Origin of the sequence: Corynebacterium silvaticum (assembly GCF_002162115.2) — a bacterium.
GTDB lineage: Bacteria > Actinomycetota > Actinomycetes > Mycobacteriales > Mycobacteriaceae > Corynebacterium > Corynebacterium silvaticum.
This window is the reverse complement of record NZ_CP021417.2, coordinates 229090-286760: the sequence shown is the minus strand read 5'-3', so window position 1 is coordinate 286760 and position 57671 is coordinate 229090. Positions and strand designations below refer to the sequence as shown.

Below are 57671 nucleotides of genomic sequence, written 5' to 3'. Positions count from 1 at the left end.
CAGAGATCTCCGAGCAGCTGCTTCGCGTCCTGGCTCGTCGCCTGCGCCGCACCAACGCTTCCCTCGCAGACCTGATTTTCACCGACGTTCCCGGCCGCGTTGCCAAGACGCTGCTGCAGCTGGCCAACCGCTTTGGCACCCAAGAAGGCGGCGCTCTCCGCGTGAATCACGACCTCACACAGGAAGAAATCGCTCAGCTCGTAGGCGCAAGCCGTGAGACCGTGAACAAGGCCCTAGCCACGTTCGCCCACCGCGGTTGGATCCGCCTCGAAGGCAAGTCGGTTCTGATCGTGGACACCGAGCACCTGGCAAAGCGCGCACGCTAACGTTGTCCAGCGCTTACATATAGGGAGTTGGTTTTCCACTCCCTACAAAGGCCTGTTGGCCCGGGCTTTCCCATGCGGGAGCCGGGCCAACAGGCCTTTTATGGATGCGACTATTCTTGCTCCGCCAGATAGCGCAGTGCCACGCGGGTCGACTGTTCCGCAGCACCCCGCAGAACTGGGTCCACGTCATCGTAGACGGCGTCGATAAGCTGCTTGATAGACACATCCTCGCCGAGCTCAGCACGCGCTGCACGGATTTGATCTAAGCGCTGACGACGACGCTGGGTATACCAATGCGCAAAGCTTGCAACGTCATGCCCTTCCGGCCCGTGACCCGGCATAAGACACACGTCTTTGCCCCGCTCCTCCAGGAGCGCGAGAGTATTGAGGTAATCCCCCAAATCGCCATCAGTCTCGGAAATCATCGTGGTATGGCGCCCCGCGATGGTATCGCCAGTGATGATCCCCTCCAACTCCGATGCGTGCGGCTCCCCGCTCCACACAAAGAAACACACGGAGTCAGCGGTGTGTCCCGGCGTAAAAACAACCTCTACTTGGGGAGTAACGCCGTCCACGGTGATCACCTCGCCGTCGACAAGCGGTGTTCCGCCTTTGCAATAAGCCGGGTCCTGCGCCCTGATAGGAGTACCCTCCGTGAGTTGGTAGAAGCGCGGTGCCCCATCAGCATGATCGTGATGCCTATGCGTAAGCAGTATCAGGCCAACCTCATTGGCCTTACTGTTGAGCACATTAAGGTGCCCCTCGTCCTCAGGACCAGGGTCAATAACTATGCTGCGCGAGTCCCCCTCCGCACGCACCACCCACGAATTCGTTCCTTCGAGGGCGGCGTACCCCGGATTGGGACAAAGTACCACCGAAACGGACGGACTAACCGGCCGTAGCTGACTGTAAGCAGGATGCTCCATGCCCATCAGCTTAGCGATTATTGCCATGCCAAACTACTTAAACGGAACCCCACCGTTAGTTTTGCAGGGCCCGTTTGCATATGAGGACTGCCAACACTCCCTACTCAGCAACCTCAACAACAACTTCAATCTCAACCGGAGAATTCAACGGGAGTTCCGCCACCCCTACGGCGCTACGCACATGCGCCCCGGCCTCACCAAAGACCTCTCCCATGAGCTGTGAAGCACCGTTGACCACGCCAGGCTGCCCGCCGAAATCCTGAGCAGAGGCAACAAAGCCCACGATTTTCAGAACTCGGGTCACGTTATCAATGCCCACCACCGCGTCGATGGCGGCCAGAGCATTCAGCGCGGCCACGCGAGCATAGGATTCGGCTTGCTCCGCGGATACGTCCGCCCCAACTTTGCCTGTTGCAGGCAAAGAGCCGTCGATAAAAGGCAGCTGGCCAGAGGTCCACACCTGGTTTCCTACCTTGGTGGCCGGGATATAGACGGCCACGGGTGCTGCGACGTCCGGCAGCTCTATGCCTAGGTTTTTAAGGTTTTCGCTTGCCGTCATCACTCGACCTCGCGCTTCATGTACGCGACAACGTTCTCGGGGTTTGGCCCCGGTACAACGCTGACGAGCTCCCAGCCATCCTCGCCCCAGGTGTCCAGAATCTGCTTAGTCGCGTGAGTGAGCAAAGGTACAGTGGCATATTCCCATTTAGTCATGCCTATAACTGTACCTGCCGCAAACCCGCTTGAAAGGCTTAAGGGCTACCGGGGCGTTACGACGCCCACCATGCAGCAATCCCGCACGCCCGCGCCCGCTCGCCCGCCGCATTCGTGGGCGCCGCGCACAGGCTTCCACCCTAGCGGTACCACTAGGGCCCCGCTATATTCCGGTTATATTCCGGCGAGTTCGCCTCCGCGAGCAAAGAAATCGCGCCAGCTTTCTACGTCAGGATTGTTGCGAAGAATGGAACGTCGTTGCCGTTCCGTGAGGCCTCCCCACACTCCAAATTCCACGCGATTATCAAGAGCATCAGCGCGGCAGCGCATCATCACAGGACACTCGCTACAAATCGCTGCTGCACGCCGCTGCGCCGTACCACGGACAAAGAGAGCATCCGGGTCTTCATTGCGACAGTGGGCATGCATTACCCAGTCTCCACGCTCCAATGCCCGAAGTGACCCCAGCGAATCTTCCTCTAGGGGGCTGATCTTACGTACGTTCATCAACGAAGTTGTCATGATGAACTCCTCCTGACATAAATCTTGGAACGAACTAGAGACTCAAAAAAGCCAAGCCTCTGCGCCTTTTTACAAGCGCCCAACGTGAACTCATGTAAGTCTATTCACAGAAAGTTACATAAGTCGAATGCATCACACTTTGTGGGGATATTTCCTACTTCCCCCTACAACGGTTGCTTAGCTAGGGTAAAGGGGTGTCAAAGTGGAATTCACTCACCAGGATCGTCGCCGTTGCCGTAGCAGCAGGGGCTGCCAGCGCCCTAGCACTCTCCCCCATAGCTGCCATTACGGGCGTTGCAGCTGCACGTACTAGTGCAACAATGCAGTCCAATCTTCAAGATTTGACCGACGGGTCTGCCCCCGGTGTCTCCACCATCTTAGATAATCAGGGTTCCCCCATCGCGTGGTTGTATTCCCAGCGCAGGTACTCGGTGCCGTCTGAAGCAATCCCGCAGACGGTGAAAGATGCGATCGTCTCCATTGAGGACCGCCGCTTTTATGAGCATAAGGGTGTGGATCTGCAAGGTAATCTGCGCGCAATCGCTGCCAACCTTTTTGCCGGAGGCGTCGAACAAGGTGCCTCCACTCTGGATCAGCAATACGTGAAGAACTACCTGCTTCTTGTCACCTCAAACAATGCCGACGAGCAAGCAGCAGCCACGGAGACATCTATCCCGCGCAAATTGCGTGAAATGCGGATGGCCTCGACCATCGACAAGATGCTTTCCAAAGATGAGATCCTGACCCGCTACCTCAACCTGGTGCCCTTTGGAAATAACTCCTTTGGCATCGAGGCCGCAGCACGGACTCACTTTGGTAAGTCTGCCTCTGAGCTCTCTTTGGCCCAGTCTGCGATGTTTGCCGGCATGGTGCAGTCATCTTCCTACCTCAATCCTTTTACCAATGCGGATGCGGTTCTTGAGCGCCGTAACATTGTTTTGGATTCCATGGTGATGAACGGCTACATCAACCAGGAAGAAGCCGACGCAGCCAAAGCCGAGCCGCTCGGAGTGCTAGACGCACCCCAGGGACTGGCAAACGGTTGCATCGCCGCTGGCGATAGCGGGTTCTTCTGCGACCATGTCCTTAATTACCTCAACAAAAAAGGGTTGAGCACCGAGCAGATCACTAAAGGTTCTTACACGATTAAAACCACGCTCGACCCGCAAACCCAGGTGGCAGCCCACAACGCGGTGACCAGCCAAGTCAGCTCGCAGTCGCCCGGAGTCGCCGATGTTATGAACATCATTGAACCCGGCACTAATTCACGCAAGATTCTGGCGATGACTTCCTCCCGCGATTACGGCATAGATCTCAACGCAGGCCAGACGGTTCTTCCGCAAACGTCCTCGCTAGTGGGCGCCGGCGCCGGCTCCGTGTTCAAGATTTTCACGGCCGCGGCTGCGCTCAAGCAGGGTTATGGCCTGGATACCGTCTTGCAGGTTCCTCGCCGTTATGAGGCTAAGGGGCTTGGCGACGGCGGCGCCGCGGGCTGTGCACCCGGAACCTACTGCGTGGAAAACTCTGGTTCTTATGCCCCACAGATGTCTCTGCGTGATGCGCTGGCGCACTCGCCAAACACCCCGTTTGTCCAGCTCATCGAGTCTGTTGGCGTGCGCGATGTGGTTGATATTTCCGTGGCTCTGGGCTTACGCAGCTACTCCGAAAAAGGCTCCTTTGACTCTAATAACTCCATCGCGGACTACTTCAAAGAGCACAACCTGGGCTCCTATACCCTAGGCCCCACAGCCGTCAATGCACTTGAGCTCTCCAATGTCGCGGCTTCCCTGGCCTCCGACGGCATGTGGTGCGAGCCAAGTCCTATCGAGTCCGTGACCGATCACCATGGCAACGAGGTGTATCTAGAGCGACCTGCGTGCGAACAGGCCATCAGCAAAGAAATCGCCAACGCGCTGGCTAACGGCCTAAGCCAGGACACGATCAAGGGAACAGGCGCAGCCGCAGCAAAGGCCGCCGGATTCCGCGCCCCAGCCGCTGCCAAGACAGGCACTACGGAGTCGCACCAATCGGCCGCTTTCCTTGGCTTTAACTCTAACTTTGCGTCTGCAGCATACATTTACAACGACGGAACAACCGTGGCCCCGCTGTGCACCTCGCCGGTCTCCCAGTGTGGAAAGGGGACGCTCTTTGGCGGCGACGAGCCCGCCCGCACCTGGTTCTCCGCAGCGACAGCAACCGGCCGCGCCGCAACCGGCACCCTGCCGGCCTACGACACAAAGTACAATCGCGGATCCTCGGAGGACCTAGGTAGCTCCTACATCGGCCGCAACGGCGACGACGTAAAACGCGAGCTTACGGGCAAGGGATACAAAGTTGTCACCGAGTACACCGCAGGTAATGGCCTTCCCAAGGACCATGTAGTCCGCACCGAGGTTCCTGTCCCCCTCAAGTCCGACTCCACCATCAAGCTTGTGCTTTCCGACGGCACCGCCCCCCGCCGAACCACCAGCCCCCTGATACCGCGAGACGAAGGACCCGCCGATAACAACCGCAATCCGGGAGGCAACGACCTAGCCAACCTGCTGGAACAGCTACTTGGCAGGTAGTCACCACCTGGAGAAAGGACTTAGGCTAGCGCCGCACGAACTGCCGTGGACAGGCGCTTGCCATCGGCCTGGCCCGCGGCTTTAGCCGTAGCGATCTTCATCACCTGTCCCATATGCTTCATAGTCACGTCGCCATGCTCCGCGGCGATTTCTTCAACTGCCTGGGCAACGAGTGCGGCGAGTTGGGCGTCGTCTAGCTGGGCGGGCTGATACTCCGCAAGAATGTCTGCCTCCCGTGTTTCTGCGTCGGCTAGCTCTTGTCGACCCGCTCCGGCATACACATCTGCGGATTCGCGGCGCTTTTTAATCTCACGAGCAATGACCTTGAGCACATCCTCATCAGTCACCTCATGCTTTGTTCCGCTCGTCTCCTCTGTCTGGATCGCGGCTAAAAGCATACGCAACGTGCCCGTACGCTCCTTTTCCCGGGCTTTCATAGCGGTGGTCAAATCTGCACGGATCTTCATCTTGAGTTCACTCATGGTTGTTAAGCCTAGTCGCAGGTACGCTGTACGAGTGGCTTCATTGAAAAAGACTCTTCTCACGGTAACCGGTGCGCTGGGACTCACCGGACTTTCCACCCTTGCATGGGCTCATCGCGAATGCTCTAACTTTGAGCTCAAAATCGTGGAACTGCCCATCCTGGAACCTGGAGTCTTAAGAGACGAAGACGAATTTAGGATCCTGCACCTCAGCGATCTCCACATGATCCCCAACCAGATTAAGAAGCAAGAATGGGTAGCACAGCTGGACAAGCTAGCCCCGGATCTGGTTGTGAACACAGGAGATAACCTCAGCGACCCCAAAGGCGTGCCCGGAGTGCTGCGTGCACTCGGCCCGCTACTCCGACGCCCCGGACTCTTTGTTTTTGGCACCAACGATTATTTTGCCCCCAGCATGGTCAACCCCTTCCTCTATCTCTTTGGCAAAAAGCGCAAGCCCAGTGAGATAGCACTGCCGTGGAAAGGAATGCGCGCCGCCTTCATAGAACACGGGTGGCGCGACACAAACCAGGCTCGTCACGAGTTCCAAATCAACCATGTGCGCATCGCCGTTGCAGGTGTCGACGACCCCCACCACGACCTCGACGACTATGAAGAAATAGCCGGCCCTCCGAACCCGGACGCAGACCTCAGCATTGCGCTGCTGCATGCCCCCGAGCCACGCGTACTAGAGCGCTTTGAACGCGACGGCTATATGTTGTCGCTTTCCGGCCACACCCACGGCGGTCAAGTCTGTCTGCCTGGTTCCCGCGCCCTTGTGACCAACTGCGGGATCGATGCACAGCGAGTGCAGGGACTGCACACTTTTGGGAACATGTGGATGCACGTTTCCAATGGTCTGGGCACTTCTAAATTCGCTCCCATCCGGGTTTTCTGCCGTCCTTCTGCCACGCTGATCCGCGTCACGGAAAAGCGTTAAGGCTAGCTGCGAGCCCCCGCGGTGCACTCGGTGCAAAAGCATTTCGCGCACCATCTGCAATTTTGCTGTTTCCCGCGTTGATCAACTAAAGTATGTCCAGTATCGACGGGATATGGCGCAGCTTGGTAGCGCGCTTCGTTCGGGACGAAGAGGTCGCAGGTTCAAATCCTGTTATCCCGACCACTGAGAGCAGGCTAGTGATCCACTTGTGGATTGCTAGCCTGTTTTTCTGTGCACTGCTCTACCGCCCCACCACCGACAGACCCTGCATTTCCATAGACAAAAGCCCCAAATCATGCCACAAAAAGCCTCTTTGTCTATGGAAATGCAGGTTGCCCGGCTCAGCACCCCAAGGTTTTGTCGTTTTTGAGAACGGTAGAAAAACCCACCTGGGCTTTTACCCACCACACCGCCGCTAGCGTTCTCAAAAACAACAAACCACCGTGACACAAAAATATCAGCCTTTATTACTGGTATGCTCATTTATTTCACGTGAAGCATATAGAAAGGCATGTAATGAGTATGACCTGTCGAAAAGCGTTGACGGTTGCTGCCCTCATCACTGTTAGCTCGTTCACCAGCGTAAGTACCGGACACGCCATCGATTTTGGGAAAATCACGAGACTGCCTTCCGCTTTATTCTCCGGCTCCTCCGGTTCTTCTGGCTCCTCGGTCCCAGACGCTAAGCCCGCCCCGCAGCGCCCAAACCGGATCTCCGAAGGACTCACGGTCACCATGCTCGACGATCTCTTTGGGCGCGGTAAATCCGATAAGTTCGGCATCCTTTCCGGCGACCTAGGGGAAATGGTCCGACTAGCCAAGGACGGCAAAGAATTTGCCATCATCTTCGGGGATTCTTTCACTGGCGAGCGCCTGCAAGGCGAGTGGAAAAGCCCGATCGGCGTGGTGGCCAAGCTGGGAGAGGACGGAAAAATACAGATCCTTCGCCCACTCAACGAGGGCGACAAGGCCGAGCAGCTTATCGAGTACGAGCACAAAGACCGCCTCACGCTCCTCCCCTCGGACGTCATTAATATCGACGGAACAATCTATATGCAGGCCATGTGGCATAAAGGTTTGGGCAACGTCATAAGTACTCAGATCTGGAAGTCCACCGATTTGGGAAAGACCTGGTCTAGCGTCAACGAGATACCCGCTAGTTACATGAATGAGTTCGGCAGCCTTCTCTCCTGGGAAAACGGCGACGACGGATACGTGTACATGGTCTCCTCCAAGTTTGGCCGCGCGCACAGCGTCTATCTCACCCGCTTCCGCCCCGACCAGATCAGCGATGAGCAGCAGTGGGAGCACTATGACCCCACAACAAGCACCTGGTCCACGCATACCGAGGGCGCGCCCCTCACACCGATACTCAGCAACTCGGTGAAAGCCGGCGAGATGTCCCTGCGCCGAATCGAGGGGCACTGGGTACTCAGCATGTTCAATGAAGAGACCTGGGCCATCGAGGTGCGGATCTCCGAAAAAATCGACCAGAGCTGGGATGATATTAAGCCGGCTCACGTGGTGGTCGCTGGCACCGGCGGCTGGGGCGCCAAGCAAAGTGAGAACAACTTCACCCAGCTCTACGGCGGCTATATCACGCCTTTTTCCACTCTCGCCGACATGAATATCGTGGTGTCACAGTGGAATACCTCCAATAACAGCCGTTATAACTCCACGCAGTTTAACGTCAAGGGCTTGGATAAGTTCTTCAACGTCACGCCTAAGCTTGCCGACGCCCAACCGACGCCGCGGGCAGTCACCGCTTCCCCCGAAGGCACGGCAGATCAAAGCGTCATCGAGGTCTCTGAGGTAACGCCAGTGGATCCGGGCAAGGCCGCGACACCAGAGCATGAGATCCTAGAAAGCGTCGCGCCGGTAGAGGTGTTACCCCTTACCGGCGCACATGATTCAGAGAAAAACTAGTAGGTGACGTCCTCGGGTGCCGCATGAGAACCTGAGGTCTCGCGCCTGCCCAGCAGCTTCAGCGATACTGCCCCGGCGGCTGCTAAACCAGCGGTGACCAGGACGGCAACCCAGAGGGCTGGGGAGTTTGTCCCGTTGCCGAGCGAACTTAGCGCCAGCGTGGGGTAGTTCAACGGCATAAGGTTCACCAGTGCCTGAGTTGTTGTACTGATCTGCGCTGTCGCCGCAGAATTCCATACCCATCCCACGATGCCTACCTGTGCGATAATCCCCACGAGCGCAGCAAGGTAGCCCCATGTAGCACCAAACGCACGGATCAGGACAGCTGTGCCCAGCCCAGACGCTAAGACAAGCAAGGCACATATGCCAGCGGCTGCGGTCGCCTCCGCCGCGCCGAGCTCGGCACCCAGGATCGCCACGAGTGAGCCTCCTAGAGCTGCAAGCGCTATACCTCCAACAAGGCTCACTACCCATGCTCGGCCACGTCCATAGGTGCCGGCGGCAAGCATGACTCCTGCGGCGATGAGGAATGCATACATTGGGGCAAGAGTTTTGGTTATCCCAGCTTCTTCAGCTTCGGGGGTTCCAGCCTGGATGACAGGCAGCGCTCGGGATACTGAGCCCACACGATCTTGGTTTGTTTTGGCCATCCCGTCGACTTTTTGAGCGCCCTGATCCAGCTGCTCTACGCCTTTGAGGGCCTCGTCTACACCGGCTGCGAGCTCGTTAAGCCCTGCGGAAAGCTCTTTGGATCCTTTGGTGGCTGAGTAGATGCCGTCGTGGAAGCCATAGCCCGGAACGTGCAGCTGGTTGGCGAGCTCGCGGGAGCCATCGCGGAGTTTGGTCAGCTGGTCGGTGATGTTTTTGTCCACCTGGAAGGTGTCTACCTGGCTGCGGAAGTCTTCCAATTGTGGCTTGAACTCCGCGGCCTTGGGGTCTTTGCTCTTGGCTATGTCTCCGATGGTTCGGTCAATCGCGCCGAGAATTTGTCCACGAACGGCTTCCAGTGCAAAGAGCTGCCCCACTGCCTGGTCCACACCGTTGGCGATCTCCGTCGCACCATTTCCCAGCTGGCCGGTAGCCGCCTGAAGTTGGTTCATGCCGTCGGCAAGCTTTGCGGCGCCGTCGCGGGCTGCGGTTGTTCCTGCGCCGAGTTGCTTGGAGCCGTCGGCAAGCTTTGCGGCGCCGTCGGCAAGCTGTTTGGTGCCGCCTTTGAGTAATCCTGCTTGGGCGCCTGCTTCGCCGGCGGCGCGGCGAGCGTCGACAAGCGCTGCATCGTCATGCACGGCAGGGGCCCCGGCTGATTCTTCCCCCGTGGACCAGGAACTGGCAAGATCATAATCAGTGCTCACTGCGTACACAGTGCCGGCGATCAGTGGAGCGGCCAGAAGAATAGCTGCGCTGAGGTGGCGAACGGCAAATCGACTCATACTATAAAAATGTACTTAGCCAGCTGATTTTTCGGTTAACGACCCACCGAAACACCCCAATACGCATGCAAAACTTCTACACCGTAAGCCCCACCTGACCATAGTAAACACAACAAACACTGGTAACGTGAAAAAAGTTGACCAAAACCTAAAAATTCCCCGAATCTGTGGGTGTGAGTGATCTGTGACCTTATTGTTAGTTCTCGTGCTGGCTGCCTTTACGGTATCCTGCGCGCCTGTAGCCGTCCGGGTCTGCGATAGAAAGGCAGGGTGGCCCTTAGCGGCCCTGTTGCTCATTGCGGCCGGACTCCTTTGTAAAGAACTCCCTGCCATCCTCGATGAGATCCCTCTCATCTGGACATACACGTGGATACCCGACGCCCTTGGCAACGGCATCGACATACAGTTAGCTTTGCGTGCCGATGCCCTCAGCGTTTTCTTTGCGCTCCTCGCCCTTGTTATCGGCTCCATTGTCTTTATCTATTCTGCGTCTTATCTCCCCCGGAAAACGGGGAATATCAGCTTCTTCACCCTGATGACTGCATTCATGGCGGCCATCCTCATGCTGGTGCTTGCCGACGACGTCTTCACCCTCTTCATCGCATGGGAGCTCGTTTCTCTTGCTTCCTTCATGCTCATCGCCAGGTCTGGCGGCAGCGGTGGAGAATTAGGCTCGCAACGCACACTGATATTGACGTTTATCGGCGGCCTTACCCTGCTGGTGTCTATGGCAATCGCCGCCACCCAAGCGGGAACCACTAATATCCATGAGATTCTGGCCTCTGACTTCTGGTCGGAAAAACCAGCGCTCACCACTGTGCTCGGCGTGCTCGTTGCGATCTCCGCGTTTACTAAATCCGCGCAGTTCCCCTTCCACTTCTGGTTGCCTGAGGCTATGGCAGCCGCTACTCCGGTTTCTGCGTTCCTTCACGCCGCAGCCGTGGTGAAGGCCGGCATCTATGTGTTAATGCGCTTCAGCGCTGTGTTCCATAACAACCACACGTGGAACCTCCTGCTGATAACGGTGGGAATGCTTACCGCTGTTATGGCGGCATTCTTTGCGATCCAAAAAACAGATCTGAAAAAGCTCACCGCATACTCCACTGTTTCCCACCTTGGCTGGATCGTGGCCACCATCGGCGTAGGCACGCCTTTCGCTTTGGCAGCAGCACTAGTGCACACGCTCGCGCACGCGCTGTTTAAGTCGTCGCTCTTTATGCTTATCGGTGTCATCGACCACCAAACCGGAACACGAGATGCATCCCGTTTGGGCTCTTCCTGGCGGCAACTACCGTTTACTTTTGGATCCGTCGTCCTGGCGGCAGCATCCATGGCCGCGGTGCCTCCGATGCTGGGATTTGTGTCCAAAGAGGGCCTGCTCGCAGCCCTGAGCGAAGCTCCCCTAGGCAAAGCTGGAATCATAGCTCTCCTGCTCACGGCAGGCGTCGGCGCGCTCTTTACTTTTACGTACTCCGTACGCATTGTTGCCGATGGCTTTATCGACGGCGACCGCGATATGACGCACGTCAAAGAAGCCCCTGTCTCGCTGTGGCTTCCCGCAGCGATCCCCGGTTTGCTCTCCCTGCCGCTGGCGTTTGCCCTCAGTTATCTTGATGGGCCTATCTCCGAGGCCGTGGATGTGGTGGTGGATGATCCACACACGCATCTTGCCTTGTGGCACGGCATATCGATTGCGTTCATCATCTCCATGGTGGTGTTTGTGTTGGGAATCGTGGGAGTTATCTTCCGCAAGCAGATTTGGTCGGCTTTGGGCAGCCGTCCGCTATTCCCAGCCAGCGGCAATGACGTACTCCGCCTCATGAATGAAGGTTCTTCTCGCCTGGGTCGCTCAATGGGCAAGATGGCAGACTCCATCGCCCCTACCCGCCATCTGGCGTATATGTTCCTGGCCATTATAATTTTCGGCGCGTTCTACGTGCTTCCGGGACTCGTGAGCGGCGGAGTGGATGGTATCCCGGTGCCTGCCCGCATCTCTACGGATCGCTGGTATGACGCTATACCTTTGGTCATGGTCTTGCTCGGAGTGATCGCGCTAGTTCGCACCAAAAAACGCCTAAGCGGTGTGGTTCTGGTCGGCGTGGTCGGCGCAGGTGTAACGCTGCAGGTCTTCATGCTCGGTGCTCCCGACGTCGCGATGACGCAGTTCATGGTTGAGGCGCTGACCGTAGTCATCATGATGATGGTGGTGCGCCAGCAGCCAAGTCACTTCCATAAACCTCGCAAGAGCCAGAAAGCTCTCGGTATTGCGATGGGAACCGGAGTAGGCCTGTTCGCTTTCCTCTCGGTCTGGGTACTGTTGTCGCGCCACGAACGCAGCGAGCTAGCCATGTGGTACCTCAACGAGGCCCCCAAGATTTCTGGTGGGGATAACGTGGTGAACACCATTCTGGTTGAATTCCGTGGGTTTGATACCTTGGGCGAGCTCTCGGTCCTTGGCATGGCCGCTATCGTGATCGCGGCAGTGATTACGTCCATGCCTCGCTACCCCTTTGCCAAAGACACCCACCCGGCTCCTTTTGGCGGCGCGGATCTCAATGCGATTCTGCTTCGTGTCCTGCTTAAAGCGCTGGTGCCAGTGCTTGTGGTGCTGTCCGTCTTGATCTTCTGGCGAGGCCATAATGCACCAGGCGGCGGTTTCATCGCAGCCCTTGTGGCAAGCACCGCAATGATGCTGAGCTATCTCTCGTTCCCTCGTGACAAACACATTTTCCCAGTACGAACTCCCATTTATCTCACGGGCATAGGAATTTTGACCGCCATCTTTGCAGGTTTCCTCGGCCTGACCCACGGTTCCTTCCTCTACGCGATTCACGGGCACTGGGCCGGACAGCACTGGACCACCTCCATGATCTTTGACGTCGGTGTGTACCTTGCTGTGCTGGGCATGGTCAGCATGGCCATCAACGCTCTGGGTGGTTACCTTCGCCCCGGCCTGGATTACGAGAACCTGAACTACAACCGGGAGGATTCACCTTTGACTCCCCTCCCCAAGGTGGGCCACCTGGATGACTTTGGGGCCGAGCCTCACCTGCCTCCTTCTGAGCCGGAGCGTGTTCGTTTGGCCAAGAAGGCCGAGCTTGCGTTCAAGGCTCTCCGGGAAGATAACGACCGACATCTCGACGCTGCATCATTCACCGCAAAGGAGGAGAAGTAAGTGATTCTCGCACTCACAATCGCCATCCTTGCCGCCGGTGGTGTGTACCTGGTACTCCAGCGCGGCATGCTGCGCATCGTCATCGGTATGACGCTAATTAGCCATGCCGCAAACCTCATTATTGTGGCTATCGGAGTGCCAGCGTGGCGCGGCGAGCCTTTCCCCAGCATCACCGATCTCAGTGTGGCTGCTGATCCTGTCCCTCAGGCGTTTGTCCTCACAGCCATTGTTATTGCCATGGCAACCACCACGTACATGCTTACGTTGTCTGGCCTGGGCCGCTCCGACGATACCGAGCCGGAAGAAGTGGCCGACGAAGATTCGCCATTGCAGACACTAGGGCGATCCACCACCAACGCTGAGCTCGCGGAAGACGAGGCGCACCTCGTACGCGAACGCGCCCGCCGCGCGCGACAGAACTCCGCGGATGATCACACAGATAACAAGGAGGCTCACTAATGGATTACGTGCTTCCATTGTTTGTTGGTATTCCGCTTGCTCTGGTCGCGGTCGCAGCGATCGCGCCGTGGCGTGTGCTCCGCGATGCCCTCGCTCTTATCACGCCGATAGGAACCGGAGCCGCAGGTGTGTGGCTGTTTGCCTACGTATCCGAGCACGGAACCATCGCTCACTCTGTGGGTAAGTACGTTGGCGGCGTAGCTATCCCCTTTGTTGGTGATCATTTCTCAGCGATCATGATCATCACATGCTCTGTCGTGGCCTTTGCGTCCAACTGGTTTGCCATTGTTGTCGGTGAGACTCGGTCGCGTTTTTATTCCTCTCTATCGCTCATGCTGCTCACCGGCGTGATGGGCGCTTTGCTCACCGCCGATCTCTTTAACTTCTTTGTGTTCATTGAGGTCATGTTGCTTCCGAGCTATGGCCTGATGGCAATGACCGGCACCTGGGCACGCCTCAGCGCTGGCCGCACGTTTGTGCTGGTCAACCTGGCTACTTCTACGTTGCTGCTCATCGGTGTCGCCATTGTTTACGGTGTTGTCGGTGCAGTAAACATTGCAGCGTTAGCGGGAGCCGCCGCTGGCAACGGCCCTGTGACGGTAGCCATGGGTATCGTCGTCGTGGCCATGGTGGTCAAAGCGGGTATTTTCCCGGTTCATACATGGCTGCCACGTTCTTACCCCGCAACTTCCTCCAGCGTGATGGCGTTGTTCTCTAGCATGCACACCAAGGTTGCTGTGTACATGCTGATGCGCATCTACGTGGTGATTTTTGATCTGGATACCCGCTGGATCTGGCTGATTATCACGATCTGCATCTTGTCCATGATCGTGGGTGCGTTCTCGGGCTTGCGTGAAAGTGCCATGCGCAGGGTTTTGGCATATCAGATGGTCAACGGCATGCCGATGATCCTTGTTGTCCTTGCTTTTGCCTCTCACAATGCCAAGACCGTGATTGCAGCAGGCATTCTCTATGCTTTGCACCACATGATCACTGTGGGCTCTCTGATTCTCACGTCCGGCTCGGTCGAGGAAACCTATGGCACAGACAAGATGTCTAAGCTCTCTGGAATCGCCCATCGGGACCCGTGGGTGGCTGCGGTCTTTGCTGCCGGCGCGTTCTCCGTTGTTGGTTTCCCGCCGTTTTCTGGACTCTGGGGCAAGGTCTTCCTGATCTTGGGAATCGCAGATTCTGCATCATGGCAAGCCTGGCTGGTCATCGCGATCATTATCCTGGCTAGTTTCGGGGCGTTTCTCTCCATGCTGCGTCTCTGGCGCGAAGTCTATTGGGGTGCTCCGATGAATCCGCAGCGCATCCCCGAAAGTCTGCGGGTACCGTGGTTGCGCTTGGCCCCCGGCGCTTTCCTCATCGTTGTTTCTTTTGGGATGTTCCTGTTCGCAGGCCCGCTCGTGTCTGCTACAAACGACGCATCGGAGTCGCTTCTCGACGTCAACTCCTATTCCACCGCAGTCCTCCACCAAGGCGAGGACGCGCCGGTAGGTGTTGCCACTAACACCACGCTGCAGGGAGGCCGCTAATGCTACATGCCATCAAGTACACATTTTGGCTTATTGGCCAAGTTCTCATAGCAGGTTGGGTCCTGACTAAGGACACTCTCACGGGCAGCAAGAACTTAGATCCTTGTGTGGTCCGTTACCCCTTGCGAGTAACAAAAGATTGGCAGATTACGGTTTTTGCGGCGTCGATCACGGCCACCCCGGGAACCATGTCGATCACGTTGGAGGAAGACGACTCCGCTGAGTCCTCTGGCCAGCGCTATCTTCTTGTTCACGCGGTTGCCGGCGCTGACCCACGTTCTGTGCTCGCAGATCTTGCTCATATGGAAGAGACTCTTGCACCTCATGTGAAGGGTCTGCATCCTGACTTTGCTGCAGTTCTTGACCAGGCGACTTGGGAATACCCCTCGCCTAAACCAGTGTTTAAGGAGGACAACTAATGTTTCTCATCGCCTCCTCTATTGGCATGGCTGCCACCACGCTAGGCATTATTGCCACGATTATTCTAATGATCCGTACCAAAGATCAGCTCACCCGAGCCGTGATCTCAGACATGGTGTTTTACTCCATGATCGGCTTCTACATGATCTGGCGCATGGTCAACCACACACAGATCAATTATGAGATCGCCCTGCTCGCTGCGTTGGTTGGTGGCATCTTGCCCACGATGTCGGCAGCGCGCATCATCTCGAAGGGACGTCGCTAATGTTTTATGACTTCACAGCAAGCGCGTTGATTCTCATAGCGTCGTTTTTGATCATCACCACGCTCATCGCTTTGCTCCGGGCTCCAGATGCTCTTACCCGAGCGAATCTTATGGGTACTGCGACAAGCATCGCGCTGCCTCTTATCCTGATTGCTTCCCTTATCAATGACATCGGCAATGGCACTTTCTGGTGGGGAAACCTGGTTCGTGTCATCATCACGATCGCTGGTTTGCTCATCGTCCTAGCCGTGGGCAGCTTCCTCATGGGCCGTTCCCTCTACGGGATAGCTAAAGAACAACAAGACTAAAAAAGATCCCCGGCTTAGTCCTTCCTCTTAGAAGTGCACTAAACCGGGGATAACTCTAGCTAATGGCTTTGAGTAGGCCTGCGATGGTGTACATCGCCTCATCGACATAGCCCTTGAGTTGGGGATCTGAAAGCCCCACGGTGGCGTCGCAACGCGCGCGAATAACCATCCGCGCTGCGGACTGTCCCAGATTCTCCGAAGCTGCTTTTTGCCCGTCTTCATCGAGAACAGCACAGATAAGATCCATGGAGTCGTTGAACTGCGCCGTCGCGTTTATCAGCGCTGCAATATCGTTGGGGCCGCTGGCTGGTAGATCTTTAAAGCTAGAGATCTCCAGGATGCGGGCGGTCCCTGTTGGGGTCTCCACTGGATGAACCTCTGCAACAAATTCTCGCCCCTTCACGGTCATATGCGCAGTTTTTTCAGACACCTCCCCGGAGTACAGCGCCGCAACCCGATCCGCTGTCATCTCAGGTGTCTCAAATTCCGGAGTGTCTAGGTGAGCTGGAATTTCTGCGAAGAGCGGGTGCTGCTCAGGTGGCTCTGGAACGTCAAAGTTTGTCCCAAACATGTCGTCATACAGCGCTGAAGCCTCGGGCAGCACGTCTTGAAGCGCCGCTTGAACAAAGCGAAGATACTGATCAAACGTTGCTCCGTCCTCGGCGCGTAGTCACGTGCGGCACACAACTGCTGTGTGTCCTTTGGAGGTGTCCACGCGGAAGACACCGGTAGAGGAATTCACGTTCAGCATGTGTGCGCCCACCACCGCATGCATAGTGTCTTCTTGACTGAAGGTTAACGGCCATTCGATTTGAGCGTGATACAGGCTGGGATCGTTCCAAAAGTAAACCGTCAGGTCTCCTAGCGTCACCACGTTCACTTCTCCGCCGTTGCCGTCGGGAGCAATATCTGGGGAGTATCCCAGCGCCATAAGCGCCATCCGGATCACCGGAGTCTGCGGTTGCTGCTGTTTTTTCTTTCCAAACCCAAAGAATCCCACTAGTCCCACCACACTTTCAGTATCAGGGAGCCCGTCTGGCCCCGGAATAACAACAAGTTCGTCGCCCGCTGCGGCAAGCGTTGCGACGATCTCCTCACGGTTTCCTCCCGGATCGCCCACGCGAACCAGCATTGTGGCTTCAGTGTCTTCTGAAAGTGCCACCAACTCCATCCCCCACCTCTTGTTCCAGAAGTAGAGCATCCGAGCAAGTTCCCACTCCAGGGCAACATTCACGCAGCCCTCCCACCGAGTAAATAGCACTACGCTCCAGGAGAAATCCCCAATTTCTACGGGGATCCCCGCAAGGTCGGCGAGTTCGCTATCTGTTTCTTCAACAACGGGATATGTGACATGAGAACCCGGCTTAACTGCCTCAAGGTATCCCGACTCCGGCAAATCAAACGATTGGGCCGCCTCCGCTACCGAGCAAGCTGCAAAAGAGCCAATGGACTCAACAATCTCAGCCATATCGCCTTCAACAATCTGATCTTCCAAGGATTCTGCTGCGGAGTCTGAAATAGTCACGTGCCCGGGGGCAAAGGACAATGATGCTGCGGTGGGAACAAAAGCTCTTGATCCGCGCAGACATCAATTCCGATAGAACCGTTATTCCACTTAGCCATGTTCTCCTGCTCTCTCAGTACAATCCCTGATCAACCAACCACTGCATATGGTCAGGGCTAAAGCCCATCATCTTCTGCCGTTCTTCAAACGGGCGAAAATCTTCATACAGCAATGGTGCATTGATATACGAGTTATCTTTACGCTGCAGCTCTTTAAAGATGGCCTGCCGACCTACATGGAATTTGGTGTCAAAGACTTCTAAACCCAAATTTTTTCCCCAGCCATCAACAACACGATGGTTAAACCACTCATACACCGGACGCTGAGGATCAGGACGGAAAGTGGGGTCGGGTCCCCATCCGTTCCAATCGAGATCAAGGTGGTTGTATGTCTTCCGTCCGAAAGTTTTTTCTTTTTCAAGCCATAAATTCACCGCGAACTTAGTGAGCCCCTGCGTACCGAGTTCGTTCGATGCCCATAGAGATCTGCGAACATCGTCATAAAACCTACTTTGTTCTGCTAAGAGCCACCCCGCCTCAACATGAGGTCCCCAGCTGCACGACAAAAAAGTAGGACGCAATCTTCCATGTGCAGGAAAGAAAGGGTCTTCTAGGAAGATTGCGCATGCGATCACGGAGAAAGTTTGAGGCATACCAAATCCATCAGCATCGCTTATTTTCTCAATACCGGAATACATCGTTGAACCGGCTCCCAACAACACGTAGTTTGGCCGATTAATCTCCGAAAAATACGACATCGTATGGTCGATGTAAGGATCAATAACCGCAACCCAATCCGGATTCGCCACTTCCTGGATTAAGACATTCCCGTATTCCCAGCTACGTTGTAGCTGTAGCCATCTCTCACGTCCCCCCCTGTCCCACTTCAAATAGAGTTGCTGGGAATTGATCATCAAGGCCGTCTATGTATTCACGGACATACCCCATGAACTGATCAAAGGACATATTTATATAGTAGATTTGGGAATCTAACGGCTGCGTTTTCCGCATATCAACTATCGACATTATTAGTCAGACCTTTGCAGAATAGTCATTTTCCCCGAATAAAAATTCAAATCACGCAGCCTTATATCCAGGCGTTCTAAATAGCAAAGCATCATATCTGGATTGAATCGCTCTTTTTTCAAACGACGACTATAAAATTCAGGCTCTTCAAAATCGAATATTACGCCGTTTACTCCACGCTCATCATTCGAGGACCTTTCAAAATTCCAGCCCTCTACGTTCTCGCAAAAAACACTAAGTCTGGCTGGATTAATATAAAAATCCCCTTCGCCAAAATAGCCACCGCAAGGGTAATCAAGTTTTGAATAGTTAAAGCTACAGGAATTGTAATCTGAAGCTTGACTAACCGATACAACCTCAGAGTTTTTGACGACTGGGAAGAGTAACCCTCCAAAAGCACGATTTCTAGGAAGAAATGCAATCGCAGAGTCCGCAAGTTCATTCACGCCCATAACTGCGATCCAACACGGATTCTCCGTCTCTACGGTTATAAATATCCTTCCACCTTGCGGAATCGCATGAACAAAATTCCCTGATTTTACTGTTAGATCATATCTGGAGGGAAACTTTCGAGTTGTCCCCTGGTTCACGTTTAGTTGATCCCATGCATACTCAACAGCGCTCTCATACGGAAGATTCACAAACTGAACAAGGCCACCAATTTTATCCTTATACTCAGGGAAAATATCTTCTTTAAACTTCATTACACCTCCCCAATCATGTGGAGTAACCACCGCTTCTGGATTTGAGTACTTCTGTAGACATAAAGCTCAACCGTTAAAGGGGAAGCTAACATGTTCTGGTGGCAAATACGCGGTTTTGAAAAACCTTCACCCAAAAGTGTCCCGATCAAGCCACCCAAGCCCAAAAAACGCCTATCCCATCGAACTTCGCGGGGAAGCTCGTGGGATAGGCGTCGTAAAGCTTAAATGCTTAGTTGTTACTTCTTGGTGGCAAAAACCCGCTTAATTTCTGCGCCAAGGTTCTCGTCGACCTGAGTCCAGTACCAGTAAACTCGTTCCTCAACCTCTGGAGAAATACCGGCCATAGCGTTGGTAACGTTGTCTACAAAGCGCTCTTTCTCTCCGTCATCAAAAACCTCACGGTAGAGAATTCCCGCCTGGATAAAGTCATCATCCTCAGCATGCTTTACATAAGCCGCACGGGTGAGATCCGTGCCATGAGGATCAGGATTAACAAAAAGATCACTGGCCTGACCATAGGTAACACCCGAAGAAGACGTCTCACCATCGTCGAGGTAACCAGCACCCTTGTCATAACGATTTGGCGAATACACCGGCGCATCTGCCGGGTTAAACTGATACGCCATCGGACCCTCATGCTCATAAGTATTCACTGGAACCACCGGCTGGTTGATCGGCAGCTGACGGTAGTTTGCACCAATACGCGTGCGCTGAGCATCTGCATACGCAAACGCACGAGCCATCAACATACGGTCAGGCGACAGTCCTACGCCTGGAACCAAGTTCGACGGATCGAACGCCAACTGCTCGATCTGCGTGAAGAAGTTCTTTGGGTTGCGGTTGAGAACAAAGTATCCAACGTCGACCAGCGGGTAGTCCTTCTGCGACCAGGTCTTGGTCAGGTCAAAGGGGTTCCAACGGTAGTTTTCCGCGTCCTCAAAAGGCATGATTTGGACCTTGACGTCCCAGATGGGGAAGTCGCCGTGCGCGATAGCATTGTAGAGATCCTCGCGATGGTGATCAGCGTTCTTGCCCGCCATCTCCTGAGCCTCAGCGTCGGTGAAGGTATCCCAGCCCAAGCGAGACTTGAAGTGGTACTTCACCCATACTGGCTTGCCCTCCTCGTTGATCCACTGGAAGGTGTGGGAACCAAAACCATCCTGGTGGCGGGAAGTCTTAGGAGTGCCACGATCACCCATGAGGTATGTCACCTGGTGAGCAGATTCAGGGGTGCGGGTCCAGAAATCCCACTGCATGTCCGCATCGCGGAGGCCGTTACGGCCTAGGCGCTTCTGGGAATGGATGAAATCCGGGAACTTAATGGCATCGCGCAGGAAGAAGGTAGGGGTGTTGTTACCCACGATGTCGTAATTGCCGTCCTGAGTCCAGAAACGCAGCGCGAACCCATGCACGTCACGCCAGGTATCTGGGGAACCTTGCTCACCAGCCACCGTGGAGAAGCGGATAGCCATCGGGGTGACGGTGCCCTTTTGGAACAGCTTGGCCTTGGTGTATTCCGACACGTCTTCGGTGATGTGCAGCTCACCAAAAGCGCCGTGGCCTTTAGCGTGGGGGTTGCGCTCCGGGACGCGCTCGCGGTTGAAGTGGGCGAGCTTCTCAATCAGATGAAGGTCATTAAGAACGTTAGGGCCCTGAGGCCCAGCGGTGATGGAAATGTTCTCACTAGGAACTGGCTGTCCGCCTTCGCGCGTTGTGTGAGCAACAGACCCAGTGCGCTCTCCGGCACTGATGATGGGATCGACTGGTGAGTTCATGGAAATTCCCTCCTTTAAGGGCTGGCTTGGAACTTGGAATGAGTCTTAAGTTAAAAATAACCTTACATTGAAAACTAAAACCTTGCAACAGATTTTTATTGAGAGGTTCACCTTACAACTCTTGTTTAGGTGGTAAAGTCCTTAGTTATGAAGGACTCGGAACGCGACGATCGCGTCACCCAACTGGCACTCGCTGCCGGCCGCGGCGACAAAACCGCACTCACCGAGTTCATCCGTGAGACCCAAAATGACGTCTGGCGCTTACTCGCCCACCTAGGTGGCAGCGAAATCGCCGACGACCTCGCACAGGAGACGTATCTCCGCGTCATGAGCGCACTCCCCCGATTCGCTGCGCGTTCATCAGCACGAACATGGCTGCTCTCACTGGCACGCCGCGTATGGGTGGACAATATTCGCCATGACATGGCCCGCCCTCGAAAGTCTTCCGCGGAAGTAGAAGACCTCGACCCCGCGGTACTCTCCACCAATGGCGAAAACACCTGGTCCGACTGGATCGACGTGCGTTTGCTTATCGACGCCCTCCCCGCTGAACGTCGTGAAGCCCTCATTTTGACGCAGGTGCTCGGCTACTCCTACGAGGAAGCAGCAAAAATCGCCAACGTCCGCATCGGCACTATTCGTTCCCGCGTAGCTCGCGCCCGTGCCGACGTAGTCGCTGCAGCCGGACGCCCCAACGCTGCCAGCGCCTAAATAACGAACAAGCGCGGCACCCTCCTTGACTATGAGGAAGTACCGCGCCTGCAACAATTACGCTTTGCTTACACAAGCAACTCCGCAATCTGAATAGCATTCAGTGCTGCGCCTTTGCGTAGGTTATCGCCGGAAACCACGAACACCAGGCCTTTGTTGTCATCAACCGTTTGATCCTGGCGGATGCGGCCAACCAGAGAATCGTCACGACCTGCAGCAGCAAGCGGAGTAGGTACGTCTACTACCTCTACGCCGGGGGCGTCGATAAGCACTGCCCGTGCTTCATCAGGAGTAATAGCTTTTTCAAATTCCGCATGCACCACCATCGTATGTCCTGTGAAGACGGGGATGCGCACACACGTGCCCGCCACTTTGAGCTCAGGAAGTCCCAGAATCTTACGCGACTCATTGCGCAACTTCTGCTCTTCATCGGTCTCATTCAGGCCGTCATCAACCAGGTTACCTGCAAAAGGAAGCGCATTGTACGCAATCGGAGCAACATAAGGACCGAGTTCCTCCGGGGCCTCCACGGAGCCATCGTGAACCAATTCCACGCAACGATCGCCGATCTCAGAGGTCTGCTTGGCCAGCGTCTCCACACCAGCAAGACCCGAACCGGAAACCGCCTGGTAGGAAGCGACATGCATCTTGGTCACCGACGCAACGTTGTGCAGCGCCTTGAGCACCGGCATGATCGCCATCGTGGTGCAGTTCGGATTAGCGATGATCCCCTTGGCCAGGTTGTCTTTATCCTCCGGGTTAACCTCGGAAACAATCAACGGCACGTCAGGATCTTTGCGCCATGCGGAAGAGTTATCCACCACAGTGGCACCGGCAGCGGCGAACAAGGGAGCGTACTGCCGAGAAGTGCTGCCACCAGCGGAGAACAATGCAATATCAATGTCCTTGAGTGAGTCCTCGGTCTGAACCGCGAGGTCTTCCACCTCAATGTCTCCACCGTTGAACTGCAACGTAGTTCCAGCAGAACGCGCAGAGGCAAAAAAACGCACCTTGTCTGCAGGGAACTTTCGCTCCTCGAGGATCGAACGCATTACTCGGCCAACCTGGCCTGTTGCACCCACGACGGCGACAGTAGTCATAGTCAAAGTTCCCTTTCTTTTGCTCCGGGGGTGTTGCGTTTCATTGTGCAACACCCACCACTAATTACCGAGCCTACACACAAAAGACAACCCGCCATAGCCCCACCATAACCCCATAATTGACCCTTATAACGCGATAGCGGATCCTCGCAACACCACAATAGCCGTTGCGTTTTAGACCCTCTCATTTCCTACGCCTTCCGCCGGGGCGGGTTAAGGGATGCTAGAGAACGCCAAAGGAGGCGAAAGATTTCCCCTTCACCTCCTTGAATAGGATGGCCGCTTATTTACAAGCTAAACAATCCTATGAGTTGTTACCGCGCCTGCGGAGGAATACTCCCAACAGCACAAGTAGTGCAGCGATAACAACAAACATCCATACGCTAGCGCCAGTGCGAGCCAAAACCTTCTTCGCTTTCTGCGGCTTTTTCTCAGGAGACTTGGGGGCAGGCTGATGTTCCGACGGCTTCTGCGGTGCAGGCTGTGGAGCTGGCTGCGGCGCAGGAGTCGGATGCGGGAACAACGGCAGCAACGGAATGACTACCAGCGGAATCAGTGGAATGAACCATGGGAAACCAGGCTTGGAGTATGCGTTGGTTACGCCAACCTCGTACACGTTGGATGGATTCTGAATGGTGATTTGACCATCATTGGCAATCCGATGTGTCCAGGTGGTTCCAGGGATACTCGCATCCCGCTCGGTAATGGTGCACTTGGTGCCCGCCGGGAAGGACTCCGGAATCTCAGCTTCGCCTTCACCAGTAATGTTCACAGTGCCTTTAATAGCTTCATTATTTAGGACACAGCTGTAATCGAAAGTAAAGCTCTTGTTCTTTGCCTTATCCTTCGCCGGATCATCAAGCTTCTTCACAATCTTGAGCTTGCTGTCTTCATGCGTGTAGGTATTTGTCGCAGAAACAATCACGTCTTGTTTGTCTTGAGTGATCGTGAATTTCTGGTTCTCCCATTCAGTAGTCAGCTTTGCGCCTTCTACCTTGGCATTCAATTCTTCGACAGCGCACTTAGTGCCCACCGGGAATTCACGGTCAATTTGTACTCTGCCCTTACCGTTAACAATGCGGACGGTCTCAGCTCCTTTTACCTCGCCACACTGCCACGTGAACGTAAATTCTGTTGGCGTGACGATCCCCGCTGATACATCCACAATCTTTTCAATCGTGAACGTTCCCTTGTGCTGGCGGTAGTTATTCTTTGCAAGAATGCTTACCGACGACTCACTTTCAGCAGGAATCGTGAACTCAGCGGTCTGGCCCGCCACAGGCTTTCCATTAACGCTTAGCTCTACAGTCCAGTCAGTGTCTTTAATAGGAGCTGCAACTTCTGTGACCTTACAAGTAGAACCCGCCGGAATGTTGTTGACCTCCTTCGGGGTTTTCTCAGTGACCTCAGTAGTGTTTGTTATAACAGCGCCGGTTGGTGCAGTGCAGGTGTAGTTAAATGTGAAGACTTTATCTTTCTGGCCTGTGTCAAGGCCATTAACTATCTTCTTGATGACGAACTTACCCTTCTTAGCTTCTGGCTTATTGGGGTAAGTGTTTGTGACCTTTATCTTGAGACTAGTGGAGCTGTTCTTGTTGAACTTCACCGTTACGCCATTTTGAGTTGGTACAGTATATGCAGGCTGACCTGTACCTTCATCTGTTATTTCAAATTTAACCCCAACGCCCTCAGGGACATTCTTTTCTGTAATAGAGCATGTCGAGGAAGACTTCTGCGTGTAAGTACTTGAGGTTTCACCTGCTGCAACGGAAATATTCTTCGTTTCATTGCCGCACGTGTAATCAAACTCGAATTTGTGGCCTTGCTGGGGTGCAGTTTCGCCTACGGCCTCTTTCTCGATCTTAATCTTGCCCTGGAAACCTTGACCTATGCCACCTGCGGCGCCACGGTCTACAGTAGCTTCCACTTTCTCAATTTTATCAGAAGCAATCTCAACGGTCGCCCTGTTCGTAATGAACCGAGAAACGTCATCATTGATAGGTGTTTCAAGTCCAATAGTCAGTGATTGTCCAGCCGTCAGATACCTTCCATGCTCATCCGGTACCATACTGACAATTACCCCACCGTTTTGCTCCTCACACTTCCAGCGATTTGAGTCAATAGGGGTATCACGCAGCACAGTATGTGGGTAGGGCGTGCGATCAAACACCGTCACATCGGAACATAGAATCAACAGCTGAGTATTTCCAACATCTTTGATTACAACGGGAGTATAGATATCAGAGCTCACTGTTTCCACATAAATATTCCAGCGCGCAGAATCAGGTCCAGAGTCATAAACTCCAGTTTTTGCTGTCGACTGCTCAAGTCCGCCAATTCCTATTTCGGGTGTTTTCCCGCTAAGAGTTCCGCTCCCCTTACACCCTGAAAAGTTAATGGATACTGCGTATTGGATTGTGCAGTCGTCCTATCCCACTGAACCGTGAAAAAGCAGTACCTGAAATATCACCATGCGTGTTGGCATACTCGGTTAGAGTAAAAGTCCATGTTTTTGCAGAGTCATCCCACGTACCTTTCGCTACTTCCTGCCCGCCAGAGGTAGAAAGTATCAATTCATTCTTACCCAAGCGAGAAAGCTCATTAGGAAGTTTCAAGGTAAATTGATCACCGGCTTTCGCTCCGGAGTCAACTTTCCAGGCAAACTGAACATCTGCACCTTCACCGTAATTGCCAACAAACATTCCGTCTTTGATGTTGATTTCAGTCTTCCATTTAATATCGCTAACCTCGCCCTTGCATTCCGTTGCACCAGCGGAGGGAACATGAGGGGAAACTATTAGCCCTGCGCAGACAATGCCAACCATCATTAGCATGACCAGTCTGCGAATTAGGGAGCGTTCATAAAACGCGAATCGATCATCTTTACTCTCTATCTTATTTTCTACAAGGCACCTGAGGGCTTTCCCAATCGAGAGGCTTCACACGATTAGGGCAAGTACCCAACGCGGATATCGCATAAAAGTCCTGATATGCCATATCCCCGTCGACTGATTGGGCAACAGCCCCACAGTCACTGAAAGATAAGAGTAACAGAAATAATACTAGGTTTTTTAAGACTCAAAGACCTTTTTCATGGAATTTTCTTATCTTTTTGCTTAAAATAATCTTTTTATGGCGTGAACCAACCTGAAACCAGAAAGGATTCCTGTCAATAACCTTAAAAGTAAAAAGGGTCCCTTTGTGTACATGTACACAAAGGGGCCTTATAAGACAGTTTCTTAAACCACTCCCCGCTTACCGCCCCGTCCCAGCGTAAACTTTAGCTTCTTCGTCCCCACCAAGCTCGAACTTTTCGTGGAGAGCCCGCGCTGCTGCGGGCAGGTCGGTTTCGCGGATCAGCACGGAGATGCGGATCTCGGAAGTGGTGATCAACTCAATATTGATCCCCTGATCGCGGAGGGCTTCGCAGAATTCTGCGGTAACGCCTGGGTGCGATTTCATGCCGGCTCCGACGAGGGAAACCTTGCCGATCTGATCGTCGTAAAGCACGTTCTGCCAGTCGTTCTGTGGCTGCAGGTTGCGTAGTAGCTCCATGGCGTGGGGGCCGTCGGCACGCGGGCAGGTGAAGGTGATGTCCGTGCGATTGTTTTCCAGGGAGGAGATGTTTTGCAGGACTGTGTCGATGTTGATTTCGGCGTCGGCAAGCGCACGGAATACCACCGAGGCAGCACCGGGCGAATCGGGGATGCCCAGGACCGTGATCTTGGCCTCGGAGTTATCAGTTGCTACGCCAGAAAGTACTGCTTCTTCCACAGGAATATCCTCCATTGATCCGGCAACTAGGGTTCCGGGGTCATTGCTATACGACGAACGAACGCGCAGGGGCACGCCGAATGCACGAGCATATTCGACGCTGCGCAGGACAAGAATTTTTGAGCCACTAGCTGCAAGTTCCAGCATCTCTTCAAAGCAGAGTTGATCTAGCTTCCGTGCATTGCTCACGATGCGTGGGTCGGCTGTGTACACGCCGTCTACATCTGAATAGATCTCGCATACGTCAGCGTTGAGCGCTGCAGCAAGGGCAACTGCGGTGGTGTCCGAGCCACCGCGTCCCAGCGTGGTCACATCTTTGGACTCGCGGTTGACTCCCTGGAAGCCAGCGACAAGACAGATTTTGCCTTCATCCAGCGCTTCGCGCACGCGTCCCGGAGTAACGTCCACAATGCGGGCATTACCGTGGCGCTCAGTGGTAATCACGCCTGCTTGCGAGCCGGTAAAGGATTGGGCTTTCGCACCAAATGATTCGATCGCCATGGCCACAAGTGCGTTGGAAATGCGCTCTCCTGCGGTAAGCAACATGTCCATCTCACGCGCAGGTGGTACTGGATTAACCTGGGATGCGAGGTCGAGAAGTTCATCGGTGGTGTCTCCCATCGCGGAACACACCACGACAACGTCGTTGCCTTGCTTTTTAGTGGCCACAATCCGCTCGGCGACGCGACGAATTCTTTCCGCGCTTTCCAGCGAAGAACCTCCATATTTCTGGACGACAAGTGCCACGGGCAACGCCCTTCCCGGAGCCATCTGTACTGGATGCACCCCTAGATCAAGACCATACGATTGTGAATAACTATCATACAGTCTATTTTCCACGCCGCAGTAAACAGGCGGCACGATCACGTGGTTGATCAAAGATTTTTTGAAAAACCACCTACATTTTTACACCTTCCCGGCGCGGCATAAAGAGAAAAGTACTGTCGCCCACATTACTTTCCGCGTTCCCTCGGCTTACCCATGGATTACGTGCGTCTCTAGCACACCCCACACGTGTGAATCGGGTTCCATCACGTGGGGTACATGATGAAAAGGGCTAAAAGCCATTGTCCAGTCGGGGGCTTTAAACGTGGGTCCAAGGATGGTGATGGAGAAAGACTCAAGCACTCCAATCCATGCCGCAATCGCAAACCTCGGGCGCGCACCTACTACCACCGCAGCAATTCCTATGATGGGCCATGTTGCTACCGACGTCACCACAGCCTGAATAAAGACATCCGAGAAGTGAAGCCCAATATCAGCACGCGCACTCAGCCACGCCACGAGGACACCAGCGGTGAGAAGGCACACAGTGCTTGTTGCTATTGCGGCAACAAGCGTTACCGCAAAGTACCGGAGTCGGCTAATTCCACCGGTGAGAATCGGCTCAATCCTTTGGGTATTCTCTTCCGAGACTATTCGCAGCACCACTTGGACTCCTGGGATAGCAGCAATGATCCACAACATGCTGAGCATGGTCACCGCAAAGTTGTTGACCAATTGTGCTGGTTCTACAGCGCCGCCTGCCATCATCGCAGCCATTGCGGGGCTCGAAGCCAGTAGGTCTTTGACAGACCCGATGAAGTATCCAAAGATTACGCCTAAAGCCACAAAAGCTATTACCCAGGTAAATGCGGGCGTTTTATTGAGCCGCCAGGCCAGACCCTCTGGGTCTCGCAGCGAACCATGGGCCGGTCCTGGTCGCGCTGGGATGATGCCTTGCCCAAAGTCGCGTCCAGATGACAAGCCGAAGGCCACAGCTGTCACAATGACGGTAAACACCAATGCGCATAAGAGCGGCCACCAGTGATTGTCCGTGGCGGGGCGAGTTTCATCCAACCAACCGAGCGGGTTTGCCCAGTTAGTCCACGCAGGTGCTTCCAGTGATAATAAGAATCCTCGAAGGATAAAGAGCACAGATAATGTGCTCAGCGCTAGGGTGTTTGCAGCTCGGGCGGTGGAACCGAGTTGTGACGCGACCGCTGCTACAGCGTTCATCATCCACCCGGTGGCGGCAAACGTGGCCGCAAGCAATAACGTGGCATCAGCTTCTGCTCCGCAGAGGAGCGTGCACACTGCCGTTACCACTCCAATCAGCGTTGACCCTATGATTCCCAGCAGCACGGCCACGGCCAGTCGGGCGCCACGTCCCATAGCCCCGGAGGCCAGTAATTCTGCTTGCTCAGAATCCTCTTGCCCCCTGGTTGCTTTGGTCACGGCAAAGATGGCCGCGATACCGGTAAGAAAGCCACCTAGGGTAAAGGCCCGCCAGGTGTTGAATCCCTCGTTGGTATAGAGGTTTCTCGCGGGACCGAAGATGAGTCCTAAGGCCGGGTTTCCACCAATGGTGGCATCTAAGACCGCCCGGTCTTCTCGATGAGGAAACATCCACGCATAGGCAAGAATTGAAGAGGTAGACAGCATGGTCACTATCGCGATCCACGGAATAAACCTTTTCAGCTCATGGCGCAACGTGGCTTTGAGCAGCACACCTGTGCCTACCAGGGGGCGTGTTGTCCTGATCATTGCCCCTCACCTGGCCCTGAGTCTTCCCCATACAGGTCTTTGAACAGGCTTTCCAGAGACGGCGGCTCCACCGTCAACTTATCGATGCCCAACGGAAGTACTCGTTCCAACACTGCCCCGACCTGATGTGGCGGGACGCTAACTGTGAGGGTGTTCCCAGTAATATGCGCGTACTCAGGGCATTCTTTGGAGTCCGGTACGTGGCGTAGCACCGCAGTAATGGTGGTCGCAGCGCTTTGTTGTAACTCGTCTAGTGTGGCGGTTCGAACGATGTGCCCCGCTTTAATAATGCTCATTCTGTCCGCTAACGCCTCTGCCTCCGCAAGGATGTGACTGCTCAGAAATACCGTCGCACCTCGGCCTTTAGCTTCACGTACAACATCCTGGAACATGCCTTCCATGAGGGGGTCGAGGCCGCTGGTGGGCTCGTCTAAGATCAGCAGCTCCGCGTCAGACGCTAAGGCCGCAACAAGCGCCACCTTTTGGCGATTACCTTTAGAGTATTGTCTCCCCTTCTTTGTCGGGTCGAGCTCAAAGCGATCTATGAGCTCCGCCCTGCGCTGCACGTTCAGCCCGCCCCGGAGAGAACCTAAAAGGTCGATAGCCTCTCCACCACTCATTCCGGGCCAAAGGGAAACGTCGCCTGGCACATATGCGAGCCGGCGGTGCAGCGCAACAACGTCTTTCCACGGGTCGCCACCCAGTAGTTTTACTTCTCCCGCGTCGGCCTTGAGCAGCCCCAACAGCACGCGAATGGCTGTGGACTTCCCTGCTCCATTAGGCCCCAAAAAGCCGTGCACTTCTCCGTGAGCAACGGTCAGATCGAGTTGATCGAGTGCTTTAAAAGACCGAAACTCTTGTCCAGATTCCGGACACGGATAACTTCTTCGCTGGTTTTCTGTGCAGAAGTACCCTTGTGTGCTGCCATTTTCTTCTCCCCTACTGTGGAGCCGACCTTGGATGTTTTTACGGTAGCACCGCGATTCAACACTGGGGGCTTTAATTCATCTTCTTCTACCCCTGTTAGCAGCACATGCGCAGTGGGGGCACTATCTTCCGCGAGTGCTACGTCGTCTAGCACCAACCCGTATAGGCTAGAAGTCGATGTACAGCACTCTTCTTGCTATGGGGTTCGCCCTGGCCTCGGCGCTCACTATCGCCTGGGGCACAGTGGTGCGCCATCGTATTGCAGAAGAAGCACCCGCCGAGGGCTCCCCTTTCTTGCAAGCTATTCGACGCCCCGCCTGGTGGCTCGGTAGCTTCACCGCCTTGTCGGGCTACGGGCTGCAAATTATCGCCCTGGGTTTTGGCACGTTATTAGTGGTACAGCCAATCCTCGTGTTGTCTCTGATGTTTACGCTTCCGCTTTCCGCGCGTTACGACGGCCGCCGCATGGCAATCGACGAGATAACGTGGGCGGGACTGCTCACGGTGTCCGTCGCGGTGCTCGTCCTTTTGGGGAATCCTTCCGCGGGCGACCCACAACCACCTCTGGGACGCTGGCTTCCCGCACTGGCCATAGGTTTTCTCGTCCTTTTTGTCCTAGAACGCTTTGCACAAAAGCAGATCAGGAACGAAAAAGCCCTGCTCTTAGGCATAGTCACCGGCGGAATTTATGGCTACGTAGCCGTCCTTTCTAAGGCCACCGTAGATGTGCTCACCCACGGGGGATTCTTTGCCCTTGCCACCACATGGCAGGGCTATTCCCTTGCTGCCGGGGCGATCCTGGGCACGGTTGTGCAACAGTATGCCTTTAACGCCGGTGCCCTGAAAAACTCCCTGCCGGCCATGACAGTGACGGAACCCATCGTCGCCTTCGCCCTGGGGTATGCCGTCCTGGGCGAGCAATTCCAAGTGTCGGGGGCTAACTGGTTGTGGATGCTTCTGGCTTTGATCGCCATGATTTTGTCCACGTTTGCGCTATCACGACGCGGTGTGGGCAGCGCATAACGCGCCTAGGGGAAGCGCCCGCTAGATCGCCCATTGGAACACCGCGATCATGTGCGCGGAGAACCATGCACCCAAGAGCAACCAACACATCGCAGCTGCGGGCAACACGTAACGCCCCTTAGCCAACTGGAAAATAACGGGAAGTAAAAGCACCACTGCTGGCAGTAGCAGCCGGGGACGTGAGTGCATGATGCCGTCGGAAAGCACAACGTTAGCCGTAATCGCTGCTCCGAACAGCCAATACGCCAGCGGAAGCCGTCTAAAAGACACGATGACTGCGCCTAGTGCTCCCACGATGGACACAATAGACAGCAGGTAGCCCACATTGTTGCCTTCGCGCAGCTGAGTGCTCACCCAAATCGCAGTAGCGCGACCAAAGTCAAAGGTAGAGTGCCAGCCTTTGGTCTGCATGCCAAAGTAACCGCCAATGTCACGCGTGTAATGCGATGCGTACATCAGGTAACTCACCAGCGGGACCGTAGAGACCGCGACGGCAGCCCATGCTCGCCAATTGCGGGCCGCATAGAGGGCAACTACCACAGCAAAAGCCGCCACGAGATCAATTGCGGTCAGTCGGAAAAAGCCCGCACAAAAAGTAAAAATTCCCGCCAGTACCCAGCGTCTATCCACCATGGCGACCAAAGCCCACACGGCACAGGCCAAAAAGATTGCCTCGGTATAGACCATCGTGAAAGTGGTGCTCATGGGCGCACCCAGCACCAGCATCGCGGCAGCCAGCTTCAACCGCTTGTTGGCCCCCATACGTGCGGCCATCGCCATCACGCCGGCGGTCATCGCGACCCCTGCAATATAAGAGATCAAGAGCGCGCTGGTGAGATAATTCAGCCGAGTCACTGTGTGCACCGCGGCTATCAGCCCTGGATATCCCGGGAAAAACGCAAGCCGCGTCTGATATATATCGGGATCTGGTGTGCCCCCGGCCTCGCTAAAATACCCGTATTGAGCAATGGCTAAGTAAATTCGACCATCCCACTTAGAGACCAACGCCTCAAGGCTGGCGTCGCCACGCATCCACAGCAAAAAAGCGAGCCGAACCAAAGCAGTTGCCACAAAAAGGACAGAGGCAGCCAGCCAATCCTGCCAAACCACCATGCGCTGCGGCCTGATACTAGGAAAATCCAACCACGCGACAAAAGACCGATACCGCTGCCCCAGCGCCCCATCTCCCGAGGTTGTGCGGACTGTGTCCCTGCGCATAAATGTCCGTCTTTCGTCTCGTATGTCTATCTATGGCGGATGCACACCGCATTGTACGCATTTGCTTCTCGACGACACCACAAACAAGGCGCTACCCAACAAAGTGGATAGCGCCTTATTTAATACTGGTCATCTAGTAGCCAAGAACTAATCTTGACGACGCAACCTAACAAGGAATACACCAGCAATAACCAGTAGCAATGCTGCCAATAGCGTGTACAAAACGCTCGCACCAGTAGCAGCCAGCTGCTTCTTCATAGGAGCCTTAGGTGCGGCAGACGCAGGAGTCTGCGGCGCAGTTGTAGCCGGGGCCGAGGTAGCCCCTGGCCCCTGAGGAGCAGTAAGAGCCGGTGCTGCAGGAGTTCCAGGAGCACTACTGCCCTGCGAGGAACCCCACACCAAAGCGCCGATAACAGGGATCAACGCAAGAGGAATCAGATACTTCCAGTTAAAGGATGGGCCTTCTGGATCTTCATCATCCGGGAAGTCAGGTTTGTTTGGATCTTCAGCTTGAATAAAGCCGAAGTCTAGAGAGTTATCCTCTGCGCCTGGCTTGGTCAGATCCGCGACAGTCTCGGCTTCATCTGTGGAGGAATCTGTATCTGTTGTTCCCTCACCGGTTTTGGTTGGCTCATAGCCTTCAGGAACATCTACAACCCGTACCGTGTACTTCTGACCTTCTTCCAATACTGGAAGATCGCTGAAGGTGTACTTGCCGTCTGCACGAGTGGTGACATCCTTTACCGGGGTGCCATTGACGTCTGTCACTGGCTTGCCGTCTGGACCAACGATCTCCAGCGTGACGTCGGCAAGGCCCTCCTCGCCTGCATCCTGGATGCCGTTCTCATTAGCATCCACCCAGACAAAGTCTCCGACAGAGACAGAACCCACGGGCTCATCGACGCCCTTTACTGGGACGCAATCCCAGTTGTTCTTGTCTTTCTCTGCGTCTGCGTCAGCCTCATTCTTGTCGTCTCCAAGGTAGACCTTGTTAACGATTCCCTTGGTTGTGCCACTTTGATCCGAGCATTGCCCAATAGCATCTGCCTCGGCCTTAGTTAGTGCGCCAGTGGCTGTATTACCAGCTGCACGCTTGTAAGTGACCTTTACCAGGTACTCTTGCTTCTCGTTATCTGCGGTGACGTCTTTTTCTGCAGAGACCAGGTAATCGTTGCCGGTTTTCTGAATTGGGTTTCCATCGACGGTGAGAGATTCAACCTCAAAACCAGGGACGCTCAGAGGCTCGTCGAGAACCTGAGGAGCTTTTCCTGCGATACCAGGAGTCTCATTCTTCACCGTGATCTTGTGCTCAACAACGAGCTTTCCGTCCTGGAGTTCACGCTCTGTCGTGCCGACCTGTTTGCCAGCATCAGTTCCATCGAGAATCTTAGATACAGAGAAACGAGCCTTTGCGATCAAGCCAGCATCAATATCCGTGCGATCCTGCTGCAAGTCCACGGCATCCGTCATCGAAATTAAAGCTTCAGGAATAACATCGGAATCGGTGCCATCTTTTTTGGTCAGGAGCTGCACCCTTTGTGGTGAAGTTAAAGAAAGCTGGGATTCCTTCCGGGAGTTTGTCTGCAGTACGTTCGTTGCATCGAACTGCACCTTGTACATCCCCTTGGGGAGCTTCTCAAAGAGGTACTTGCCGGAATCGTCAGTGGTGACCGTATAAGGCTCACTCGTGCCTGGCTTGTTGACGGGTTTACCGTCGGCATAAAGCAAGGAGACTTTTACGCCGCCGACGCCAGGTTCGGTTGCGATATCCCCTTGCTTGCCGTCAGCGTTGCGGTCGAACCACACGTAATCGCCAAGAGAGACCAGGTCCTGGTTGAACACGAACTGCGCCGTAGCCGAAGCCTCCTCTGGAGGTCGGACGAGTCCAACGTAAACGCCGGAGGCTTCGACGTAGGTGTAGTCGCGTTGAAGAGTTGGGTATGGCGAACCATTTGAAGGTCCTCCTACAAATGGTGGGTTCTCTCTGACGTAATTCTCATCAACCTTCATGCCACATGGATTCGTATAAGAATACGTAACCTTGACGGGCACTGTTGGCTCAAGCCATTCAGAAGACGTAAACGGAGGCACATTTTCAGTGATATTTAAATCACCAATTAAGTACCCTAGCCGATCATCTTTTCCACTATAAATAGGTTGTATTTTGCCGATCTGCCGGTCACCAAGGGAAACTTCACCGTTGATCAGGGTCGGCCTATACCTAACCATATTCTGGTATTCATATGGCAATGAACTATAGTCACGGACTTCCTCTGGGTTTGATCCAATCAAAACATTCTGAACCCAATAACCAACGTCCTGCTTGACTAATTTGGTTTCATATGTGGCATCCCAAGTACACGTTCCTTTGCCCTCGTTCGAAACAAAGGTCGCTTTATCTAATTCATCTTTCAATGCAACGTCGGCAAGACGACCAGATGTTACCGTAATCGTACCGGCAGAAGGAGTCCCATCAGATTTTTTCACGCTTGCGGGAATCTCGATCGTGAGCTCTGCAGGCGGCTTCCAGGCTGGAGCTTTAGAATCTGAGGTGGACCACAGTGGATGCGCATCATTATTTACCTTAAACAACCCATCGTTATGGGCATTTGCGGCTTCAGTATTCCCTGGCTACCAAGCCCCATACTCCGCTCCCAGTACAACAGTCCACTCATTCTCCCCTGTTTTAGTGACTACAGCACCGCCGGGGATACCAAACTTCCCGGCTGCCGGGTCCTCAGTGAAAGGAACATTTGGGTCTTGCGTAATCACCATGCGAACCCATCGCTGCGCGGTCACATTGTTCGGGTCCTGCGGGAAGCCGGTCTTTTTACAGTGTATTTATAGGTGACTGCATCTCCTACGGATACAGACTGGTTACCACCGACAACTTCAGGCTTTAGTTTTTCTAAAGTCTCTGGTCCGATCTCATTGCGACCAATGCCATCAGAGTAAGCACTTTTCTCTTCAGCTGAAGCTGTTGGGACAAGGAAACCACCAAATCCCACGCTGATTGTTGCTATAGCCGCAGTAACCGTACGCCTAAGCCGTTTCGGGGAGGGTACTTTAGTACCGCTTAACTTATTCAAGTAAAAGCCCATCCTTGCTTTACTGAACTAAGCGCTGTCTCCGCTTTCTCAAGGTCGAGCAAGCTTGGTTTCCAACACCAGTTCACAATAAAGCAATCTGAACTTGCATTTTTTGGAATTTTATTAAGGAAAAGGCCGCTTAGTATGGTTCTTCATGAGTCAAAGCAGCTCGGCCATGGATGGCGTGTCCCATCCTGAGGCTTGACTATCTTCGATATTCCCAGGCTATCACCCTTATAAAGTACGCGAAAATAAAATTCTATTTATGGCAGAATGGGTATTTTTTTCTTACCATTATTACATGGCATTTTCCCAAACGCCACAAACCATACGCCTAGTGTAAACCGCTTTTCACAACAAATAATTAATAAACCCCAGCTTTAACACTTACTATTTATATAAACAAATACTGTGGAGTTCTCGCCCCGAGTACCCCATAAACCACCCCCTTAATGGTTACCCTCCTCATTATGATTTCTCGCATACACCAAAAGTGCCCTCCCTGACTCCAGGAAGGGCACTTTAGTGCTAGCTAGTCACAAACAGAATTAGCCTTGACGACGCAACCGCACGAGGAATACACCAGCAATAACAAGCAACAATGCTGCCAATAGGGTGTACAGAACGCTCGCACCTGTAGCAGCCAACTGTTTCTTCGCTGGCGCTGCAGTCGTAGCTACAGCCGCAGGAGCCGGTACCGGCGTAGAGGTAGCGGTAGCAGGTGCGGGAACGCCAGGAGCTGCGTATGCCGGATTGGTCGGAGTTGCAGCGGAGCTACTGCCCTGAGAAGAACCCCATGCCAAAGCACCGATAACAGGAATCAATGCAAGAGGAATCAGATACTTCCAGTTGAAGGAAGAATCCTCTGGAGTCACAGGCGTGAGATCCTCATCGCCAGGAACAACATCTTCATCATCAACAACGACAGTCTGCGCCTCATCATTGATGTCTTCATGGCTAGCGACAACGGTGCTCTTGTCGTCCGCCTTATAAAGCTTCTCAAATGCCACGAGCGTCTTGCCAGCTTGATCGGCATTAACATCAAAAATAACGTCTACTGTGCCTTCAGACTTTGTAGCAGTGAACTCGGCTTCCGCCTTGATTCCAGTAGCTTTACCGGTCTCTTTATCCATAAGTTCGCCTTCAACAAGGTACTTCTGCCCCTCGGTAAGGCCAGTGTAGGTAACCTTGTCCACAACTTTTCCGCCGGTTGCTGAGATCTGTTTGTCATCATCAGACTGATCAGTCGCAGAGGTTTTCAAAGTTGGTTTAACTTCTTCCGACTTCGGTGCTTCCGGCTCCTGCGGAACCTGTGGTTCAGACGTTGGAGCTACAGGCTCTTTCGGCTGCTCGGCCTCAGTCTTGGGAGCTTCAGGTTCTTTAGGCTTCTCAGACTCAGTTTTAGGAGCTTCAGGCTCCTTTGGCGTTGTCTTGGTCGAGTCTACAGGATCAACAGAGTCGCCTGTTTCCGGATTCACGAACTTAATACTCAAAAGATTCTGATACCCAGCAGATTTATTTTCCAGACTGTAAGGGCTGTAGATCGTCAGCGTCACCAGCTTCGGGTCAACTTCTTTAAGATCAACACTAGTCACGTTCTGACCAGTGAGAATCTTGACAGCTTGTTCAATCTTATTAGTACTCACACCAGCACCAAAGAGATATTTAGTGCTATCCGTGCTATCTGTCCAGTACCACACAGCAAGCTGGGTCGCGTATCGGAACTCTTCATCCGTAAGCTCAAGTTTCTGCTTCAGACCTGCCGCATCATGGCTGTGACCATTATAAATAAGCTTTAAGCACACCAGCATCGGCTTCAGTGCCGCGCCATTTAGTAGCAAATCCCTGAAGAGAAGTGCCGTAATTGCTCTTATAGCGGAGGCTAATGCCTTTATTGAATACGTCACCCGTATTGGATGCCAGAGAATCCTTTAAAACTGGATACGGCTTCTCTATATTAAAGCAATAAGCCAGCTCTTCAGCTCCACCGTTTTCCGGCTTGACCACTAGTGGCGGAACGGTCGAATCATACTGATTACGCCCATCGCCGAAAGGCGCTTTCACGGCCGCGGCGCTATCAAGATAACCAAGGTAAGCTGGGCCAGTTTCCTGAGCTTGAACGCTGGTGTTCACGCTGAGTGCAACAGCGATACCAGTGAGCAAGGCAACTACTTTTTTAAAGGGCTTACTTCTCATTTTTCCTATTACCAGGCCACCCAGATCAGCAAACATCACAAAAGAACGCGCCTGCCATTGGGAGACCCAAGAGTCTATGGGGAGGGGAAAATCAAAAAGCCCTGTTCGTGGATTTCTACATAACCTCGTGTGCCAGCTTTTTAACGAATAGCAGCGTAAGCCTCGCATGAAAGATATTTAAAATAGCAAAGCACCCACGACAAATATGATGATATTTTTCTCAGCTTTCTCAAATCCCGTAGCCCGAGATTGCGTACACGTCCCCTAATTTCTCATATAAAAATCACTGCTCGCCCCATAATTACCCCCTTATTTCCACCCCCGACCCCTCATATTAGACGGGCAAAACAAACATCGGTTTAACCTCTAGCCGAAAAATTTCCACCCTTGCAATACTGTGCAAGTATTGCATATATCTTTCCACCTCCCCACCCCCGTCACACTTCATGCATACGTGTGCGTATCACATTCGCTATGTAATAATTCCTGCAAATGACTATTTTTCCACAATAAACCCTACATCTTTTTGCACCCCCGCACATAGCTAAATCCCCGCCAAAAACAGCGGGGACTAGCTAATATTCACAGTTACACGCCCAAAACCCTGTGCAAATCTTCGGCGATCGCCGCGAGCCGATCTTGTGCTCCCTGACGGTCCATGCCATCCTCGCCAGCTGGCCGAACGACCTCTAAATAGCATTTAAGCTTTGGTTCAGTTCCAGAGGGTCGACAAATCACCCGATCGTTATCTTCCGTTAGGAACATCATCCCATCCGTGGCGCCAAAACCTAACGTGCCCTCCGACAGATCAATCACTTCAGTGATTTTCGAGCCGGCAAGCTCCGTCGGCGGCGTGGTACGCAAGGTCTTCATTCCCTCAGCAATGATGGACAGATCCTCCACGCGGAATGTCAGCGGGGCCGTCATATACAGACCGTGTGCCTTGGCTAGGTCGTCGAGAGCGCAATCAAGCGTTCGCCCAGCCGCTTTAAGCTTTGCGACGAGGCTTGCCACGACCACCGACGCAGAAATTCCATCTTTGTCCGCTACCGCCTCCGGATCGCAGCAGTATCCGATGGCTTCCTCGTAACCAAAAGCAAGGTGAGGAGTGCGCGCAATCCACTTAAACCCGGTAAGAGTCTGTGCATGATCCAACCCATGCGCTTTAGCTATCTGAGCCAGGAGCCGGCCTGATACTACCGAGTTGGCATACGATCCCGTAGCTGTAGCACCGAGATATTCGCCCAGGAGAGCGCCTGTCTCATCACCACTCAGTTGGCGCCATCCACCCTCAGCAGTGGCGTCTTTGGTGGCTACAGCGCATCGATCTGCGTCGGGATCGTAGGCAATAATCACGTCGGCATCAATGGCATGCGCATGAGCTTTGGCCAGGTCCAACGCCCCTTTTTCTTCAGGGTTGGGGAAAGATACAGTGGGAAAATCTGCATCAGGTTCTGCTTGTTCTGGAACAAGGGAAACCTCGAATCCCGCTTTCTCCAAAATTTCTTTCCCCAGGGCAGCACCCACGCCATGCATAGCGGTCAGTGCGATTCGCACATTGGCGCGTGCTTCCTCGCTAATGTCTGCGCCGGCAAGTCCTACGGTCCGCTCGACGTAGTGCTCGCGGGTGTCAACCTCAAGAATATTGTCACGATTGCGCGCAATCTGATCAGCGAATGGGGCCGCTGCTATAGCCTCAGCGATTTCTGCGTCGGCGGGTGCGATAAGCTGCACGCCTTCAGCGTCGCCAGTGGCAATCCTGCCGCCCAGATACACTTTGTACCCATTATCGGCTGGCGGGTTGTGGGAGGCCGTAACCATTATTCCAGCGTCCGCACCCAACGCTTTAACCGTATATGCAGTCAAAGGAGTCGGGTTTTGCTGAGGCAGAACCAAGGCCTCGCCACCAGCTGCGGAGACAACCTCCGCCGCAGCAGTATAAAACTCTGAAGACCCGTGCCGAGCATCGCAACCAATCACTACGCGGGGCACTGAGTCGTGGCCCAGGTTCTCCAACAGCCACGCCATGAGGCCAGCCGTGGTGCGCAGAATCGTTGCTTCATTGAGTTGCGATTCACCCGGTCCCACTTGCGCACGCAAGCCTGCGGTACCAAAGTGAAGAGGAGCAGCAAAAGCACGCGCGAGCGAGGAATCGTCGTGCGCGGCAATCCATGCCTCAATCTGCTCACGGCTTTCCTGATTCGGATCGTGCTCTGCCCAAACACGCGCGCGTTCGATCAATGCGTTTGTCATTTCCGCTGCCCTACCTTTCCGCTACTCGTCGAATCCAGCTAGAACAGCTGCGGAAACAGACAAGCCCAATCGGGTTGCACCTGCGGCAATCATGGCCTTTGCGGTTTCTGTGTCACGGATACCACCCGATGCTTTGATGCCAAGGCGCCCGCCGACAGTACGATTCATTATCTCCACAGCATGCACGCTGGCGCCACCTGCAGGATGGAAACCGGTGGAAGTCTTGACAAAGTCCGCGCCGACTTTCTCCGAGACTTCGCAGGCACGCACGATCTGGTCGTCGTCAAGCGCTGCGGTCTCAAGGATTACTTTGAGCACGTTTGGCGCAGGTACTGCCGCGCGCACCGCCGCGATTTCCGCTTGGAGATCCTCAAAGCGTCCCTCTCGAACCAAGGCCAGGTTGATCACCATATCTACTTCTTCAGCGCCGTCGTGAACCGCACGGGATGCCTCATTAGCTTTAATCTCAGGCTTGACGGCACCCGAGGGGAATCCCACCACGGTAGCGATATGGACACCCTCAGGAACCTCTACCGGAAGTAGCGAAGGCGAAATGCAGATAGAGTATGTGCCGAGTTGTGCAGCCTCTTTAACCAGTTCTTTCACATCCGCTTCAGTAGCCTCCGGCTTGAGCAGAGTGTGATCGATCATTGCGGCGACCTGAGAGCGGGTGAGTTGAGACGACATGGAAAATCTCCTTAGTGTTTGAAGAAAAGTAAAAATAATGCTGAAGGCTGACGCGCCTTCTACGCCACATACACGCCACGTGCACGTTCAGTACTAGACATGCGCCGGTCTGCAAGGACGTAAATAGTTGCACCAATCAAAGCGATCGCAGCGAGCACCCACAGGATCGTCGAGTAGCCAAAATGTAGATCCATGAGCTTTGCGGTATAGGCAATACCCAGCGGAATCGTGATGTTGATGGTCAGGTTATAAAAACCGATAGCGATACCCGACTTTGCAGCTGTGATATTTATCAATGCGGTATTCACCAATGGCGCGTACATCAGGGCGAAGCCAGAGGCGAAAAGAACGATCGCGCATATCAATACCGCGATGTGCAGGTTCAGGCCGAGCGCCGCGATCACCAGTGACAGGAAGATCATGGACAAAGCCGTGTAAATAGTCTGACGAGAGCTCAGGACTTTGCCGATTGCGCCGGAGAAAATGCCCACCAAAATTGCACAGACATAGCCCGGGACCATGAGCAGTGCAGCTTTATCCTGCGAAAGCCCGTGAACGTCGGACGCGGCGAAGGGGAGCAAGAAGATAAACCCTAGCTGCGTGGAATAGATCACGAACACCAGGACAATCGCCCACACATACCGACCATTGGTAAAGAACTCCGGCGAGACGAGCGCTTTCTTGTTCTTCTTTACATGAACCACAAAACCGACAATTCCGAGCACCGTGGGGATCAGCCACAACGGATTGAATTTTTGCATGTAAATGGTCAAAGAAGCAGCGAACACGGACACCAAGAAGAGCCCGAGAGCGTCGAACGTTCCCTCTACGGCTTCATCCTCCGGAACCATCTTCTGGATGAAAGGAGCCACAAGAATCAAGATCAGCGGAACCAAGAACATAGCGGTCCATGAAACGTATGTGGAGATAAAACCTGAGGTCAAAGCCCCAATTAGCAGTCCACCCTGGAAAGCTGCAGTGGAAAAGCCCAGGTAGGTCTTCTGATCATCTTCAGAAAGATGCTTGGTCACATAGATCACGTACAGCGTTTCCGCAGCAGCAAGACCGGCGGTTTGAACAATGCGACCAAACAGCACCATCGGCCACGAACCGGAAAATACAAAGCCCATGATCGAGCCGACTGCAATCAGCCCAATTCCTACTAGCATCAATTTGCGGATGGAGATGGTGTCGGCAAGCGCGGCATACACCACAGCGCCGATACCGATGATCACACCGGCAAGAGAGGCTTGGAGGCTCGCGGTATTCGGATCAATACCCAAACCGGCTGCCATTGGGCCAGTCATTGTTTTAAATCCATTGTCCACAATTAAGCAAAAGACAAAGGAAAACAGGAGTACAGGAACTGCCGCTTTAGGATTAACTATGCCCGTATGGCTTGTGCCGTTACGCGCATCGACGTTTGTATGAGACATGATGGCCTCCCACTAGATTCCCGCGAGCGGAAGAGCGATTTCCATCATCGAGGTGAATGCCTTTTCACGTTCCTCAGATGTGGTGCTTTCCCCCTTGGGGATATTGTCCGACACGGTAAACAGGCCCAACGCATGAGCACCCGCGTACGCAGCAATGGAGTACAGTGCTGCCGACTCCATCTCCACGCCCATGACACCCATCCGAGCCCAGCGGGCGCTTGCGGTCTCATCAGCGTTATAGAAGATATCCGAGGACAAGATATTGCCCACGTGCACTTCCTGACCAGCCTTGTCAGCCTCATCGACCACGGCTTTCAGCAGTTTCCAGGACGCGGTAGGCGCGTATGTACCTGGCAAGTTGTATTGCTCTAGGAAGTTGGAGTCCGTGGAAGCAGACGATGCCACGATGATGTCATACAGGTTGATGTCTTCTTGCAAAGAACCAATTGAGCCCACCCGGATAACGTTGCGCGCACCAAAGATGTTGATGAGCTCCCACGAGTAGATACCGATGGAGGGCATTCCCATTCCCGATCCCATCACAGAAACTGGAGTTCCTTTATACGTTCCGGTGTATCCAAGCATGTTGCGAACCTCGTTGAATTGAACAACGTCGTCGAGGTACGTCTCCGCAATGAATTTCGCGCGGCGTGGATCACCTGGAAGCAGAACCGTATCTGCGATATCAACACCGCGTGGATTGATATGGGGCGTGGACTTTTCAGCCATTTCAGCTACTCCTCACGATATAAGCGTTAAGAGACCGTGCCCCTACTCATGCTTCCGAGGCATCGGCGCAACAGCACGTGGTGTGCTACATCCACAGGATAAGTCCACCGCGGAACATATGTCAATGCCCTATTTTACTTTCGTTCCACCTTTTTCTAGGACTTCCCCTTTTCTCTCCGAGCCCCCTCCCACCATCTGGAAAAACCAAAAGCCGAGGGCCCAATGCCCCTCGGCTCTAGCTGATCCCAGAATTATTCCCGCACACGTCACTCCCCCAGCACGGCTTGTGCAGCCCCAAAATCCGTAACCAGATGCGTGGTGGTCCCCATCTCAAGGGCAACGCGAATCGCCTTTGCTTTATCCACCCCACCGGCGATAAGCACACGCGTTGGCCGCGTGCTGAGATCTTCAATGGAAATCCCCACGGTTCGGGCGTCAATCGCGGGATCGGCAACCTCGCCCGTAGCCGTATAGAACCGCGAACAAATATCGCCCACGGCATGCGTGAGCAACCGATCAATCTCCCCTTCCGAGAGATACCCCAGGTTAAGCAGCAAACTTTCCCGCTGGACAGACCCAACAGTAAACACCACAACATCGGCATGTGCGCCAGCGCTTAGCATGCAGGAAATATGACGATCGCGCACAACGAGGTCTTTAGCTTCACGACTATCCAGAATCACGGGCAAAGGCAGGAGCTTCATCTCCGCGTTAAAAGCGCGCGCAAAACGAGTCAAGGTGCTCAAGTCATTTGTGCTGCGCTCACTCAATGAGTGCCCACCCTTGAGCTGTACCACGCTCACGTCATGACGCGGGAGTGAGCGCAAGTGCTCCGACACATTGTTAAGGGTGTTGCCCCAAGAGATGCCTACCGACATCCCATCACATACCAAGTCCTCCAATAAAGAGGCACCCGCATTACCCAACTCCCGCAGCAGCTCTTCCTTGTCGGGGCTGACGGGGCGCACCACGCGGACGTCGTCAAGCTTAAAGTGCTCTTTGAGGCGTTGCGCAATCTCATCGCCCTGTTCACGGGGGTCACTGAGGGTGATGGTGACAAAACCTTTTTCCCGCGCATAGCTAAGCAATTTAGACACCGTAGGGCGCGAAATACCCAAACGTTGTGCTACCTCTGCCTGCCCATGCCCCGAAGCGTAATACAACTTCGCCGCGTCTATGGCTTGTGCATCTCGTGCGTCAATCATGATGCCCCTTACTTCACCCCCGAAAGGCTACTTTCACTGGAAACACTTCACATCATATGTATGCTATGCCACATGCCAGGCATGAACCTACTTCTTCTATGCCGCGGCGGGTCACAGGCCTAGAAAACACGGCCGGCACCCCGTCGCGGATATTTGGTGTAGCCGGTCGTGGGACAGTACCCAGAATACTGTCCTCCTCTCAATGATTGCATTCAAGGACACTCATCATGGCTTCCTCCGACGCCTTTATCTCCGCACCGGCCGACATTCGTACCCCTTCCGGCAACTTTGCCGCCGGCCAAGCCACCTGGAACAAGCAACGCTCATCCGACCTGCCTGTCCACCGCTACCGACCCTTTGCTGCAGAAGTGGAAAAGATCGATCTGCCGGATCGTACGTGGCCCAGCGTCACCATTGAGTCCGCGCCGCAGTGGTGCGCCGTGGATCTGCGCGATGGCAACCAAGCGCTTATCGACCCCATGAGCCCGGAACGCAAGCGCCGCATGTTTAACCTGCTGGTCACCATGGGTTACAAAGAGATCGAGGTGGGATTCCCCTCTGCCTCGCAGACCGACTTTGATTTTGTCCGTGAGATCATCGAGAAAAACATGATCCCCGAGGACGTGACCATCCAAGTTCTGGTGCAAGCGCGAGAACATCTCATTCGCCGCACCTTTGAGGCCTGCGAGGGCGCAAAAAACGTTATCGTTCACTTCTACAATTCCACGTCTATTCTGCAGCGCGATGTTGTGTTTAGAAGGGATAAAGAGGCGATAAAAAAGCTGGCCACAGACGCGGCAGAACTGATTAAAACTATTGCCGCCGATTACCCAGACACCAACTGGCGATGGGAATACTCACCCGAGTCCTTCACCGGCACCGAACTCGCTTACACAAAAGAAGTGATCGATGCAGTAGTCGAGGTCATGAACCCCAGCCCCGCGCATCCCATCATCATCAACCTGCCTTCCACCGTGGAAATGGCCACTCCCAATGTGTACGCCGACTCCATCGAGTGGATGCATCGCAATCTGAACCGTCGCGATTCCATCATTCTCTCACTGCACCCGCATAACGACCGTGGCACCGGTGTTGCCGCCGCCGAACTCGGATACATGGCAGGTGCCGACCGCATCGAGGGCTGCCTCTTTGGCAATGGCGAACGCACCGGAAATGTCTGCCTGGTCACCCTGGGGCTGAACATGCTCACACAGGGAGTAGACCCACAAATCGACTTCTCCGATATTGAGCAGATCCGCCGAACCGTAGAATACTGCAACCAGCTGCGCGTCCCCGAGCGCCACCCATACGGCGGCGACCTGGTGTTTACGGCTTTCTCTGGCTCCCACCAAGATGCCGTCAACAAAGGCCTGGACGCTATGGCGTCGCGAGTTCGCCCCGGAGCGACCCACACCGATGTCTCATGGGAAGACCTCCGCGAGGAAACCTGGGAAGTTCCCTACCTGCCCATCGACCCCAAGGACGTGGGCCGCAACTACGAGGCAGTCATCCGCGTCAACTCGCAGTCCGGCAAGGGCGGCGTAGCCTACATCATGAAGACCGACCACGGCATCGCACTCCCGCGCCCCATGCAGGTGGAGTTCTCCTCTGTAGTCCAGCGCGTCACCGATGCCGAGGGCGGCGAAGTAGAGTCCAAGAACATGTGGGACATCTTTGCCCATGAATACCTGGATCGCACCGCACCAATCGAACAGATCGCTATGCGTGTCGACGCCGCCCAGAATGAAACAGACGAGGCCCATATTGCCGTCACTCTGGAATTCCAAGGCAAAGAAACCACCATCGAAGGCCACGGCAACGGCCCCATCGCTGCCTATGCCAATGCACTCGAATCCCTGGGCATCGACGTGGAAGTGCAGGAATACGAGCAGCATGCCCGCACCGCAGGCGACGACGCAGAATCCGCCGCCTACATTCTGGCCGACGTTAACGGACAGCGCTACTGGGGCGTAGGTATCGCAGGATCAATTACGTACGCTTCCCTCAAGGCCATTACCTCGGCGGTCAATCGCGCCCTGAGCTAGTCCTCCCCTACTTTTGCCCCACCAAAGCACAGTTTTGGTGGGGTTTCCTGCGACCGCACTACATGCGCCCCCGCTACAGTTGAGACTCATGAACGAAACAATCCGCACCCAGCTCAATCACCGCACGATTCGCGAGTTCACATCCGAGCCCGTCGCAGAAGACGTACTCGACCAGATCTTCCAAGTGGCATTACACACCCCAACCTCCCTTGGAATGCAGACCGCGAGCATTATCCGCGTCACCGATCCCAAACTCCGCGAGCAGCTGACCGCAATCGGCACGCAAGAATACGTAGGCAGAGCCCCCATCTACCTTCTTTTTATCGTCGATCTGTACCGCACCAAACGCATCCTTGCTCATAACGACGCCCCGACCGAGCCCGCCGGGTACCCGCGCAATTTTGTCCAAGGCTTTACCGACGCCTGCCTCATGGCCCAAAACGTATGCATCGCGGCGGAATCACTCGGCCTGGGTGTTAATTTCCTCGGCAACGTTCACAACGACGCTGCCGCCGTAATTGACGTGCTCGCACTTCCGGAACTCACGTTCCCTGTCGTTGGCATGACACTGGGCTGGCCAAACCAATCGCCCCAGCTCAAACCACGCATGCCCAAGAGCCTCCGAATCATGGAAAATGGCTATCACGAGCCGGAAGACTGGACAGAGTCCATGTCCTCTTATGACTCCACCATGACCACCTATTACGACCTCCGCAATGCTAACCAGCGAGTGGACAGCTTCACCATCCAAACCCTCCAAAAAAATCCACCGATCAAAGACAACCGCGACCTCACCTTTGAGATTGCTCGCACCCAAGGCTTTGATCTTTAGAACACAAAAGGCGCTGCCCATATTCGGGCAGCGCCTTAAGCCCCCAGGCCTATACGCCCGGTTTTCTTATATTTAACGGTGGTGGAAGAAGCGATCAATGATTGGCTTGAGGAAGCCACCAATTCCGATGATCGCTGCGATAGCCGAAATCACACCAAACACTGTGGCCAATATAGAAGCAGTGTTGAGCTTGCCTTCGGTCTCGCCAAGCTTGTCCAAGTTCTTCTTGTTCAAATCTTCCAGACGCTTATTGTCGTTCTTCAAACCCAAGATATCGCTCTGAGCTTCGGCGTACTTTTTCTCAAGCTCTTCGATCTTTGATTGCGCATTGTCAAGCTGCTCTTTCAATGCATGGTTCTTCTCTGCAAGTTCTTTGTTTTCTTCTAGAGACTTCTTCAAGGCGTCCAATGCTTTTTGAACATTTCCTCGCAACGTTTCATTATCTGCATTTAACGTCTCACTGTCTTTTTCCAAATCCTGGACTTGATCTATCAAACGCTTGATTGTAGCATTCTGCTCTTCGAGCAGTTCATGTTGCTTATCAATAATGTCCAGACCCTCTAGAAGCTGCTCACGGATTTTTCGATTTTCTGCTTCGGCATCTTCAATGCGCTTATTAGAGGCATTGAGATCGTTTTGCAGCTTGTCCAGATTTTCTTTTAAAACATGAATTTTTTGCTGCTGTCCCTGATTCTGCGAAATCAGTTGATCAATAAGATCAATTCCGTCATCGATCAAACCTTCCAAAAACTTATTGTAAACTTGCTCAGTTTCAAACAAGCGAGAGATTTCAGAGAATCGCTCGGATTGTTGCTGCAACTTTTGTTCTTGCTAGGCGATTATCTTATCGCTTTTGAAGATCAGACCAGCCAATTCCTTTATCGATGCATCTTTACATTGAGTCAACCTGACGTTAGGATCACCGGTCCCATTACCTGTACAAGACCCAATAACATGTGGGCTTCCATCTCGGTTGTGTGTAATCACGAGGCTGTCAAGCCGAGTTTCCTGCGCACCAGCCACCGGCGCAGTCAAAATCGATCCTGCAATCGCACAACTCACCACTGCTGAGACAAGCTTCTTCATAGTTTCAGATCCTCCAAGATCCTTGACACGCCGGATCCCCATGATGGGTAACACCCTGGGGGCAACTTTCCTTAAAGTTACATAATAACAATGTCAAGTTAATACATGTTTTATATTTATTTTAAATTAAGTTTCACATTAAGGAAAACCTCTCCCACCCCTTTATTACCCCCCCCCCAAGAAAAAGCCCCAACGCCCCAAATGTGGGATATGTCCACCTAAACTTCCCGCACCTCCACAACCATTCCCACGTTTAAAGAACGCACAATGCCCCATAAACCCACAAATTCACCAAAAATGACCACCCTTACATCCACACAGAGCATTGCAATCCCTGTACACATATAAATTTCTTAGCTAATCACACACAAAACCGTCCGAGATGCCATTAACTAAGATTGTTATAACAATGTGATTAATTTGGATGTGGGAGTTTTCACCCCTGCCAGGTTTATCGTGTGACCCCCGCAAGCCCTCGCCACGCTTACCCGTCAAATACGCCAACTACACTGTTCCTATGACCAACAAGCAAGTAGGCGACCCCAACGCAGACCGAGCAGCTGAGATTGAGCATGCTCCTTACGTAGCGTTATCGATACAAACAAGCGGTATCCACCCGTCTACTTCTCGTCTCATTACTGTCGATGCCGTCACGTTCACCGAAGACGGGGAGGAAGTCGACCATTTTCACGCCGTCGTCAACCCTGGCGATAACCCCGGCCCCTTCCATCTCCACGGGCTCAGCAGGGAAGAAATCGCGCAAGGCAAAAAATTTAGCCATATATTAAAACCGCTGGGCAAGCTTATCGACGGCCGCACCCTCATCCTCCACAACACGCCTTATACCTGGGGTTTCCTCGTATCCGAGTCTCGTCGAGCCATGAGTACCGCTGCTCGGGCAAACCGTGCCCGGCACAGGAACCGCAATCACCGTCGACAACGAGTAGGGCATATTCCGCGCCCACGTCTGATCGTCGATACGCTAGCAACGGCGCGTCGACAAGGCGTTGCTTTTGAAGACATCCGTATCCGCGCCGTCGCTCATGCGCTAGGCCTCGACTCCCCGTCCCCGGTTGCCTCGCTCGAACGTGCCGCGCGCCCGGAATCGCAGGTATCCCGCGAGGAAACTCTGCTCATCGCACGCATGCACTTTGTAGAAAAAGCGTGCGGAGTCATCTCCTCTTATACTCCCGAGCAGCTGCGGGCAGACAAGTTTGGGCTGCAGCGCTCAGACATCCGAGTGGACGCCATGGAGGTCCCACGCGAGTACGAGAATCCAGGCGTGTACTCCCCCGACAGCGGCTTTGTGCAAGGCATGGAGGTGGTGATCGCCCCAGAGATCACGGAAGATCCAGATGTGATCATCGAGGCGACCCTGCGCACCGGATTAGCGTATAACGAAAAACTCACGCGTAAGTCCAGCGTTGTGGTGTGCAATAAAAAAGAAGACCTCGTTGGAAAAGCCATGCATGGGCACCGAAAAGAGATTCCATTGATAACAGATGAGGAATTCCTCCGGGCTGTCGTAGACGTCAAACCGGGGAAGGCGCGCGAAGACGACTAAACTCTGGTCCCATGAGTTTGAATCTGCGCACCCGCCTTGCCATCGGCGCCGCACGCTTGGCCACAACCGCTTCGCGTGCCACCGGTCGTGGGTCGGGCGGAATGATTGGCGGCCTTATAGCCGAGAAAATCGACCCGAACATCATGGCGTCGCTAGGCGACAATCGCCCCGTCGCCATCGCCACTGGCACCAACGGTAAATCCACTACCACCCGTATGCTCGCATCCGCGGTACGTGCACAACATACTGTGGCAACCAACGAGGGCGGCGACAATATGGACGCCGGCATCATCTCCGCACTCATGGCAGGTCAGGAGGCTAGCCATGTGATCCTTGAGGTAGACGAGCTCCACGTCCCAGCCGTCGCAGACCGTCTCAAGCCATCATGCTTAATCCTCCTCAACCTCACCCGCGACCAACTGGACAGGGTCGGAGAAATCAACAAGATTGAGCGTGCGCTCCGCGAGTGCGTGATCAAACACCCCGAGATGACCGTGATCGCCAACTGTGATGACGTACTTGTTACCTCCATCGCCTACGACGCCAAAAACGTTGTGTGGGTATCCGCAGGAGCCGGCTGGCAAGGCGATTCCGTTTCCTGCCCGCGCACTGGCGGGCACGTGGTCCACGATGGTGCCGACTGGTACGCAGTCAAGCCGTTGCCCAACGGCGAACAATTCCGTCGCCCGACCCCGCAGTGGAGCATCACTGCTGAAGGCCTAGCCTCCCCGGCGCGCACAGATGCACCAACAACGCAGCTCTCTCCTCTCAATCTGGCGCTTCCCGGCAACGCCAATCGTGGTAACGCTACCCAAGCGGTAGCTGCCGCCGTGGAATGCTTCCATGTCCCGCTTCCCCAAGCGATTCGCTCGGTAGAAGCTGTCGACGATGTAGCGGGGCGCTACTCCACCATCACTCTTGGGCAACACCAGATTCATCTACTTTTGGCTAAAAACCCGGCAGGCTGGCAAGAAGCGCTATCCATGGTCGACCGCACCGCGGAAGGTCTCGTGATTGCAGTTAATGGCCAGGTCGCGGATGGTGAAGATCTCTCATGGCTCTGGGACGTTAAGTTTGAAGAGCTCGATGAGCTATCTGTAAAGGCTTCTGGCGAACGCGGCACTGACCTTTCAGTGCGGCTGACGTATGCCTCGGTAGAACATGAGCTCATCAAGAATCCTCTGCACGCCATCAAGGCTTGCCCTGCTGGCCGCGTCGAGGTCCTTGCCAATTACACCGCATTCCGCGATTTGAAAAAGGCCATCGCGGCCGCAAAGGAGTCCTAATGACTGATCTTTCTATTGGACTCATCCTTCCCGATATCCTGAGCACATACGGCGACGACGGCAATGCTTTGGTGTTAAGGCAACGCGCCCGCATGCGTGGTTTCACCGCAGAAATTCATACGGTGAGGATGGGCCAAGCAGTACCGGAATCCTTGGATATTTATTGCCTAGGTGGCGGTGAAGACACAGCCCAGATCCTTGCCGCAGAGCATCTCATCGCAGACGGCGGCCTCACTCGAGCAGCAAACGCCGGCCGCCCGATCCTAGGCATTTGCGCTGGTCTTCAAGTGCTCGGCCAGTCTTTCCGGGCAAGCGGCAGGATGGTTGATGGCGTAGGGCTTATCGACGCCACCACCGCCTCCCTAGCCAAACGCACCATCGGAGAACTCCAAGCCAACCCGACACGCAACGGCATCACCTCCGAGCTAACGGAACCTCTCACCGGCTTTGCAAACCACATGGGTGCCACTCTCCTCGGCCCTGATGCGCAGCCGCTAGGAAAGGTCACCCGCGGTGTGGGAAACACAGATGAATACGGCATTTCCCAGGCATCAGCAAACCCTGAGCAAATAACCGCAGAAGGCGCAGTCCAAGGAAATGTGATCTGCACATACATGCACGGCCCAGCACTTGCCCGCAACCCCCAGCTAGCCGACCTCCTGCTGGCTACGGCCATGGGCGTGGCTCTTAGTGAGCTCGCTCCCCTAGAGCTGCCCGTGGTTGATCAGCTGCGCAAGGAACGCCTGGTCTAGTTCTTTTCCACTGTATTTTTCTCGCCCCCTGAGCTGGAATATTTAGCGTCCAGCTCAGGGGTTTAGTGGTTTCCTGCCCAGCAGCAAGGGAATTTGTCGTTTTTGGGAACGCTAGAGGCCCGATGCTCCGCAAAGCCACTGGTCGCGATTTCTAGCGTTCTCAAAAACGACAATCAGCGCGGCCTAAAGCAAGCGCTTTGCCCCTTCGCTCAGGCGGCACCTGCCATCTGTTACATATATCTCATGCTGAGTGAGGGCCATGCTTGTCCCCTCAAGGGTGGTCGCCCCTAGCGATAACATCCCTGCACACAAAGCTTGGACTCTCTGCGCTAAAAAGAATCAGCGTCAAGAAGCTAACGTTACCGCCTTTGCGGCAAACGCACGAGCCACCAGACTCCCTGTAATCGGCGCCATGGCGTAGTTACACTGGCGTCCACTCATCCCGAGTCCGTAAGTATCTAACCCAATCAGGAGGATTTCTCTTTTATGAGTAACACCAATGATGTGAATGAAGATGCACGCATGTACGAGGATATGGAAACCGCGCTGTTGGAAGGCAAAGCAAGCAGCTTTAAAATACATAATGTCAACGGTGTGGTGGAGGAAGTTCTCTAGCCACTAGAAGTTCTTAAAAAGGTGGTCACCGACAATCCAGCCGGTGACCACCTTTTGCAGCCTTACGTGGCGCGTTTTTCTTCTATGAGACGATTAATCTCCTCGCCCAGTTCTGTCACTTTGGTGACTGCGGTGAGAAAAGAAACCCTGCCTTCATCATTGCTGCCCCAAGGGTTGCTGTTTACAACGCTGGTTAATGCTGTTTTGTGTTCCTGAATAACCTCACGCAGCTCGGCAGTATTCCCTGCATGTCCTAAATCCGAGAGGTACTCATCAAACTTCCACGCGTTGCTTTCCTCGCGCTGCTTGGTTTCTTGATAGACCATCGGCAAAAGCACCTCAGCTTTTTGTGCTTTCTTGGCCTCATCTGGAGTGGGGAATGCAAATTCATAGTCCTGCGTCCATGGAACCGCAGGTGAGGTCATATCGACATCTTGCTTACGAATCACCGAGACACTTGCATCTGTGTTATCCCACGAGACCACGCCCAAGGTCTGTCCCACATAGCCTTTTCCGGGAACCCAGTTGGGTCCACCAGAATCACCTGTTATTGTGCCGAGTTCACCGGCCGCGACTAGATATGAATCTGTGTTGAGCACTTCTGAACAAGAGGTTTTCTTTGAAGCAGCTCCGTAATAACAGATCGTGTCGCCTTTTTGAGGCTCGTATACGCGGTTTCCGGAAAACACATTCTTCCCGGCAAGAGACTTATCAGTAAGCTGCACATACGCTAGGTCATTGGCCCGGAAATTATGCTTCCCCCGAGGCCATTGTCCTTCTGTTAGCTCTTTATAGTATCTCTGCTTAATCGTCCCGATTTCTCGCTTATGTTTGTCATATACACTTTGGCACCGTCTGCTCCGCAATGCCCTGATAGCCATACGCGACCGTTATCGGCATCGACATAGCCGGCGGTGCAATAGGAATGCCCATACTTTGAGTCTTCCGGGTGAATCTGGTCGCCCTGGTTCACCTTTGTCTCTGACGGGATATTCGTCGTGTCAAAGTATCCGTCGGAGGGCAACGCCTGGCTAGCAGGAACCCCCGCAGCGATCATCACACCTATCGCCGCAGCTGTACACATCTTCCTTAGAATCATTGAGGGACCTCCGTACATAATAAATAAATGGGTAAATGGCAATACTTTCCCAAGTTTACTTATAAATGCATGAGATACTTACAGAATCGTTAAGATGTTTATCACTTTTCAAAAATGGTCCTGTTAGCAATACGCCCTAAACCCTCAATCTTCACCGTCACCACATCCCCATCGCCTATATACCGCCGAGGATCACGAGCATGCCCCACCCCACCAGGGGTTCCAGTCACAATCACATCTCCCGGATCCAACGGATAAAGATGCGTGATGTATTGGATAAGATCGGCCGTTTTAAACACAAAGTCGCTGGTAGCAGCATTTTGCATCCTGTCTTCATTCAGATACGTGCTCAACTCCCCGCCAAGATCAAAGGATTCACTCGTGGTTAGCCAGGTACCCAACCCTGTCGTCTTTTCTAAGGATTTTCCCTGGTGCCACTGAAGCGTTGCGTATTGATAATCACGGGCACTGTAGTCATTCATCACTGCATACCCGGCGATATAGTTCTCCGCCTCTGAGGCTCTCACTCTGCGGGCACGCTGCGAGATCACCACAGCCAGCTCGCCTTCCCAGTCGAGGGCACCATTAGCCCACGGAGGAACTAGGATGTCGTCGAAAGGCACGGTCAGTGCGTCAGAAAATTTAATAAATAAGGTAGGGACTTCCGGCAGCGTGCACCCCATTTCTTTGATGTGATTGGCATAGTTCAGACCCACGCAGATGATCTTTTTGGGAGAGGGAAACAACCGCATGCAGATCCTGCGGGGAAAACCTCACAGTCGTTCCGTCAGCCGATTCCGCCAGCTCCCGCCAGTTGGGGTTGTTGAGCAACTCGCCGACGTCGGCAAAGCCCGGGATAGTTACGGCGAGATTCGTGTCCTCGATGCGCGCAGCGGTCGTCGTTCCGTGGGTTCTTATAGTTGCAAGACGCATAATGTTCGCTCCTTTAGGACTCGTTTATTCCACGCTAATACGCGCAGCCGCCCCAGTCGATGACATCGGGTACGGTACATTTCCCAGTAGGAAGTATTTGGAAGGAAAAACCGTGCGCACCTATCTGGTCACTCAAGGCATCGAGAAAATAATGGACGCCATCGCAGATGGCACGTTCCGCCCTGGCGACGCCCTTCCGCCGGAGACAAACCTTGCCGCCTACCTGGAAGTTTCCCGCCCCACGATGCGCGAGGTAGTGCGTACCCTCGCAGATCGCGGAGTCGTGGAGGTGGTCCATGGCCGCGGCACCTTTGTAACCCCCATCAACCAGTGGAATTATGTGCGCTCCCGCATGGACGTGATTTCGCGCAGCCTAGACCCCAAAACCATCGGAATTTATCTCACGGAAGTCCGGCGCATGATCGAAGTCGGCTCATCGGGGCTGGCCGCAGCCCGCGCCACCGAGGCGGATATTGAAAAGATGACGCAGGCACTTGCCGCTTACGACGCCGCCACCGAGCGTGGCGACGTAGCAGCCACCACTGACGCAGACGTTGCATTTCATACCGCGCTGCTTGAGGCCACGGGAAACCCCTTCGTCTCAGCACTCATGATTCCGTTGGCGGGCGCTTTAGCGGAATCGCGGCGCAAGACCAATGCCGTGGATGAGGTTCGCAAGCGTGCGAGTAGACATCACCATGCAATTTTAGATGCCGTTATCGCAAGAGATGAGCAAGCCGCCAAAGACGCCATGCGCGCACATATGACTCAAACTTTCGACGATATTTCTACGTTCTTACCAGACTCGATGCACTAACGCAGGCCTGGTGCCCAGTCGGGCATAAACCAAATTTTTCCTACATTTCCTTGTAAAAGCTTGTCACCACGTGAGCCAGACCCTAGTCTGAGACACACAAGACCTCAGAGGTCTAGGAACCAAGTATCTCCAAGGAGTTGGGATGACCCTCTACCAGCTTTCGGAACTCACCGAAGGGTTCCCCGCACCACTTAACATCCATGCCAGCGCAGTCAAACAAGCAACACCAGCGCATACCGTCCTCATCGTTCTCGATGACGACCCCACCGGCACCCAGTCAGTGGCGCACCTTCCCGTGCTCACCCGCTGGGAACAAGAAGACTTTGCATGGGCGCTAGCCCAGGACACCCCGGCCATCTACGTCATGACCAATTCCCGGTCACTCGACCCGCATCATGCAGAGGCCATCAATGTCTCCGTCGCAGAGGCAGCATATGCAGCTGCTGAAGCTGCAGGCAAACGTCCCATCTTTGTCTCTCGTAGCGACTCCACGCTCCGGGGTCATTTCCCTTTGGAACCAGACACGCTTGCCGAGGTCGTCGAAAAGCATGAAGGGCCGGTAGACGGCTACATTATCGTTCCAGCATTCGGCGATGCAGGACGCATTACCGTCGATTCTGTCCACTATGCCGGAAACGCTGCCACAGGATTTCAGCCCGTAGGAGAAACCGAGTTCGCCCGCGATGCCACCTTCGGTTATTCCTCCTCCCAGCTACCCGAATGGGTTGAGGAGAAAACCACAGGCGCCGTCCTCGCAACTGATGTTCTTCGAATTACATTGCGCACAATTAGATCTGATACCAACGCCATCGCTGAGCAACTTCTCCAGGCTGCTCATCGTCAACCCATCGTCGCTGACATCGTCGATGAACACGATCTCCGCGCGCTGTCTTTAGGAATCCTGCAGGCAGAACGTATGGGGAAGCGATTCATCTACCGCGTGGGACCACCCTTTGTGCGCGCTCGCATCGGGCAAGAAACCCCCGAAGTGCTCAACGCAGAAACAATCGCAGCCTCGCGCCATGTTCCCGCCACTGTGCCAGGTGGGCTCATCGTGGTCGGATCACACGTGCCCACCACCACGCGACAACTCAACCACTTACTGCAGACCTCCTCCCCCACGGTCATCGAGTTAGACGTCCGCTCAGTGCTGGCAGACGATTCTGAGCACTACCTTGACCGCCTCCATACCCAGCTACTCCAGGCAATAAAGAAGGACAATGTTGTCTTCCACACCTCACGCGAGCTGGTGACCGGAGCAACTGGCGAGGAATCGCTTTCCATTGCGCGCAAAGTGTCCCGAGCACTTGTCTCCGCAGTCAATCGCATAGTCCATGAGGTGACACCACGGTTTGTGGTTGCTAAAGGCGGTATCACGTCCTCAGATGTCGCCTCGCAAGGACTAGAGATGACAAAAGCAATGGTCATTGGCCTGATACAACCGGGAATCATCTCGCTGTGGTCCACGGCAGAAGGCCCTGCGGCAGGCGTGCCCTACATCGTCTTTGCAGGAAATGTGGGCACAGACGCCTCGTTGGCCGATGTAGTTTCTACCCTCTCCCAAGACTAACCCCTCACAAACACTAAAAAGGAACCCCATGTCTCTCATCATTACCGTTGTCGGCCTGGGCGCTATGGGACTCCCCATGGCCACCAACCTCGCCCAGAATTTCACCGTCCGGGGCGTCGATGTTGCACAACCTCGCCTTGAACTAGGTAAAGCCGCCGGATTAGATACCTTCCAGTCGGCGCATCAAGCAGCCGCAGGGGCTGACGTCGTTTTGCTTGCTGTTCGCAATGAGGAGCAGCTTATCGACGCTCTCTTCGGCCACGGTAACATCGCCGCAGCGCTCAAGCCCGGCGCGGTCGTGCTTCTGACCTCCACCGTGGGCATCACGGCCGTTGAAAAAGCTGCCGATCGGCTTGAGTCGCTAGGAATCGACGTTGTCGACGCCCCCATTTCCGGCGGACCTGTACGCGCAGGAAACGGGGAGCTGCTTGTCACAGTGGGAGCCAAGCCCGAGGTGGTTGCCCGCATCAAGCCGGTGCTCGAAGCTATGTCCTCCCACCTGGTGATTGTTGGCGATCGTCCAGGCAAGGGCCAAGCGCTCAAAACCGTCAATCAGCTTTTATGCGGAGTCCACATCGCAGCTGCAGGCGAGGCGCTAGCGCTAGCCGACCGGCTAGGACTCGATCCCAAGGCAGCTCTCGATGCCCTCATGGGCGGTGCCGCAGCCTCCTTTATGCTTGGCGACCGCGGCCCCCGCATGCTGGAAGCCTATTCGGAGGAGGGGCCCGAAGTTCGCAGCCGCCTCGACATCTTTGTCAAAGACATGGGCATTGTCACCGCCGCAGCAAAATCTGCAGGCATTGGTGTGCCGCTAGCAGCAGCAGCCGAACAGCAATACCTAGCTGGCTTGGCACGCGGGAAAGGCGCGCACGACGATTCCACGATTATCCAGGTTGTCGCCCCTACCCAGGCGCATGAGACGGGGAGTAAACAATAATGACTGGTCTTTCTTTACTGGCGCTCGGCGTAGTTGCCGTAGCCGTTCTGCTTGCCCTGGTGATATGGGCTAAGGTTCCTGCTTTTGTGGCATTGATTGGCGTATCCATAGCCACCGCTATTGTTTCTGGCATCCCGCTTGCAGATTCCGTCAGTACCATGACCAACGGCGTTGGCAAAACCCTAGGTTCCGTGG

General features: G+C 54.2%; 42 protein-coding genes, 1 tRNA gene and 8 pseudogenes (2 of these 51 only partly in view). 23 read left to right on the top strand and 28 right to left on the bottom strand.

The annotated features are described in order from the left end of the window. Positions 1 to 326: the final stretch of a CRP-like cAMP-activated global transcriptional regulator GlxR gene (gene glxR, locus CBE74_RS13725; protein WP_087453268.1), read on the top strand. It extends 358 nt beyond the left edge of the window; only the last 326 of its 684 coding nucleotides appear in the window; the start codon falls outside the window, past its left edge; its stop codon occupies positions 324 to 326. A gap of 110 nt (positions 327 to 436) precedes the next feature. On the opposite strand, the gene CBE74_RS13720 is transcribed toward glxR, so the two are convergent. The 4 genes from CBE74_RS13720 to CBE74_RS13705 form a co-directional block, all read right to left on the bottom strand. After that, complete coding sequence (locus CBE74_RS13720) at positions 437 to 1279, bottom strand: MBL fold metallo-hydrolase (protein ID WP_087453267.1); 843 nt, start codon at positions 1277 to 1279, stop codon at positions 437 to 439. Positions 1280 to 1352: 73 nt separating this feature from the next. After that, positions 1353 to 1811 carry a RidA family protein gene (locus tag CBE74_RS13715; RefSeq protein WP_166741028.1) on the bottom strand — a complete coding sequence of 153 codons (459 nt, stop codon included), beginning with the start codon at positions 1809 to 1811 and terminating at the stop codon, positions 1353 to 1355. Next, on the bottom strand, positions 1811 to 1966 hold the full coding sequence (locus tag CBE74_RS13710) for a Sp36 family protein (protein WP_013910653.1): 156 nt from the start codon (positions 1964 to 1966) through the stop codon (positions 1811 to 1813). The genes CBE74_RS13715 and CBE74_RS13710 overlap by 1 nt, the downstream gene beginning before the upstream one ends. A 174-nt stretch (positions 1967 to 2140) precedes the next feature. Continuing rightward, entirely contained in the window at positions 2141 to 2488 is a 348-nt protein-coding gene (locus CBE74_RS13705) for a WhiB family transcriptional regulator (RefSeq protein WP_087453265.1), read from the bottom strand. A 194-nt stretch (positions 2489 to 2682) separates the two neighbouring features. Between CBE74_RS13705 and CBE74_RS13700 the strand changes: the two genes are divergently transcribed. Then, positions 2683 to 5055 (top strand): transglycosylase domain-containing protein, encoded by a 2373-nt coding sequence (locus CBE74_RS13700; RefSeq protein ID WP_134316140.1) that lies wholly within the window; start codon positions 2683 to 2685, stop codon positions 5053 to 5055. Between the two features lie 20 nt (positions 5056 to 5075). On the opposite strand, the gene CBE74_RS13695 is transcribed toward CBE74_RS13700, so the two are convergent. Continuing rightward, positions 5076 to 5537 (bottom strand): GatB/YqeY domain-containing protein, encoded by a 462-nt coding sequence (locus tag CBE74_RS13695; RefSeq protein ID WP_087453263.1) that lies wholly within the window; start codon positions 5535 to 5537, stop codon positions 5076 to 5078. Here CBE74_RS13695 and CBE74_RS13690 point away from each other — a divergent pair. From CBE74_RS13690 to CBE74_RS13680, 3 genes are all read left to right on the top strand, one after another. After that, positions 5536 to 6477 (top strand): metallophosphoesterase, encoded by a 942-nt coding sequence (locus tag CBE74_RS13690; protein WP_087453262.1) that lies wholly within the window; start codon positions 5536 to 5538, stop codon positions 6475 to 6477. The two genes, CBE74_RS13695 and CBE74_RS13690, sit on opposite strands and share 2 nt — an antisense overlap. 106 nt (positions 6478 to 6583) lie before the next feature. Next, positions 6584 to 6660 (top strand) — tRNA-Pro (locus tag CBE74_RS13685). Between the two features lie 333 nt (positions 6661 to 6993). Beyond that, positions 6994 to 8403 carry a DUF4185 domain-containing protein gene (locus CBE74_RS13680; RefSeq protein WP_087453261.1) on the top strand — a complete coding sequence of 470 codons (1410 nt, stop codon included), beginning with the start codon at positions 6994 to 6996 and terminating at the stop codon, positions 8401 to 8403. Here the strand turns inward: CBE74_RS13680 and CBE74_RS13675 are convergent. Continuing rightward, the gene (locus CBE74_RS13675) at positions 8400 to 9833 is read right to left on the bottom strand and encodes a hypothetical protein (protein WP_087453260.1); all 1434 of its coding nucleotides are present in this window, start codon (positions 9831 to 9833) and stop codon (positions 8400 to 8402) included. The genes CBE74_RS13680 and CBE74_RS13675 overlap by 4 nt on opposite strands. Positions 9834 to 10017: 184 nt before the next feature. Between CBE74_RS13675 and CBE74_RS13670 the strand changes: the two genes are divergently transcribed. The 6 genes from CBE74_RS13670 to CBE74_RS13645 are packed head-to-tail and all read left to right on the top strand — an operon-like array spanning position 10018 to position 15998. Then, positions 10018 to 13008, top strand: coding sequence for a DUF4040 family protein (locus CBE74_RS13670; RefSeq protein ID WP_087453259.1), 2991 nt, complete (start codon positions 10018 to 10020; stop codon positions 13006 to 13008). Continuing rightward, complete coding sequence (locus CBE74_RS13665; RefSeq protein WP_046095439.1) at positions 13009 to 13467, top strand: cation:proton antiporter subunit C; 459 nt, start codon at positions 13009 to 13011, stop codon at positions 13465 to 13467. Then, positions 13467 to 15005 (top strand): monovalent cation/H+ antiporter subunit D family protein, encoded by a 1539-nt coding sequence (locus CBE74_RS13660; protein WP_087453258.1) that lies wholly within the window; start codon positions 13467 to 13469, stop codon positions 15003 to 15005. Before CBE74_RS13665 ends, CBE74_RS13660 begins: the two co-directional genes overlap by 1 nt. Next, a complete protein-coding gene (locus tag CBE74_RS13655; RefSeq protein WP_014525246.1) occupies positions 15005 to 15424 on the top strand; it encodes a monovalent cation/H+ antiporter subunit E in 420 nt (139 codons plus the stop codon). The genes CBE74_RS13660 and CBE74_RS13655 overlap by 1 nt, the downstream gene beginning before the upstream one ends. Then, the gene (locus CBE74_RS13650) at positions 15424 to 15690 is read left to right on the top strand and encodes a cation:proton antiporter (RefSeq protein ID WP_087453257.1); all 267 of its coding nucleotides are present in this window, start codon (positions 15424 to 15426) and stop codon (positions 15688 to 15690) included. Before CBE74_RS13655 ends, CBE74_RS13650 begins: the two co-directional genes overlap by 1 nt. After that, positions 15690 to 15998 (top strand): Na+/H+ antiporter subunit G, encoded by a 309-nt coding sequence (locus CBE74_RS13645; protein WP_087453256.1) that lies wholly within the window; start codon positions 15690 to 15692, stop codon positions 15996 to 15998. The genes CBE74_RS13650 and CBE74_RS13645 overlap by 1 nt, the downstream gene beginning before the upstream one ends. A 55-nt stretch (positions 15999 to 16053) precedes the next feature. Here CBE74_RS13645 and CBE74_RS13640 read toward each other — a convergent pair. The 5 genes and pseudogenes from CBE74_RS13640 to CBE74_RS13625 all read right to left on the bottom strand — a co-directional run bounded on the left by CBE74_RS13640 (position 16054) and on the right by CBE74_RS13625 (position 21066). Beyond that, positions 16054 to 16998: pseudogene (locus CBE74_RS13640) on the bottom strand (hypothetical protein). Then, positions 16998 to 17621 (bottom strand): annotated as a pseudogene (locus CBE74_RS24730) (hypothetical protein). The pseudogenes CBE74_RS13640 and CBE74_RS24730 overlap by 1 nt, the downstream one beginning before the upstream one ends. Positions 17622 to 17635: 14 nt before the next feature. After that, a complete protein-coding gene (locus CBE74_RS13635) occupies positions 17636 to 18475 on the bottom strand; it encodes a hypothetical protein (RefSeq protein WP_225870238.1) in 840 nt (279 codons plus the stop codon). A gap of 114 nt (positions 18476 to 18589) precedes the next feature. Then, positions 18590 to 19291, bottom strand: a complete 702-nt coding sequence (locus tag CBE74_RS13630) for a hypothetical protein (protein ID WP_087453254.1) — start codon at positions 19289 to 19291, stop codon at positions 18590 to 18592. Positions 19292 to 19527: 236 nt separating this feature from the next. Then, positions 19528 to 21066 (bottom strand): catalase, encoded by a 1539-nt coding sequence (locus CBE74_RS13625; protein ID WP_087453253.1) that lies wholly within the window; start codon positions 21064 to 21066, stop codon positions 19528 to 19530. Between the two features lie 147 nt (positions 21067 to 21213). On the opposite strand from CBE74_RS13625, the gene CBE74_RS13620 reads away from it, so the two are divergent. After that, entirely contained in the window at positions 21214 to 21777 is a 564-nt protein-coding gene (locus CBE74_RS13620; protein WP_087453252.1) for an RNA polymerase sigma factor, read from the top strand. A 68-nt stretch (positions 21778 to 21845) separates the two neighbouring features. Here the strand turns inward: CBE74_RS13620 and CBE74_RS13615 are convergent, their stop codons facing one another. From CBE74_RS13615 to CBE74_RS13595, 5 genes and pseudogenes are all read right to left on the bottom strand, one after another. Then, complete coding sequence (locus CBE74_RS13615) at positions 21846 to 22877, bottom strand: aspartate-semialdehyde dehydrogenase (protein WP_087453251.1); 1032 nt, start codon at positions 22875 to 22877, stop codon at positions 21846 to 21848. Positions 22878 to 23181: 304 nt separating this feature from the next. Beyond that, positions 23182 to 25711, bottom strand: a pseudogene (locus CBE74_RS13610) (DUF5979 domain-containing protein). Between the two features lie 421 nt (positions 25712 to 26132). Further along, positions 26133 to 27398, bottom strand: coding sequence for an aspartate kinase (locus CBE74_RS13605; RefSeq protein ID WP_087454819.1), 1266 nt, complete (start codon positions 27396 to 27398; stop codon positions 26133 to 26135). Between the two features lie 228 nt (positions 27399 to 27626). Beyond that, positions 27627 to 29177 (bottom strand): ABC transporter permease, encoded by a 1551-nt coding sequence (locus CBE74_RS13600; RefSeq protein ID WP_087453250.1) that lies wholly within the window; start codon positions 29175 to 29177, stop codon positions 27627 to 27629. Then, positions 29174 to 30105 (bottom strand): annotated as a pseudogene (locus CBE74_RS13595) (ABC transporter ATP-binding protein). The gene CBE74_RS13600 and the pseudogene CBE74_RS13595 overlap by 4 nt, the downstream one beginning before the upstream one ends. Before the next feature lie 176 nt (positions 30106 to 30281). Here CBE74_RS13595 and CBE74_RS13590 point away from each other — a divergent pair. Next, complete coding sequence (locus CBE74_RS13590; RefSeq protein ID WP_087453249.1) at positions 30282 to 31127, top strand: DMT family transporter; 846 nt, start codon at positions 30282 to 30284, stop codon at positions 31125 to 31127. 21 nt (positions 31128 to 31148) lie between these two features. Here CBE74_RS13590 and CBE74_RS13585 read toward each other — a convergent pair whose 3' ends face one another. The 8 genes and pseudogenes from CBE74_RS13585 to CBE74_RS13540 all read right to left on the bottom strand — a co-directional run bounded on the left by CBE74_RS13585 (position 31149) and on the right by CBE74_RS13540 (position 43940). After that, positions 31149 to 32240 (bottom strand): hypothetical protein, encoded by a 1092-nt coding sequence (locus CBE74_RS13585; RefSeq protein WP_134316169.1) that lies wholly within the window; start codon positions 32238 to 32240, stop codon positions 31149 to 31151. 252 nt (positions 32241 to 32492) lie between these two features. Continuing rightward, a pseudogene (locus CBE74_RS13580) lies at positions 32493 to 35446 on the bottom strand (SdrD B-like domain-containing protein). 536 nt (positions 35447 to 35982) lie between these two features. Then, positions 35983 to 37630 (bottom strand): annotated as a pseudogene (locus CBE74_RS13570) (VaFE repeat-containing surface-anchored protein). A 588-nt stretch (positions 37631 to 38218) separates the two neighbouring features. Beyond that, positions 38219 to 39883 (bottom strand): phospho-sugar mutase, encoded by a 1665-nt coding sequence (locus CBE74_RS13560; RefSeq protein ID WP_087453246.1) that lies wholly within the window; start codon positions 39881 to 39883, stop codon positions 38219 to 38221. Between the two features lie 21 nt (positions 39884 to 39904). Beyond that, entirely contained in the window at positions 39905 to 40570 is a 666-nt protein-coding gene (deoC, locus tag CBE74_RS13555) for a deoxyribose-phosphate aldolase (RefSeq protein ID WP_087453245.1), read from the bottom strand. A gap of 59 nt (positions 40571 to 40629) precedes the next feature. After that, entirely contained in the window at positions 40630 to 42006 is a 1377-nt protein-coding gene (locus CBE74_RS13550) for an MFS transporter (RefSeq protein ID WP_087453244.1), read from the bottom strand. Between the two features lie 12 nt (positions 42007 to 42018). Further along, the gene (deoD, locus tag CBE74_RS13545) at positions 42019 to 42735 is read right to left on the bottom strand and encodes a purine-nucleoside phosphorylase (protein ID WP_087453243.1); all 717 of its coding nucleotides are present in this window, start codon (positions 42733 to 42735) and stop codon (positions 42019 to 42021) included. Positions 42736 to 43001: 266 nt separating this feature from the next. Next, positions 43002 to 43940, bottom strand: a complete 939-nt coding sequence (locus CBE74_RS13540) for a sugar-binding transcriptional regulator (protein WP_087453242.1) — start codon at positions 43938 to 43940, stop codon at positions 43002 to 43004. Positions 43941 to 44167: 227 nt separating this feature from the next. Between CBE74_RS13540 and leuA the strand changes: the two genes are divergently transcribed. Further along, a complete protein-coding gene (leuA, locus tag CBE74_RS13535; RefSeq protein ID WP_087453241.1) occupies positions 44168 to 45985 on the top strand; it encodes a 2-isopropylmalate synthase in 1818 nt (605 codons plus the stop codon). An 88-nt stretch (positions 45986 to 46073) separates the two neighbouring features. Beyond that, the gene (locus tag CBE74_RS13530; RefSeq protein WP_087453240.1) at positions 46074 to 46817 is read left to right on the top strand and encodes an NADPH-dependent oxidoreductase; all 744 of its coding nucleotides are present in this window, start codon (positions 46074 to 46076) and stop codon (positions 46815 to 46817) included. Positions 46818 to 46889: 72 nt separating this feature from the next. On the opposite strand, the gene CBE74_RS13525 is transcribed toward CBE74_RS13530, so the two are convergent. Continuing rightward, positions 46890 to 47597: a coiled-coil domain-containing protein gene (locus CBE74_RS13525; protein WP_225871190.1), complete on the bottom strand. Its 708-nt coding sequence runs from the start codon at positions 47595 to 47597 to the stop codon at positions 46890 to 46892. An 823-nt stretch (positions 47598 to 48420) separates the two neighbouring features. Here CBE74_RS13525 and CBE74_RS13520 point away from each other — a divergent pair. The 4 genes from CBE74_RS13520 to CBE74_RS13505 all read left to right on the top strand — a co-directional run bounded on the left by CBE74_RS13520 (position 48421) and on the right by CBE74_RS13505 (position 52120). Further along, a complete protein-coding gene (locus tag CBE74_RS13520; protein ID WP_087453239.1) occupies positions 48421 to 49467 on the top strand; it encodes a DNA polymerase III subunit epsilon in 1047 nt (348 codons plus the stop codon). A gap of 11 nt (positions 49468 to 49478) precedes the next feature. Continuing rightward, positions 49479 to 50753 (top strand): Mur ligase family protein, encoded by a 1275-nt coding sequence (locus CBE74_RS13515; protein WP_087453238.1) that lies wholly within the window; start codon positions 49479 to 49481, stop codon positions 50751 to 50753. Further along, on the top strand, positions 50753 to 51505 hold the full coding sequence (locus CBE74_RS13510; RefSeq protein WP_087453237.1) for a type 1 glutamine amidotransferase: 753 nt from the start codon (positions 50753 to 50755) through the stop codon (positions 51503 to 51505). The genes CBE74_RS13515 and CBE74_RS13510 overlap by 1 nt, the downstream gene beginning before the upstream one ends. Before the next feature lie 486 nt (positions 51506 to 51991). Then, positions 51992 to 52120 (top strand): hypothetical protein, encoded by a 129-nt coding sequence (locus CBE74_RS13505; protein WP_259484379.1) that lies wholly within the window; start codon positions 51992 to 51994, stop codon positions 52118 to 52120. A 62-nt stretch (positions 52121 to 52182) separates the two neighbouring features. Here CBE74_RS13505 and CBE74_RS13500 read toward each other — a convergent pair whose 3' ends face one another. The 3 genes and pseudogenes from CBE74_RS13500 to CBE74_RS13490 form a co-directional block, all read right to left on the bottom strand. Beyond that, on the bottom strand, positions 52183 to 52845 hold the full coding sequence (locus CBE74_RS13500) for a hypothetical protein (protein WP_225870245.1): 663 nt from the start codon (positions 52843 to 52845) through the stop codon (positions 52183 to 52185). Between the two features lie 56 nt (positions 52846 to 52901). Further along, positions 52902 to 53219, bottom strand: a complete 318-nt coding sequence (locus tag CBE74_RS13495) for a hypothetical protein (RefSeq protein ID WP_225870246.1) — start codon at positions 53217 to 53219, stop codon at positions 52902 to 52904. 101 nt (positions 53220 to 53320) lie between these two features. Beyond that, positions 53321 to 54152, bottom strand: a pseudogene (locus CBE74_RS13490) (fumarylacetoacetate hydrolase family protein). A 112-nt stretch (positions 54153 to 54264) separates the two neighbouring features. Here CBE74_RS13490 and CBE74_RS13485 point away from each other — a divergent pair. The 4 genes and pseudogenes from CBE74_RS13485 to CBE74_RS13470 all read left to right on the top strand — a co-directional run. After that, on the top strand, positions 54265 to 54969 hold the full coding sequence (locus CBE74_RS13485; RefSeq protein WP_087454816.1) for a FadR/GntR family transcriptional regulator: 705 nt from the start codon (positions 54265 to 54267) through the stop codon (positions 54967 to 54969). Between the two features lie 142 nt (positions 54970 to 55111). Continuing rightward, the gene (locus tag CBE74_RS13480) at positions 55112 to 56539 is read left to right on the top strand and encodes a four-carbon acid sugar kinase family protein (protein ID WP_087453234.1); all 1428 of its coding nucleotides are present in this window, start codon (positions 55112 to 55114) and stop codon (positions 56537 to 56539) included. Positions 56540 to 56567: 28 nt separating this feature from the next. Further along, the gene (locus CBE74_RS13475; RefSeq protein ID WP_087453233.1) at positions 56568 to 57476 is read left to right on the top strand and encodes an NAD(P)-dependent oxidoreductase; all 909 of its coding nucleotides are present in this window, start codon (positions 56568 to 56570) and stop codon (positions 57474 to 57476) included. Next, positions 57476 to 57671: pseudogene (locus CBE74_RS13470) on the top strand (GntP family transporter); it runs 1141 nt beyond the window's last position. Before CBE74_RS13475 ends, CBE74_RS13470 begins: the two are co-directional and overlap by 1 nt.

Excerpts from the sequence above, each read along its gene's own strand:
- CBE74_RS13585 (WP_134316169.1), bottom strand. The coding sequence starts at position 32,240 with ATGGTGGTTTGGCAGGATTGGCTGGCTGCCTCTGTCCTTTTTGTGGCA.
- deoD (WP_087453243.1), bottom strand. The coding sequence starts at position 42,735 with ATGGCTGAAAAGTCCACGCCCCATATCAATCCACGCGGTGTTGATATC.
- CBE74_RS13645 (WP_087453256.1), top strand. The coding sequence starts at position 15,690 with ATGTTTTATGACTTCACAGCAAGCGCGTTGATTCTCATAGCGTCGTTT.
- CBE74_RS13720 (WP_087453267.1), bottom strand. The coding sequence starts at position 1,279 with ATGGCAATAATCGCTAAGCTGATGGGCATGGAGCATCCTGCTTACAGT.
- CBE74_RS13560 (WP_087453246.1), bottom strand. The coding sequence starts at position 39,883 with ATGACAAACGCATTGATCGAACGCGCGCGTGTTTGGGCAGAGCACGAT.
- CBE74_RS13590 (WP_087453249.1), top strand. The coding sequence starts at position 30,282 with ATGTACAGCACTCTTCTTGCTATGGGGTTCGCCCTGGCCTCGGCGCTC.
- CBE74_RS13710 (WP_013910653.1), bottom strand. The coding sequence starts at position 1,966 with ATGACTAAATGGGAATATGCCACTGTACCTTTGCTCACTCACGCGACT.
- CBE74_RS13680 (WP_087453261.1), top strand. The coding sequence starts at position 6,994 with ATGAGTATGACCTGTCGAAAAGCGTTGACGGTTGCTGCCCTCATCACT.
- CBE74_RS13695 (WP_087453263.1), bottom strand. The coding sequence starts at position 5,537 with ATGAGTGAACTCAAGATGAAGATCCGTGCAGATTTGACCACCGCTATG.
- CBE74_RS13480 (WP_087453234.1), top strand. The coding sequence starts at position 55,112 with ATGACCCTCTACCAGCTTTCGGAACTCACCGAAGGGTTCCCCGCACCA.
- CBE74_RS13510 (WP_087453237.1), top strand. The coding sequence starts at position 50,753 with ATGACTGATCTTTCTATTGGACTCATCCTTCCCGATATCCTGAGCACA.
- CBE74_RS13690 (WP_087453262.1), top strand. The coding sequence starts at position 5,536 with ATGGTTGTTAAGCCTAGTCGCAGGTACGCTGTACGAGTGGCTTCATTG.
- CBE74_RS13520 (WP_087453239.1), top strand. The coding sequence starts at position 48,421 with ATGACCAACAAGCAAGTAGGCGACCCCAACGCAGACCGAGCAGCTGAG.
- CBE74_RS13630 (WP_087453254.1), bottom strand. The coding sequence starts at position 19,291 with ATGAAGTTTAAAGAAGATATTTTCCCTGAGTATAAGGATAAAATTGGT.
- CBE74_RS13705 (WP_087453265.1), bottom strand. The coding sequence starts at position 2,488 with ATGACAACTTCGTTGATGAACGTACGTAAGATCAGCCCCCTAGAGGAA.
- CBE74_RS13600 (WP_087453250.1), bottom strand. The coding sequence starts at position 29,177 with ATGATCAGGACAACACGCCCCCTGGTAGGCACAGGTGTGCTGCTCAAA.
- CBE74_RS13475 (WP_087453233.1), top strand. The coding sequence starts at position 56,568 with ATGTCTCTCATCATTACCGTTGTCGGCCTGGGCGCTATGGGACTCCCC.
- CBE74_RS13515 (WP_087453238.1), top strand. The coding sequence starts at position 49,479 with ATGAGTTTGAATCTGCGCACCCGCCTTGCCATCGGCGCCGCACGCTTG.
- deoC (WP_087453245.1), bottom strand. The coding sequence starts at position 40,570 with ATGTCGTCTCAACTCACCCGCTCTCAGGTCGCCGCAATGATCGATCAC.
- CBE74_RS13620 (WP_087453252.1), top strand. The coding sequence starts at position 21,214 with ATGAAGGACTCGGAACGCGACGATCGCGTCACCCAACTGGCACTCGCT.
- CBE74_RS13530 (WP_087453240.1), top strand. The coding sequence starts at position 46,074 with ATGAACGAAACAATCCGCACCCAGCTCAATCACCGCACGATTCGCGAG.
- CBE74_RS13655 (WP_014525246.1), top strand. The coding sequence starts at position 15,005 with ATGCTACATGCCATCAAGTACACATTTTGGCTTATTGGCCAAGTTCTC.
- CBE74_RS13625 (WP_087453253.1), bottom strand. The coding sequence starts at position 21,066 with ATGAACTCACCAGTCGATCCCATCATCAGTGCCGGAGAGCGCACTGGG.
- CBE74_RS13675 (WP_087453260.1), bottom strand. The coding sequence starts at position 9,833 with ATGAGTCGATTTGCCGTTCGCCACCTCAGCGCAGCTATTCTTCTGGCC.
- CBE74_RS13495 (WP_225870246.1), bottom strand. The coding sequence starts at position 53,219 with ATGATTCTAAGGAAGATGTGTACAGCTGCGGCGATAGGTGTGATGATC.
- CBE74_RS13540 (WP_087453242.1), bottom strand. The coding sequence starts at position 43,940 with ATGATTGACGCACGAGATGCACAAGCCATAGACGCGGCGAAGTTGTAT.
- CBE74_RS13650 (WP_087453257.1), top strand. The coding sequence starts at position 15,424 with ATGTTTCTCATCGCCTCCTCTATTGGCATGGCTGCCACCACGCTAGGC.
- CBE74_RS13505 (WP_259484379.1), top strand. The coding sequence starts at position 51,992 with ATGAGTAACACCAATGATGTGAATGAAGATGCACGCATGTACGAGGAT.
- CBE74_RS13615 (WP_087453251.1), bottom strand. The coding sequence starts at position 22,877 with ATGACTACTGTCGCCGTCGTGGGTGCAACAGGCCAGGTTGGCCGAGTA.
- CBE74_RS13550 (WP_087453244.1), bottom strand. The coding sequence starts at position 42,006 with ATGTCTCATACAAACGTCGATGCGCGTAACGGCACAAGCCATACGGGC.
- CBE74_RS13715 (WP_166741028.1), bottom strand. The coding sequence starts at position 1,811 with ATGACGGCAAGCGAAAACCTTAAAAACCTAGGCATAGAGCTGCCGGAC.
- leuA (WP_087453241.1), top strand. The coding sequence starts at position 44,168 with ATGGCTTCCTCCGACGCCTTTATCTCCGCACCGGCCGACATTCGTACC.
- CBE74_RS13660 (WP_087453258.1), top strand. The coding sequence starts at position 13,467 with ATGGATTACGTGCTTCCATTGTTTGTTGGTATTCCGCTTGCTCTGGTC.
- CBE74_RS13635 (WP_225870238.1), bottom strand. The coding sequence starts at position 18,475 with ATGATCAATTCCCAGCAACTCTATTTGAAGTGGGACAGGGGGGGACGT.